The sequence below is a fragment of the Aminobacter sp. DSM 101952 genome (assembly GCF_001424795.1).
Classification (GTDB): Bacteria; Pseudomonadota; Alphaproteobacteria; order Rhizobiales; family Rhizobiaceae; genus Aminobacter; species Aminobacter aganoensis.
Genome location: NZ_LMCL01000008.1, coordinates 54,078 through 110,691, shown reverse-complemented (window position 1 = coordinate 110,691; position 56,614 = coordinate 54,078). Strand labels below are relative to the sequence as shown.

The window sequence follows — 56,614 nt, the reverse complement described above, 5'->3', positions numbered from 1 at the left end:
GGGCGGCTGCGTCGAACAGCCTGCCGGCCTGCCGGAGGATGTCGCGTTCGCCAATGGCGAGCGGCAGGCCGGACAGCAGTGCCAATTCGGGCAGGTTGGGCGTGACCAGCGTGCACAGCGGAAACAGCTTGCGCTTGAGCGATGTCATGGCATTTGCGTCGAGCAATGGGCGTCCTGAGGTCGAGGCCAGAACCGGGTCGAGCACCACGGGGATCGGCAGGCTGCTTGCCAGCACCGAAGAGACCGCCTCTATGGTCGGGGCGCTGCCGAGCATGCCGATCTTGACCGCCTTGACCGGATTGGCGGCCAGGGCCGCGCGCATCTGGGCGGCAACGAGGTCGGGCGGCATCTGCTCGATGCGCGCGACCGCCTGATGCGACTGGACCGTTACCGCCGTGACCGCAACGCAGCTGCGCAGGCCGAAGGCCGACACCGTTTCGACATCGCGGACGATGCCGGCGCCGCCGCTCGAATCCGAGCCGGCGACGATGAGCACATGCGGAGTCATCGCCATCGAGCCGTCGCCGCCAGCCATTGGCGGGTGCGGCCCTCCGGGTCGGTATTCAAGGTGATGTCGGTGACGACGGCAGCGCTGTCAGCGCCTTGTGCGAAGACGCCAGGGATGCGCTCGACGTTGAGCCCGCCGATGGCGACCAGCGGCACCGTGCCGACGCGCTGTTTCCAGGTGGCGATGCGGTCGAGCCCCTGCGGTGTCCATTTCATCGCCTTGAGGATGGTCGGATAGACGGGGCCGAGCGCGACATAGTCTGGTGTTGCTGCAAGCGCCGTGTCGAGTTCGGCATCGTCATGGGTGCTGAGGCCGAGTTTCAGGCCGGCGCGGCGGATGGCACTTACATCGGCTTCGGCGAGATCTTCCTGGCCGAGATGGACGAAGTTGCAGCCCTCGTCGATGGCGAGGCGCCAGTAGTCGTTGACAATGAGCTGGCAGCCATGACCTTCACACACGGCTTTCGCAGCGCGGATTTCGCGGCGCAGGCCGGCCTCGTCCATGTCCTTGATGCGCAACTGCACCAGCTTCACACCCGATGGCACCAGCCGCTCGATCCAGGCCGCGGAATCGATGATCAGATAGAACGGGTCGAGTTTCATGAAAATGCTGCCATGCCGATGACGGGGGTGGAAGGAACAGCCATGTCTCGCGGTTCGAGCGGGCCGGCGAGGAATGCTTGCCGCCCTGAATCAACCGCCTTGCCGAAGGCGGACGCCATGGCAACGGGGTCGCCGGCCTTGGCGACCGCCGTGTTGAGCAGCACGGCGTCGTAGCCGAGTTCCATGACGGTCGCCGCATGCGACGGGCGGCCGATGCCGGCGTCGACGATCAAAGGCACGTTGGGGAAGTGGCCGCGCAGGCTGCGCAGGGCATCAGGGTTTTGCGGACCTCGCGCCGACCCGATCGGCGCGCACCAGGGCATCAGCACCTTGCAGCCGGCATCGACCAGCCGGCCGGCGACAACGAGATCGTCGGTCGTGTAGGGAAAAACCTCGAAGCCTTCTGCGGCGAGGATTTTCGCCGCATCGACCAGCCCGAACACGTCGGGCTGCAGCGTGTCGTGATTGCCGATGACTTCGAGCTTGATCCAGTTGGTGCCGAACACCTCACGCGCCATGCGCGCCGTCGTCACCGCTTCCTTGATCGAATGGCAGCCGGCGGTGTTGGGCAGCACACGCACGCCGAGCGACTGGATCAGCGACCAGAACTGCCCGCCGGTCTTGCCGCCGGATGTTTCGCGGCGCAGCGAGACGGTGACGATGTCGGCGCCAGACGCCTTGATCGCCTCGGCCATGATCGCAGGCGAGGGGTAGAGGGCGGTGCCCAGAAGCAGGCGGGAAGAGACCGGCTGTCCGTAGAGTTCGAGCATGAACTCACCCTCCCTTCATCGGTGCGAGGATTTCGATACGGTCGCCCTCGGCCAGCGCGCAGTCGTCGCGTTCCCTTGCCGGCACAACCTCGCCGTTCAGCGCCGTGGCGAGCCAGCCGCCCTCGTAGTCGAGTTCTGCAAGCAATGCCGCCAGCGTGCCGGCCGCAACCTCGTGGCTTTCGCCGTTAACGGTGAGTTTCATCGGCGAGCTCCTTCTTCGTCTCGTGGCCCAGGATCAGGCCGGCGGCCTGCCGCGCGATGGCGGGTGCGAGCAGGAAGCCGTGGCGATAGAGGCCGTTGATGCGGATGGTGTTCCCGTCGCGCTCGACGCGCGGCAGGTTGTCGGCGAAGGCGGGGCGGACGCCAACACCCGTCTCGACCAGTTCGGCCTCGCCGAAGGCCGGATGCAGCGCGTAGGCGGCGTTGAGCAGTTCCATCACCGAGCGCGTGGTGATCGGCCGGGTAGCGTCATTCTCGATCATCGTCGCGCCGACCATGAACAGGTTGCCCGACCGCGGGATGACATAAACCGGGATGCGCGGATGCAGCAGCCGCACCGGTCGCGCGAGGGAAACCTCCGTAGTGCGCAGGATCAGCATCTCGCCACGCACGCCGCGCAAGCCTGGCCGCGTGTCGGCCATGCCGGTGCAGTCGACCTCGATACCAGGCGACCCAGGCGCCTGCACGGCGCCAAAGCCGAACTCGAAACGCACGCCCATCTGCACGAGCTTTTCCTTTAGCCCTAGCAGCACCTTCCGCGGATCAAGGTGCGCCTCCCGGGCGAAGAACAATGCACGTCCGAAACGTCCTTCGAGGTCTGGCTCGAGTTCAGTGACGGCCTCGGCATCGATCTGCCGAAAAGCCGATGTGCGCCGGCCGAAGCGGTCGAGTTCGGCCGCATCACGCGCCGGTGCCACGACCAGCGTGCCGTTGCGCATGATATGGCCGGGCAAGGCGGCATTCCACCAGTCGGCGGCGTCTCGCCCGAGCGAGAGCACTGCCTCTTCGGCGCTTTCGCGCTCGCACCACGGCGCCAGCATGCCGCCGGCATGCCACGAGGCATTGCCGGCGATCTGCCTGCGCTTCTCGACCACGGTCACCTCGGCGCCGCGTGTCGCCAGCTCATGTGCGAGCGTCAGCCCGGCGACGCCTGCGCCGCGGATCAGCACCTTCATGGCTGGCTCGCTGTCTCCGCCGGCGCGGCGTTGTCGACCGGCATGTAGAGGTCGCCGCCGTCGCGGTACTTTGCCGCCATCGCTGCCAGCCCTTCCTTCTGCGCCTCGGCGCGGATGTCGTGGGAGATCCGCATCGAGCAGAATTTCGGGCCGCACATGGAGCAGAAATGCGCCACCTTGTGCGCCTCCTTGGGCAAGGTCTGGTCGTGGTAGGCGCGCGCCGTTTCGGGGTCGAGCGATAGGTTGAACTGGTCCTCCCAGCGGAACTCGAATCGCGCCCGCGACAGTGCATCGTCCCTGACCTTGGCCGCCGGGTGGCCCTTGGCGAGGTCGGCGGCGTGTGCTGCGATCTTGTAGGTGATGACGCCGACCTTGACGTCGTCGCGGTCGGGCAGGCCGAGATGTTCCTTGGGCGTGACGTAGCAGAGCATAGCCGTGCCGAACCAGCCGATCATCGCCGCGCCGATGCCCGAGGTGATGTGGTCGTAGCCGGGCGCAATGTCGGTGGTGAGCGGCCCGAGCGTGTAGAAAGGCGCTTCGCCGCAGACCTCCAGCTGCTTGTCCATGTTCTCCTTGATCTTGTGCATCGGCACGTGGCCGGGGCCTTCGATCATGACCTGGCAGTCCTTGGCCCAGGCGATCCTGGTCAGCTCTCCCAGCGTCTCCAGTTCGGCGAACTGGGCGGCGTCGTTGGCGTCCGCAATCGAGCCGGGGCGCAGGCCGTCGCCGAGAGAGAACGCGACGTCATAGGTGCGGCAGATGTCGCAGATTTCCTCGAAGTGCTCGTAGAGGAAGCTCTCCTTGTGATGGTGCAGGCACCACTTGGCCATGATCGAGCCGCCGCGCGAGACGATGCCGGTGACGCGGTCGACGGTCAGGTGGATGTAGGCCAGGCGCACGCCGGCATGGATGGTGAAGTAGTCGACGCCCTGTTCGGCCTGCTCGATGAGCGTGTCGCGGAACACCTCCCAGGTCAGGTCCTCGGCGATGCCGCCAACCTTTTCGAGCGCCTGGTAGAGCGGCACCGTGCCGATGGGCACCGGCGAATTGCGGACGATCCAGTCGCGGATGTTGTGGATGTTGCGGCCGGTGGACAGGTCCATCACCGTGTCGGCGCCCCATCGCGTCGCCCACACCATCTTCTCGACCTCCTCGGCCATCGACGAGGTGACGGCGGAATTGCCGATGTTGGCGTTGATCTTGACCAGGAAATTGCGGCCGATGATCATCGGCTCGCTCTCGGGATGGTTGATGTTGGAGGGGATGATGGCGCGGCCGCGCGCCACCTCGTCACGGACGAATTCGGGCGTGACGAAATCGGGAACGGCTGCGCCGAAGCTTTCGCCGTCGCGCTGGAGCTTTGCCTTGAGCTGCTCGCGGCCAAGGTTTTCGCGGATGGCGACAAATTCCATCTCGGGCGTGACGATGCCGGCGCGGGCATAAGCGAGCTGGGTGACGGCGCGACCGCCGGTGGCGCGCAGCGGGGCGTTGCGCACCGGAAACGCCGGCGTCAGCCGTTCGGGCGAGACGAAGCCGTTGTCCGCGTCTTTGATCGCGCGGCCGTCATAGCGCTCGACGTCGCCGCGGGCGACGATCCAGTCCTCACGCAGCCGTGGCAGGCCGCGCTCGATGTCGGTCTGCACCGTCGTGTCGGTATAGGGGCCGGACGAATCGTAGACGGAGACGGGCGGCTCGCCGGATGTCGGGTGAACCGATATTTCGCGCATCGGCACCCGGATTTCGGGATGCAGCTTTCCTGCCTTGTGAACCTTCCTCGAAGCGGGAAGTTCGCCGGTCGTGACTGTCGGGGTGTGGGCATTCATGAGTGAGTCTCCGGTGCTATGGAGACCCAGTTCGTGCGATGAGGAGGAGGTGAGGTTTTGCCCGGGGACCTCGGGCGTGAACCCGATTGCCAAAGCCGGATAGCCGGCCTGCAGCGCCTCGCACCGTCCCTACGCCAGTGTGAACTGGATCAGGTTCAACGGGTCACTGCGCTGCGCGAGCCAGCAGTATCTCAGCCCCTTGTCGGGACCCCCCTGGTGAGGCCGGCAACATGGGCGAGGAATGCCGGTGCTGTCAACGGCCTTTCGTTGAAGCCGAGACAATGCCAAAGTCCCTGATGTCGGGACCCCATTGAAGTTTCGATGACGATCGGATAATAGGTCAGCATCACTGACATAAATTGTCTGGCGCTTGCGGTGTTCCGGGGAAGGACGTTCGGCCCGCAGGCGAGACAGGAGGAGCATCCGTGACGGACAATCCCTCGCCGCTCAAGTTTCACGTGCCCGAGCCCGAAGTGCGACCGGGCGGAACGCCCGACTTCTCCAACGTGCCGATCCCCAAGGCCGGCTCGGTCGACCGGCCGCCGGTCGATGTCGACCCCAGGACGATCCGCGATCTCGCCTATTCGATCATCCGCGTGCTCAACCGCGAGGGCGATGCGGTCGGGCCGTGGGCCGGCACGCTGACCGACGAGGAACAGCTCGAAGGCCTGCGCCACATGATGACGTTGCGCACCTTCGACGCGCGCATGCAGATGGCCCAGCGCCAGGGCAAGACCTCGTTCTACATGCAGCATATGGGCGAGGAGGCGGTGAGCTGCGCATTCCGCAAGGCGCTCAACAAGGGCGACATGAATTTCCCGACCTATCGCCAGGCCGGCCTGCTGATCGCCGGCGGCTATCCGATGGTCGACATGATGAATCAGATCTATTCCAACGAGATGGATCCGCTGAAGGGCCGGCAGCTGCCGATCATGTATTCGGCCAAGGAGCACGGTTTCTTCTCCATCTCCGGCAATCTGACGACGCAGTACATCCAGGCGGTGGGCTGGGCGATGGCGTCTGCCATCAAGGGCGATACCAAGATCGCGGTCGGCTGGGTCGGCGACGGTGCCACCGCCGAGAGCGACTTCCACGCCGCACTGGTCTTCGCCTCGACCTACAGGGCGCCCGTCGTGCTCAACGTCGTCAACAACCAGTGGGCGATCTCGACCTTCCAAGGCATCGCCCGCGGCGGCTCCGGCACCTTTGCGGCGCGCGGCCTCGGCTTCGGCATCCCGGCCCTGCGCGTCGACGGCAACGACTATCTCGCCGTCCACGCGGTGGCGAAATGGGCGGCCGAGCGCGCCCGCAGCAACCTCGGGCCGACACTGGTCGAATACGTCACCTATCGCGTCGGGGCGCACTCGACCTCGGACGATCCCTCTGCCTACCGGCCCAAGACCGAGTCGGACGCCTGGCCGCTCGGGGACCCTGTGATCCGGCTGAAGAACCATCTCATCAGGCGTGGCCTGTGGTCCGACGACCGCCACAAGCAGACCGAGGCCGAGATCCTCGAAACAGTCATCGCAGCGCAGAAGGAAGCCGAGAGCCATGGCACGCTGCATGCCGGCGGCAAGCCGTCAACGCGCGACATGTTCGAGGGTGTCTATGCCGAGATGCCGGCGCATCTCCGTCGCCAGCGCCAGAAGGCGGGAGTGTAGCCCATGCCGCGCATGACAATGATCGAGGCCATCCGCAGCGCCATGGACGTTGCCATGGGCCGCGACGACAACGTCGTCGTGTTCGGCGAGGACGTCGGCTATTTCGGCGGCGTCTTCCGCTGCACGCAAGGGCTTCAACAGAAATACGGCCGGTCGCGCTGTTTCGACGCGCCGATCAGCGAACTGGGCATCGTCGGCGCTGCCGTCGGCATGGCTTCCTATGGCCTCAAGCCCTGCATTGAAATCCAGTTCGCCGACTATGTCTATCCAGCATACGACCAGATCGTTTCGGAAGCGGCACGATTGCGCTACCGCTCCAATGGCGAATTCACCTGCCCGATCGTCATCCGCATGCCGACAGGCGGCGGCATCTTCGGCGGCCAGACCCACAGCCAGAGCCCCGAGGCATTGTTCACCCATGTTTCAGGCCTCAAGGTGGTGGTTCCGTCCAATCCGCTCGACGCCAAGGGACTGCTGATCGCTTCGATCGAGGACCCCGATCCGGTGATCTTTCTGGAGCCGAAACGATTGTACAACGGTCCCTTCGACGGCCATCACGACCGACCCGTCACGGCCTGGTCCAAGCATGATTTGGGCGAGGTGCCGGAAGGCCATTACACGGTGCCGCTCGGCAAGGCCGAGATTCGCCGGCCCGGTTCCGCCGTCACCGTGCTCGCCTATGGCACCATGGTCTATGTCGCCCAGGCGGCAGCCGAGGAGACCGGCATCGACGCCGAGGTGATCGACCTCAGGACGCTGCTGCCGCTCGATCTCGAGACCATCGTCGCCTCGGTCAAGAAGACCCGCCGCTGCGTGGTGGTGCATGAGGCGACGCTGACGTCGGGTTTCGGCGCCGAACTGGTGTCGCTGGTGCAGGAAAACTGCTTCTACCACCTCGAAGCACCCGTCGCCCGCGTCGCCGGCTGGGACACGCCCTATCCGCATGCCCAGGAATGGGACTACTTCCCCGGACCCAAACGGGTCGGCGAAGCTTTGATCGAAACAATGGAGGCCTGAGCATGGGCGAACATGTCATCAAGCTTCCCGACGTCGGTGAGGGCGTGGCCGAGGCCGAACTGGTCGAATGGCACGTCAAGATCGGCGACCTCGTGCGCGAGGACGCCGTACTTGCCGCCGTCATGACCGACAAGGCGACGGTCGAGATCCCGTCGCCCGTCGATGGCGAAATCCTCTGGCTTGGCGCCGAGATCGGCGACACGGTCCCGGTGGGCTCGCCAATCGTCAGGATCAAGGTTGCCGGCGAGGGTGGTGTGGCTGCGACAGAGGCTGAGAAGCCTTCGGGTGTGCAGGGTACCCCTACCCCTGACCCCTCCCCACAAGGGGGAGGGGAACAACCGTCCATTGCCGTCTCGAAATCCGACACTTCGAAGGCCGGCAAAGAAACTGCAAAAGCGCCAACCGGATCCCCCTCCCCCTTGGGGGGAGGGGCTAGGGGTGCCGCCGCGACCATCGGTCTGCCGCGCCCAGAGGGCGAGCGGCCGCTGGCATCGCCCGCGGTCAGGCTGCGGGCCAAGGAAGCTGGCATCGACCTGCGCCAGGTCTCCGGTACCGGTCCGGCCGGCCGCATCACCCATGACGATCTCGACGGCTTTGCGGCGCGGGGTTCGGCGGTTCCCACGGCCGGGCTGCTGGCAAGGACCGAGGTCGAGGAGATCAAGGTCATCGGGCTGCGCCGGCGGATTGCCGAGAAGATGGCGCTGGCCAAGTCACGCATCCCCCACATCACCTATGTCGAGGAGATCGACGTCACTGCGCTGGAGGAACTGCGCGCCAAGCTCAATGCCTCGAAGAAGCCTGACAGGCCGAAGCTGACCTTGCTGCCGTTCCTGATGCGGGCGCTGGTCAAGGCGGTGGCCGAGCAGCCCCAGCTCAACGCGATCTATGACGACGATGCCGGCGTCATCCAGCGCCATGCCGGCGTGCATATCGGCATGGCGGCGCAGACCCCGGGCGGGCTGATGGTGCCTGTCGTCAGGCACGCCGAGGCGCGTGACATCTGGGATTGCGCTGGCGAGGTCAACCGCCTGGCCGAAGCCGCCAAGGCCGGCACCGCGACGCGCGAAGAGCTGACCGGCTCGACCATCACCATCACCTCGCTCGGCGCGATGGGTGGCGTCGCCACGACGCCCGTCATCAACTATCCGGAAGTGGCGATCGTCGGGGTCAACAAGATCATGATCCGGCCGATGTGGGACGGCACCCAGTTCGTGCCGCGCAAGATGATGAACCTGTCGTCCAGCTTCGACCATCGCGTCATCGACGGCTGGGATGCGGCAGTCTTCGTCCAGCGCCTGAAGGCGCTGCTCGAGGCGCCGGCAATGATCTTCGTGGAGGGCTGAGGCTGTGAAGGAAATCTCCTGCAAGCTTCTCGTCATCGGTGCCGGTCCCGGCGGCTATATCTGCGCCATCCGCGCCGGTCAGCTCGGCGTCGACACGGTCATCGTCGAGGCGGTCAAACCTGGCGGTACCTGCCTCAATGTCGGCTGCATCCCGTCCAAGGCGATGATCCACGCGGCCGACGAGTATCTCAAGGTGAGCGAAATGGCCGGGGGCACCAGCCCGCTCGGTATCAGCCTGTCCGCACCTGCGCTCGATCTTGCCAAGACCGTCGCCTGGAAGGACCGCATCGTCGGCCGCCTGACCACCGGCGTCGCAGGCCTGCTCAAGAAGGCCAAGGTCAAGTCGGTGCAGGGCTGGGCGCGTTTCCGCGACGGCAAGACCGTCGAGGTCGAGACCGAAACCGGTCTGCAGGTGATCCGTGCCGAGACCATCGTCATCGCGACGGGATCGGCTCCCGTCGAACTGCCGTTCCTGCCCTTTGGCGGGGCGGTGATTTCTTCGACCGAAGCGCTGGCGCTCAAGCAGGTGCCGCAGGCGCTGGCGGTTGTCGGCGGCGGCTACATCGGGCTCGAGCTCGGAACGGCCTTCGCCAAGCTCGGCGCCAAGGTGACCGTGGTCGAGGCGTTGCCGCGCATCCTGCCGCAATACGATGCGGAGCTTACCCGGCCCGTCGCCAAGCGGCTGGAAGCACTCGGTGTCAAGGTGCTCACGGGCGCCAAGGCCAAGGGCTTGTCCGCCAAGGGCGACGCACTTCTGGTCGAAGCGGCCGACGGCGGCGAGCAGAAGATTGTCGCCGACAAAGTGCTCGTCACCGTCGGCCGCAAGCCGCTGGTCGACGGCTGGGGCCTGGAAGAGATCGACCTCGACCGCGACGGCCGCTTCATCCGCATCGACGAGCAGTGCCGCACCTCGATGCGTGGTATCTATGCCATCGGCGACGTCACCGGCGAGCCGATGCTGGCACACCGCGCGATGGCGCAGGGCGAGATGGTCGCCGAGATCGTCGCCGGCCACAAGCGCAGCTGGGACAAGCGCTCGATCCCCGCCGTCTGCTTCACCGATCCCGAGGTCGTCACTGCGGGTCTGTCGCCAGATGAGGCCAAGGCCCTCGGCATCGAGATCAAGTCGTCGCAGTTCCCGTTCTCGGCCAATGGCCGGGCGATGACCTTGCTCGGGGAGGACGGGTTCGTCCGCATCGTTGCCCGCGCCGACAACCATCTGGTGCTCGGCATCCAGGCGGTGGGCACCGGCGTTTCGGAGCTTTCGGCCGCCTTCGGCCTGGCAATCGAGATGGGCGCACGTCTCGAAGACATAGCCGGTACGATCCACGCCCACCCGACGCAAGGCGAAGCCTTCCTCGAGGCTGCGCTGCGCACGCTCGGCCACGCGCTCCACATCTGACGTGGAGCGCTTTGCGCCGCGTCACCTTGTGTCTTGTCTGCGCTCGCCGGTTAGGCTAACAAGCCCACGCACTGGACGACCAGTGCCTTGCTCATTCGGGGACGGCCCCATCCAAAAGATGGCGCCGATCAATTGTCACCCCGACCGAAATTCATCCTGAAAAATAGCGAAGACGTTGCGGACCGGCGATTGACGGCCCGTGGGCGCACTCGGCCGCCCCGGGCTTCCGGGCCTCGCTCCTTGATGCGCGCTTTTTCATCACCAATCGAACAGACCGGAGAGGCGCTGTGGCGGGACCGATAGAACAGTTTGAAATCAAGCCGATTTTCACCCTCTTCGAGCTTGGGGGCCAGGAAATCGCCTTCACCAATTCGGCTGCCTACATGGTGGGCGTTGCGGTGTTCAGCGGGTTGTTCCTGATGCTTTCCACCAATGCGCGCGCGCTGGTGCCCACCCGCCTGCAGTCGATCACCGAGCTGATCTACGAGTTCGTTTCGAAGACATTGCGCGACAATGCGGGCGAGGGGGGGATGCGCTTCTTCCCGCTGGTGTTCTCGCTGTTCGTCTTCATCCTGATCGCCAACCTGGCCGGCATGTTCCCCTATGCGTTCACGGTCACCAGCCACATCATCGTGACGTTCTCGTTCGCCATGCTGGTGTTCGCGACCGTCACGCTCTACGGCATCTGGAAGAACGGTCTCGGCTTCTTCCGCCTGTTCCTGCCATCCGGCGTGCCACTGGTGCTTTCGCCGATCATCGTGCCGATCGAGATCGTGTCCTACATCTCGCGGCCGATCAGCCATTCGGTGCGACTGTTCGCCGTCATGCTCGCCGGCCACATCACGCTCAAGGTGTTTGCCGGCTTCATCGTCAGCCTCGGCGGCATGGGCACGCTTGGTGTCTTCGCAGCCGTCCTGCCGCTGGCGATGACGGTGGCGCTGACCGCACTGGAACTGCTGATGGCGGTGATCCAGGCCTACATCTTCACCATGCTGACCTGCATGTACCTGAACGACGCCCTGCATCCCGGGCACTGAAGACAGGGCAGCATCCAAACGCGAGGCCCGCCCGTTGCTGCGGGCCTTTTCGTTTCAGGCTCCGGCACAGAAGCGGCAGGCGACCGCCTCAGCTTCAGCCGAATGGAATACGCTGCTTCGTGAAGTCGTCGAGCTTCATGGCCCGCCTAACAAGAGCCCAGGCCTGGCGGAAGGGGCGGACGAATTCATGCCGCAGTTTCCGGATGCTGCGCTTCTGCCTGGGACGCGGCTCCGAAAAGCGGAACAGGTCGATGGTGCTGTGGAATTCGCCGACGGCTTCGGTCTCGACGGTGCTCTTCTGCCTGACTGGCGCAGGGATCATCTGGTAGACGTTCATGTCGTCGATGACGGGTTGCCCGAACACGAACATGTCCAACGGAAGGACAAAGTGCTCGGAGACCTCGATGAGCCTTGCGGCGGCTGCCCGTGAGACGACGTAGCAGGCGCCACCTTCGTGCAGCGAATGCAGCCTGCGGAGCGACCTGGCCGGCCCCAGGAAAATGGGGTCGTTGGCGACCGCCGCCTTGGTTCCCGTCGTTTCGAGCTTGATGATGTCTGCGCCCGCGGGAATCCAGCTTTCAACAGCGAGGAAATGACCTGCAGCGGGAGCCAGCCAGGCGTCATCCTCCACGATCGCCGCGAACGCTTCGCCCGAGTGGAGAAATGCCTGCCAGGCCGACCGATGGCTCAGGAAGCACGCCGTTATGGCCGCTTGCATCTTGTGCACGGTCAAAACATCGTCGCCGAGTATCAGGCCGTCGATCGCCGGGATGCGGATGTAGGACAGGTTCAGGCGCTCGAATTGTTCGGCCATGAACGCCAGCCGGCCGGGCGAGCGGTCAAGATTGATCAGGTAGCACTTCATGGCAGCACGACCTCACGCCAGGCGTGGGGAATTCTAGCAGTTGCCGAGGCAAACGAAATCCCTCGCACATGCAGCAAGGGCTACTGGGCGCGGAAGCGGATTCCGCTCGTTTTCGTTAACCAACGATTAACCAAGCCCTTGCCTGTGGAGCTAATTTAGTGCTCACTAATCTTGCTGAGGGGTCACGTGGTGGCGGGAGAGTAAAATGACGTTCCGCGAGGTTCGGGAGCAGTTGAGAATTGTCGGAATCCTGATGAGCAAGAGGGGCAGCAGCATTCGGGTCAACCATTTCGGTGGCATGCCCGAGACTGCATGTTTCACTTCAAGCTTGGACGAAGCGCTAACGGCCGGCCTATCCATGGCGAGGCCAAAACACCTGCCAAAAAACTGGTGCGCGCATCGTTAACCGTCATGAACGCATGCCCGAAGGAGCCTCGGCGGCCGTGCGGCTGTTGAGAGCGGATGGTCGTGGGTTGGCCAGCCGGGCACGCATTGACGGAAGCATGTTTCGCTGAATTTCCATTGCTGGCCCCGCCGATTCCGGCTGGCGGGGCTGTCTCGTGTCGACTGTACGCATAGGCAGGGTCAGCGGCCCCGCAGCAGTTCGGGCATCCGCACCAGCAGGATTTCCGCGGCGAAGACGGTGACTGCACCCACGACGATCGAATGGGTGAGCATTTCGGCAAGGACCTGCGGCAGGCCTCCCGACAGCGCTCCAGCAAGTGCCGGGATGCCCAGACCCGCCATGAGGCCGAGCGGTGCGACCAGGTTCTTGACCGCCGAGCCGCGATCCTGGCTGGCCATCTGGATGCCGGTCATGACCACAGTCGCTGCTGCCGGCAGGAACAGGCCGCCGACCACGGCGGCCGGCGTCGCGACCAGCACTGCTGCGACCTTGGGCAGGAAGGCCAGCGCGATGAAGATGAAACCGGCGACGCGCACGACATGCCGGCTGGCGACGCCGGTCAGCCGGATCACGCCCAGGTTCTGGGCATAGGCGGTGGTGCCGAAGCCGCCGATGAGTGCCGCAAGCATCGACCCGCCCGCCTCGCCGGCGATACCGGCGTTGACGCGCTTGTCGCTGAGTTCGACGCCGGTCAGCCGGGCGGTGGCCTCATACATGCCCATGGCCTCGACCACCGCCACCACGAAGACGATGCACATGGTGATGGTGATTGCAGGATCGAAGGTGAGGGAGCCATAGGGCAGGAGCCTGGGGAAGGCGACCCAGGGTGCCTGGCCCACGCCCGAGAAGTCGAGTTGGCCCAGGCCGAAGGCCAGGGCGTCGCCGACGACCAGGGCGATCAGGAATCCGAACATGCGAAACGTGCCGCCGAGTGCCGCGCTGATCAGGACGACGGCGGTCGTCACGCAGGCGAGGAAGACGCTTTGGCCGGTGGCAAAATTGGACGTGCCGATGCCGCCAAAGAACTCCATGAATGTGAAGCCGGCAAGGGCTATGCCCACCAAGGTAATGATGGTGCCGGACACTGCCGGAGAAAGCAGCCGCCGCAGCCGGGCGAACTGGCCCAGCACCGACAGGATGAAGACGAACGCCGCCCCGATGATCAGCCCGAGGCTGGCGGCCGAAATGGTGCCGGCCTTGTAGTAGCCGATGGCCAGCGGAGAGAATGCCGAGGACGGGCCCTGCACCACCGGCAAACGCACGAGCTTGGTGCTCTGGATGACCGTGACCACGCCGGCGGCGAGGAATGTAGCCGTCACGAGATTGGTCGCCAGGGCGGCGGAAAAGCCCGCCACCGAGGCTATGAAGATCGGATCGAGCCAGGCATTGGACACAAGCGCCTGCTGCAGCCCCAATGCGATCCGGCGCTGGGCGGGGATGTTCTCCTCCACATCCCCGACCGCGCTTTCGACGACGTCATGCTCGCCCGCATGGGCTTGAACATATTCAGCCATGATACCTCCTCCCAGAAGTATGTGCCGCCTTGGCGGCGTTGAGTGATGCTGTTGGTCAGGCTTCGAGGCACTGCATGCGGCGTGAATGCCGGGCATGCTCGGCAAGCACGTCGCCGAGCCCGGGCATCACCGGGCGACCGTCCTCGACGAGGATCCGGCCGTTGACGACCGTCGTGCCGGCGGTCGCCGGGCCGCAGCGCAGCCAGGCCTCGACCGGGTCGCTGTGGGCGCCGGCGAGGGCCACCTCCGACATGCTCCAGAGGACGAAATCGGCGCAGGCGCCGGGCCTGAGGTGGCCGATCTCGTCTTCCCAGCCAAGGCAGGCCGCGCCGCCGCGGGTCGCGATGTCGAGCGCGTCGCGCGCCGACATCGAGTGCGGCCCGTTGCGGTAGCGTCCAAGCAGCAGCGCGGTGCGCGCCTCCAGCCACATCGAGGCATGGTCGGTGGAGGCCGAGCCGTCGCAGCCGAGCCCGACGCGCATGCCGCGCGCGCGCAGGCCCATGGCGTCGGCCGAGCCGCCGCCGATCAGCATGTTGGAGCACGGACACTGTGTGGCGCAGACGCCGGCATGGGCAAGCCGGCCGATCTCCGCGTCAGTGGGGTAGATGAAATGCGCGACCCAGGAGCGCTTGCTGGCCCAGCCGACGCGCTCGAAATATTCGGTCGGCGTGCAGCCATAGACCTCGGCGCAATACTTGTCCTCCTCGGGGTCCTCGGCGAGGTGGGTGTGCAGCCTGAGGTCGTATTTGTCGGCGAGGCGCGCCGATTCCGACATGATGCGTTCGGTGACGGAAAACAGCGAGCACGGCGCCAGCGCCACGCGCGTCATCGCGCCCGGCCTGGCGTCGTGGTACGCCTCGACCAGACGGATGCTGTCGTCGAGGATGTCGTCCTCGCGCTGGACCACCGAGGCCGGCGGCAGGCCGCCATCCTCGACCGAACGCGTCATAGACCCGCGCGTCGCGTAGAAGCGGAAGCCGATGTCGGTGCTGGCGCGGATCTGGGCGTCGATCAGTTTGGGCTTGGGATGGACATACATGTGGTCCATCGAGGTGGTGCAGCCGCCCATCAGCAGTTCAGTCATCGCGACATAGGTCGAGGCGTAGACGGATTCTTCCGTCAGGCCCGCCCACATCGGGTAGAGCCCGGTCAGCCACTCGAACAATGTGCCGTTGGTCACCGGCGCGTAGGAGCGTGTCAGGTTCTGATACATGTGGTGGTGGGCGTTGATCAGGCCGGGCGTGACCAATCGGCCGCGCGCGGAGATAACCTTCGCAGCGACCGGTTCGTCGCCGGCCTTGCCCACCGAATGGATTCTCTTGTCTTTGACGGCGATCCAGCCGTCGGCGATTTCCCAACCGCGATCGACATACACGTATGCGTCACGGACGAGCAGGTCTACGGACATGCAACTTCTCCAGGTCGGTTCTCATTCACTCCGACGAAGCTGCGTGTCAGCCTCGTCGCGCTATGAGCCCTGTCCCTGGAATTGCGAGTTCCGGATCGTCATCGACTGGTAGGTTGAGCGGGCTTGCTCTGATCATGCTGTCCAGACACCGACTGACGCTGCAGTCGCCATCCTCGCCTGAGCGAAAGCTCGCGCGTTCGCATCATCAGGCAACGGCGATGCAATCGCAGATTTGCCCTTGTGTCAATTTATTTTCATTTGAGGGATTGCGGTGCCACGCAACGCTGCAACGGGGTCAGGCCGCAGCGGGGCCTCCGCCTGTTGCTTCTTGCGTTCGAAAATCAAACGAACGGCCCGCCTGGATGCTCGATCCAAGCGGGCCATTGGCATTGCGTAGGTGGCGGGGGCGGGTGGCCGACGCAACGCTTGAACGATACATTTAAGGCGTCACGTCGGCGTTACCCCACCTGCCCATGATACATCTTACTCCGCCACGGCTGGCAGGCAATTAGCTCAATGGATGGATGTCGGCAGAGGCCATTTACGACCTCAAAAGTATACGATATTGTCAATACATTGTGCATAATGTGACTTGAATTCACCTCTCTGAGGTGATTGCGGGCCGCATGGTGCCGCCGTCAATCTAACATGCCATGGGAGGCTGAAAGGCCCGAGAAGGCAGCCTAAGCAGGCTTCTGCCGGCTGCTGAACACCCCAGGCGCCGTACATCTTATTCTTCGTGAGTACGATGTTGACAATAAATTGTATACATGAAACGAATTGGTGATCGCGCTTTCCAACTCGATCTCGGGAGGAAACTGAGTGCTGCAGGACGCCGATGTCGTTCTTTCGGTCCGTAATCTGAGGACCGCTTTTGTCACCCCTGCCGGCGTCGCCCGGGCGGTTGACGATGTAAGCTTCTCGCTCAGCCAGAATGAAATTCTGGCCATCATCGGCGAGTCCGGCTCCGGCAAGACAGTGACCGCGCTGTCGCTGATGAAACTGGTGCCGACGCCGCCGGGCAAATATCTTGGCGGCGAGATCGAGATCGACGGCAAGAACATCCTCGCCCTCAGCGAGCGCGAACTCGAAGACGTGCGCGGCAAGACCATCGGCATGATCTTCCAGAACCCGCGCGCCTCGCTCGATCCTTCGTTCACCGCCGAGTTCCAACTCGTCGAGACCCTGCTGCGGCACAATCCGCAGCTCGACCGCACCGCCGCCCAGGCCGCCGCCCGTGAGGCCCTGATCGAGGTTGGCTTCGCTGACCCGGACAGGGTACTCGCAAGCTACCCGCACCAGCTCAGCGGCGGCATGTGTCAGCGCGTCGGGCTGGCGATGGCGCTCGCCTGCCAACCCAAATTGCTGATCGCCGACGAGCCGACGACCGCGCTCGACGTCGGGGTGCAGGCGAAGATCCTGCTGCTGCTCAAGAACCGCAGCCGCGACACCGGGCTGCCGATCGTCTTCATTACCCACGACATCGGCGTGGTACGCGCCATCGCGACGCGTGTGCTGGTGATGTATGGCGGGCACGTGCAGGAGGAAGGCGCGGTCGAAGACCTGCTTGCCACGCCGCACCATCCCTACACCCAGGCGCTGATCCGCTCGATTCCCGACCCGGACGAGGATCACGGCAGCATGACCTACATTCGCGGCGAGCCGCCAAATCTGCTGGCGCCGCCGAAGGGCTGCCGCTTCGCTCCGCGCTGCGAACATGCCACCGGCCGCTGCCGCGACGAGGTTCCGGCGTGGCACAATCCCGAGCCGGGACGCTACGTCCGCTGCCACCTGTTCGACCTGGAGGCACGCCAGTGAGCGCCCAGAACCTGATCGAAGTCCGCAACCTCAACAAGGCCTTCACGGTCAGGCGCGGCGCCTTGTTCAGCCGCACGACGGCAAGTACCAAGGCCGTCAACAACGTCAGCCTGGATATCAGGAAGGGCGAGATTCTCGGCTGCGTAGGCGGATCCGGTTCGGGAAAATCGACGCTTGGCCGGATGATCCTGCGGCTGATCGAGCCCGACAGCGGCGAGGTCCGCTACGACGGGCAGAACCTCGGTGCGCTTTCCCAGGAAGAGATGCGGGGCTTCCGCCGACGCATGCAGATCGTCTTCCAGGACCCGCTGCAATCGCTCAATCCACGCCGGACCGTGGCCGAGAATGTCGAGCGGCCGCTGCTCAATTTCGGCACTCCTAAGGCGGTCGCCCGCCGGCGCGTCGAGGACTTGCTGGAGCTTGTCGGCCTCGATCCGACACAGTCCTATCGCTATCCGCACGAGTACAGCGGGGGCCAATGCCAGCGCATCGCCATCGCCCGCGCCCTGGCCCTGGAGCCGGAGTTCCTGTTCCTCGACGAGCCCGTCTCGGCGCTCGACGTCTCGATCCAGGCGCAGATCCTCAACCTGCTCGGAGACCTTCAGAAAAAGCTCAATCTCACTTTCCTGTTCGTCTCGCACGATTTGAAGATCGTCAAGCAGTTCTGCGACCGCACGATCGTCATGTACCGCGGCAATATCCTCGAGACGGGATCGAGCGAAGCCGTCTACCGCGAGCCGAAACATCCGTTCACCCGCGATTTCCTGGGAACCGTCCTGCACGTGCGCGGCGACATGCGCTGGGAGCAGGCGGCCGAACGCGCCGAAGACCTCGAGGGAACGGCCAAGCTCGGGGGTTCGTGCTGCCCCTATGTCGGCAATTGCGCGGACTGCTTCGAGGCATGCCGTCGATCCGCACCGCCGCTGATCGAAATAGAAAACCAGCGCAACGTCGCCTGCTTTCTCTACGACCACCGCTGAGGGGCGGTGGCGCGGAGGAAGAAACATCTGTCCAACTGGGAGGAAAAGCATGATGTTTCGGAAGTCCAACGCCCCAAGACGAATAATGCGCCGAATGCGCAACCACCTCGCTGGTAGCGCGCTTGTGCTGCTGGCCGCGAGCTTCGGCAGCACTGCGGTCGTCGACCTGGCGCACGCCGAGGGCAATACCATCGTGTTCGCCGTCGAGTCCGATTTCAGTCGCCTCGACCCACACGCCTCGCGGACATGGAACACCTTCAAGGTGGTCCGCCATATCTTCGAAACCTTCGTCGAGGAGGACCTCACCAAGGGCGGCTCCGAGACGCCGGCGATCGTGCCTGCGCTCGCCGAAAGCTGGGATGTGTCGGAGGACGGCAAGTCCTACACGTTCCACCTCCGCAAGGGCGTGCAGTTCCATGACGGCACGCCATGGAACGCGGAAGCTGCGAAATTCAACATGGACCGGATGACGGACAAGAATTTCGAGTTCCATCAGCCGGTGTCGCCCGGCCTGATGGGCTGGATGTGGCAGGACCTGGCCGGCTACGAGGTGGTCGACGAAAACACCTTCAAGATCAACCTCAAGCAGCCCAATGCCGAGTTCCTGCGCCGCATGGCGGCCGGCGGCTCCGGCGCGCCGCGGATGATCAGCCCGACCGCGGTCAAGACCTTTGGCAACGACAATGTCGAGCAACATCCCGTCGGGACCGGGCCGTTCAAGTTCGTCGAACGGGTCGTCGGCGAGAAGCTGGTCATCGCCCGCAACGAGGCCTACTGGAACGAGGCGCGCAACCCGAAAGCGGACCAGATCGTGCTGCGCGGCATTCCTGAGGTTGCCACCCGCGAACTCGCGCTGGTCGGCGGCGAGGTCGACGTGATCGGCACGCCGTCGCCAGATTCGCTCGAGTTCCTCAAGCAGCAGGGCATGCAGATCATCTCTGGCGACAGCCCGATGCTGTATGTCATGTGGATCAATACCAAGGATCCGCATTTCAAGGATCCGAAGGTGCGCAAGGCCATGTGCATGGCCATCAACCGCGAGGACATGGCCAAGTATCAGCGCAAGGGCCTGGCGCGGCCGTCCTACGGCGTCCTCAATTTCGGCGGCCCCGGCTACGACCCGGGCTACAAGGATTGCGAATACGATCCCGAGGGCGCCAAGAAGCTGCTTGCCGAAGCCGGTTATCCCGATGGCTTCACCACCCGCATGGACTGGACCTTCGGGGCCGGCGCCGACGTCAACACCAAGGGCGATGCGGAGTGGCTTCAGCGCGACTTCGAGAAGGTCGGCATCAAGGCGTCGATCGAGATGTTCGACAACAACACCTTCTGGGAAATGATGTCGAAGGGCATGCGCGATGGCACCGGGCTGACCTCGGCGTCGTGGGGCGAGAGCACGTTTGCCTGGCTCGACCAGGTCGTTGCCACCGGTGCGCTGCCGCCGAACTGCTGCAACTCGGGCTACTACAGCAACCCCAAGATCGACGAGTTGCTGTCTGCTGCCCGCGGTGCGGCGTCGAGCGAGGAGATGGACAAGAAGCTGCATGAGGTTCGCGACATCATCGCCGGCGACATGGCCTTCACCTCTTACTACACCGCCATGTCGACGTATGCCGCGCGGCCCGAAGTCAAAGGCTTCGTGCTGGCGCCGCAGCACTGGTTCGACCTGACCGGCATCACCAAGCAGTAGACGTCACACGTCCGACCGGCCCGTAGCGCGGGCCGGTCGGCGATGCAGTTGGGAGGCTGTCCGTGTCGATCATCGCTTTCATCGGAACCAGGATGCTCTATGCCGTGCCAGTGCTGCTCGGCGTGACCGTCATCGTATTCCTGTCGTTGCAGCTCATTCCCGGAGACATCGCGCTCACCTTGCTCGGCCGCATGGCCACCCAGGCACAGCTCGAAGCCCTGCGCCTCGACCTCGGGCTCGACCGGCCGCTGCTCGTCCAGTACGCCGGCTGGCTGCTCGACCTGTTCAGGGGAGACATCGGCAACTCGATCTCGCAACAATTGCCGGTCACCCAGATCCTCGGTCCCAAGATCGTCAATTCGCTGATCCTGATGGCGGGCAGCCTGACGCTCGTGCTGGCCGCCGGCTTCGTGCTCAGCGTGGCGTCGGCACCGCGGTTCCGCACCTTTGCCGATCGCGCGGTCGTCGCGCTCACCCTCGTGCTGGCAAGCCTGCCGGTGTTCTGGCTGGGCATCGTCCTGCTCTATTTCTTCGGCTTCAAATGGAAGCTGTTCCCGATATCGGGCATGTACAACATGGTCGACCCGGGAGGCCTCGGCCAATTGCTGCATCACATGGTGCTGCCGGCCATCACCACCGCGGCCTCGTCCATCGCGGTCGTCACCCGGGTCACCCGCTCGCGCATGATCGACGTGCTGGGCCAGCCCTATGTCCTTGCGGCGCGGGCGAGGGGGCTGAGCCGCAGGCAGATCGTGCTGCGCCACGCGGTGCGCAACACCTTGCCGACCTTCGCCAATATCGGCGGCCTGCAGATCGGCTATCTCTTCGGCAGCGTCATCTTCACCGAGATCATCTTCAACTGGCCGGGGGTCGGGCTGCTGCTGTTCGATGCCATCATGCAGCGCGATGTGCCGGTCATCCAGGGTTGCGTGCTTGTCGTGGCGATCGTCTTCGTGCTCGGCAACATGGTCTCGGACGTCATCGTCCATGCCCTCGATCCCAGAAAGCGGTGAGACAACCATGAGCGTGACCTCCATGGCAACGACCAGTCCTGCTTCCAGCCAGCGCTTCAGCCCGGCGCGTCGCTCCAACCTCTATTTCGTCTGGCGCGGCGTCCTCGGCGATCCGGTGGCCCGCATTGCGGCGGTCATCATCTTCTTGCTGGTGCTCTGCGCGATCTTCGCTCCCTATCTGGCGCCGTTCCCGCCCAATGAGGCCGATCCCGCCCTGCGCCTGCAACCGCCGGGCACGCCGGGTCATCTTCTCGGGCTCGACCACCAGGGCAGGGACATCCTCTCGCGCCTGATCTATGGCGCGCGCCTGACCCTGCTTTCGGGCGTCGTTCCGGTCATCCTGGGCGCGGCCATCTCGATCCCGCTCGGGCTGATCGGCGCTTGGTACCCGCGCCTCGGCGAGGTGGTGATGCGGGTGATGGACGTCTTTTTCGCCTTCCCCATGGCGCTGCTGGCGATCATGCTCGCGGCACTGATGGGGCCGGGCCTCGGCAACATGATGATCGCGCTGGTGGTCACCCTGATCCCCTACAACACGCGCGTGGTCTATGCCGCCGCGAGCCAGGAGCGCGAGCTCGCCTATATCGAGGCGGCCAAGGCGATGGCGACGTCGGATCTCAAGATCCTGTTCGTCGAGATGCTGCCCAACGTGGTGGCCGCTTCAGTGGTCTACAGCTGCACCATCGTCGGTGCCGTCGTCATCACCGCAGCCGGTTTGAGCTTCCTGGGTCTCGGGGTCCAGCCGCCGATCGCGGAATGGGGCATCATGACCAGCGAGGGCAGGAGCTATGTCTTCGTCGCGCCGCATATCGCAGCGCTGCCCGGCCTTGCGATCACCGTGCTGGTGATGGCTTTCAACCTGCTCGGCGACTCGCTGCGGGATTCGCTCGATCCCAAGACCAGGCTGCAACTCGTCAAGCATCGCGCCGCGCCTTCGGATAGCGATGAAGGCAAGGCGTGATGGCGATGCAGACGGTCATTCGAAACGCGCGCATCCTGACGCTCGACGAGCGGGACACCGAATATGCCGAAGCCGACATCGTCATCTCGGGCGGCAAGATAGAAGCCCTGGGGCCGGGTGCCGCGAAGGAAGCGCGTGAAGGCGCCCATGTCATCGACGGCAAGGGGCTTCTGGCGATGCCCGGTCTCGTCAACGGGCACTTTCATTCGCCCGGCAATTTCATGAAGGGTGCGCTCGGCAACTCGCCGCTCGAGCTGTTCATGCTCTACGAGGTGCCGCCGCTGATGGATCAGGTGGCCTCGCCGCGCTTCGCCTATGTGCGGACGATGCTCGGCTGCATCGAAATGCTGAAGCAGGGCGTCACCTCCGTCCACGACGATTGCTTCTTCGTGCCGGTGGTCACCGACGACGAGGTCGATGCCGTCATGCGTGCCTATGCCGATGCCGGCATTCGCGCCACCGTCACGCTCGACCAGCCCAATGTTCCCGAGCACCAGAAATATCCTTTCCTGAAGGACCTTCTTCCCCCGCAGCTGCTCAAGCGCATGAGCGAGGTGCGCCTGATGACGGATGCCGAACTGCTGGGCTGCTACGACCGGTTCATGGCGAACTGGCATGGCGCGGCATCCGGCCGGCTGCGCTGCGCGGTGTCATGCTCGGCGCCGCAGCGCGTGACGCCGGCCTATCTGCAGGCGCTTGGCCGGATCGCCCGCGAACGCGACATTCCCTACAACATGCACATTCTGGAAACCCGCCTGCAGCGGGTGCTTGGCCAGGAGAATTTCGGCAAGTCGCTGATCCGTTATGTCCACGACCTGGGCGTGCTCAACGAACAGGCGATGGTCATCCACTCGATCTGGGTCGATGAGAACGACATCGCGCTGCTTGCCGGCTCGGGGTGCTCGGTTGCGCACAATCCTGTGTCGAACCTCAAGATCGGCAGCGGCGTCATGCCGTTCCGGCGGTTGCAGAAGGCCGGGATCAATGTCTGCATCGGCAATGATGAGGCTTCCACCGACGACGGCATCAATCTCTGGACCGTGGCCAAGGTTGCCGGCCTGGTGCACAATATCGGCGACCCCCAGTATGACGACTGGCCCCGGCCGGTCGAGATACTGACCGCGCTGACGTCGGGTGGCGCACAGGCAATGCGGCTGCCGCAACCGTCTGGGCGTCTCGCGCCCGGTTTCCAGGCCGACATCATCCTGCTCGACCTCAATTCTCTGGCGTTCACGCCGCTGAACGACCTGAGGCGGCAACTCGTCTATTGCGAGAACGGCTCCTCGGTCGTCACCACCATGGTTGGCGGCGAGATCGTCATGGACAACCGCAAGCTCCTGACGGTCGACGAGGAAGCTATCAAGGCCGAGGCACGGTCGCTTGCCGGCGAGTTCTCCGACTACATGGTGCGCTGCAAGTCGGCCGCCGATGAACTCGAGCCGTATTATCGGCAGATGTATCTCAAGGCGCTCGATACGCCGGTCGGCCTGGACAGGTGGGCCGGCCCGATGGTTCCGTAGCCAGCGCGCCGTTCACCACGACAACTTTCAATCATCACAACCGGATAGCTTCCAGCATGACCACGACACGAGTGAAAGCGCGCTACGTCATCGGTTTTGACGGTCAAGGCCACCGGACGATGAAGGACGCGGAGGTCGTCTATCGCGGCGACACCATCGTCTTCGTCGGGCGGGGCTATGAAGGACCGGTCGACCGCGAGATCGACGGCGGCAATGCCATCCTCGGGCCTGGCTTCATCGACCTCAACGCATTGGCCGATCTCGACACCACCGTGCTTGCGTTCGACAACCAGCCCGACTGGGCCAAGGGCAGGGTCTGGCCGGAGGACTATATTTCCTCGGGTCCGGTCGAAATGTATTCGGCCGAAGAGCAGACCTTCAAGATGAAGTACGCCTTCGTTCAACTGATCCGCAATGGCATAACCACCGCGCTGCCGATCACCTCGATGTTCTATCGCGAATGGGCCGAGACCTACGACGAGTTCGCCCGCTCAGCCGACAGCGCCGCCGAAGTCGGCATCAGGGCCTATCTGGGACCTTGCTACATGACCGGGGTCTCGCTGATCCGCGAGGATGGCAGCTTCGGCGTTCATTGGGACGAGGAGCGCGGGCTCAAGGGACTGGAGACTGCGCGCGACTATGTTCGCAAGTTCGATGGCGGCCATGACGGCCTGGTCCGCGGCATGCTGGCGCCCGACCGGATCGAAAACTGCACGCCCGAACTCATTCGGCGCTCGGCCGCGGTGGCCGAGGAACTCGACTGCCCCATCCGACTGCATTGCTGCCAGGGGCTCGACGAATTCGACAGCATAGTCGCACGCTACGACAAGACCCCGGTCGAATGGCTGTCGTCGATGGGTTTCCTGTCGAAGCGCTCCCTGCTGCCGCATGGGGTCTACGTCACCGGCCACAGCGCCATCGAGCGCAAGGGCAACGATGTCGACATTCTTGCCGCCTCCGGTGCCGCGTTGATCCACTGTCCGCTGGTGCTGTCGCGGTATGGCGGGATGATGGAATCGTTTGCCCGGCTCAGGAAGGCGGGCATCCCGATCGGCCTTGGCACCGACACCTTCCCACCCGACATGGTCGAAAACATGCGGCTCGGCATCAGCCTGTGCCGTGTCGCCGAGGGCGATGTGACGGCGTGCAGTTCGGCCGATTTCTACAATGCCGCCACGATCGTCGCCGCCGATGCGCTCGGCCGTCCGGATCTTGGGCGGCTCGCCGTGGGCGCCAAGGCCGACATGACACTGTTCGATCTCTCGGCCTTCGAACTGGGTCAGGTCATCGACCCGATCCAGACGATGATGCTGAGCGGTACCGGACGCGATTTCAAGATGTCGATCGTCAACGGCCGGGTGGTCATGAAAGATCGCCAACTGCCAGGCATCGATCTCGAAGCCTATCGTCATCGAGCCCAGGCTCAGTTCGAGGGACTGATCGCCAAGTATCCGGCCCGTACCTGGCGCCATCCTCCCGTCGAGGAGATCTTCTCGCCATCGTTTCCGTCGGCGTAGCTGGCGCATGGCACGCCGGCCAGTCTGACGGCTATCGATTTCCGGACAGGGCTGACGAAAAGGCGGTCGATAGGGGCCGATTGCGGCGGCGACTTACGCCCCGCATCCTGCGCCCGCTCGCGCCCGGCCGGCGTCAGGAGATAGCGGCCGGCGTTCAGCGGCACTGTCTGCGCGGACCGCCATCGTAAGGCTGGTAGGTGTTGTCTTCGGGTCGATAGGATCGATACCTGCTGAAACAGTAGTCCACATGATCCGCGCCGACATAGGCAGCGTCCTCGCTTGCGTAGGCCAGTTCGGGCTGGGCTTGCGATGGCCGGTATGTGGTTTCCTCGTAGGTGTACTCGTCCGCAGATCCGTCGCCCGCGCCGAGATATGGCGAAAGGCATTCGCGCCGCTCGCCACTGTAGCTGGTGTAGCTATTGTCGTCGGGTCGATAAGAACGATACCGATCCGAGCACCATTGCAAATGCGCTGTAGTCGTCTCGGCCTGTAGGCCTTGCTGGGGCTGGGTGCTGACGTCGGGTGAGGGGGGCTCGGTCTTGGCGGTATCGGCAACGACGCTTGTCAGTGTGCGTTGGGTTGGGGGCCTGGCGGGCACTTGCTGCGGAACAGGCCTGGCCGCCAGACGGTCGAATTCCTGGGTTGCCGGGTTCACCTTCAGCGGTCGGTCGGTCCAGACGTCGTCTGTGCTCAAGGCAAGCTGCCGTTCCGGCTCGGCCGTGAAGAACGCGGTGGCAGCAATCAACCCGCTCACGAACATGACCAACGCCAAACCAAGGCCGCTCACGGCTATCAGCAAGGGTCTCATACCGCGCTCCTGTCGCTGTCCTCCTGGCACAAATGCGCGACGTCCCTGGTGGTTCCGCCAAAGGTAGGCTCTCGAAACGATGGGGGCGGCCTGAAATGGATGCGGATGGAAGGGCGCGACCAAGAATTTCCCAGATGGGCCGGCGGCGGAGGTGGATCTTTCCGCATCTGGTGTTAAGGCCGCTTAGCGCAACGATGCGCTAGACGAAATGACCGGTCGTTCTGCTCAGCTTGATGATCTCGGGACCTTCGGGAGTGCTGGCATGCTTCTCGAACAACAGCGGCTCTCCGGTGCACTTCGCGACATCCAGGACACAGCTCAAGATGTCTTCGAAGGCCACGTTTTCATGCCGGTTCCGGTTCTGGATCTCCTCGGCGATCTCAACGACATTGATGGGGCTGGTCAACCGTGCGGCGGCGACGGCCGCCGATATCTTGTTCCACAGCTCCTGCGACAGCGTGCGCATAAGACATCTCCTCATTGCGCGATCATCCTCCCTTGTCTGCGACATGGCAAGTGATTTTTTAAATTTAATTAATAAAATCATGTAGTTAGTCTAATTACAGAAGTGTGTGAAAAGGCCGGAATGGGGCTTGTCCGCCGAATGAAACTGCTGTGCCTGTGATGCTCTTGACTAAATTGCAGCAAAGTACCAAGTCTTAGTCACTTACTCATTCAGCAGTTCATGCCAACGGTGGTGGTATCGATGCCTGAGCTCGAGCGAGGCGAACGCCTCCAGATAATGCTCAATGCGGATGAATTGGCGGCTGTCGAGGACTTCCGCTTCCAACGGAGAATGCCGAGCCGGGCTTCCGCCGTTCGCGAGTTGTTGCGTCGAGGATTGGCCGCAGAGGGCTTTCTGGAAGCGACTGTCGGGACGAAGTCACAGGATTATGGCGTTCTCGATCCCGAGGGACGTGGCGATCCAGAGTCCGCCTGAAAGCGCCCAGTCTTAGCGAACGGGCAGCGTTAGCCGGAACGCGCAGGTCCGACGGGCGCCGCAGACGTCGTTCGCGATCTGAGCCATAACTGCCCTGCGTCGTCCCGCAGGGCATCAGCGTGCTGCGACGCATCGGTTCCATCCGCTTGTCAAACGTCGCGCCGCCAGATTGGCGTCGGCGTGCATTCTGCGGAGGAGGCCGCTTGCGTTGCGGCGCCGCTTGAGCCAAGATCAGGATGAGGATCGCGTCCTCACAATCGAGCAAAGGCGCTCTGCTGCGGTTTCTTCGCAGGGGGCGCTTTTTTTGTTTCGAGGTTCAGGGCGCGCCAGACCGGACAGCTCCCTGACATGCCTGAGGGAGTTGGGATTTTGACGGCACATCTGTCCAAAGAACCGATCCGGGTCGGTGTCCTGTTTTCCCAAACCGGCGTAACCGCGGTCATGGAGCGTAGCATGCTGAATGCCACGCTGTTTTCGATCGACGAAGTGAACAAGGCCGGCGGAATAAACGGACGCGAACTCGTCGCGGTCCATTTCGACCCCGGCGGCGATCCGTTTCTCTACAACAGGCTGGCCAACCGGCTGCTGATCGAGAGCGGGGTCAGGGTCATCTTCGGCTGCTACATGTCGAGTTCACGCAAGGCGGTGCTGCGAGCCGTCGAACGGCGCAACGGATTGCTGTGCTACCCCGCTCAATATGAGGGGTTCGAATACTCCCGCAACGCCATCTACTGCGGTGCTGCACCCAACCAGAACAGCACGCAGCTGGCGGAGTATTTGCTGACCAATGTCGGCCAGCGCTTCCACATGGTCGGTTCCGACTACATCTGGCCGCGCGAGTCGGACCGCATCATGACGGAGATGGTCGTGACGCATGGTGGCGAAGTTGCTGGTCGCGGCTACCTCAAGCTGGATGCGCCGCGCTCCGCCTACAAGAAGCTGGTTGCCGACATCAAGCGCAGCCGGCCCGACGTGATCTTCTGCAACTTCGTCGGCGAAGGCATCGTCCATTTCTACCAGGAGTTCGCCGAGGCGGGGCTCGACCCCAAGATCATGCCCATCGCAAGCCTGACCACGAGCGAATCCGACATTCAGGCCATGGGCAACGACGCTGGGGCAGGGCACATTACTTCGGCGACCTATTTCCAGGCCCAGCCCGGCCTGCAAAACGAGGCCTGCATGAAACGTTACGCCGCAAGGTTCGGCGACGACGTGGTGACGAACATGTGCTGGGAGGCGGCTTACTTCCAGGTGAAGATCGTGGCCGAGGCGATGCGCAAGACCAACACCGACGAGATCGATATCCTGCGGCCGGCGGTTCTGGGCATCGAGTTCGACGCGCCGCAGGGGCGGGTGCGGATAGATCCGGACAACGCCCATACCCATGTGTGGCCCAAGATCGGCCGCGCGCGGACAGACGGCCAGTTCGAAATCCTGTCGGCATCGGAGTCCGCCATACGGCCGGACCCCTATCTTGCCAATTATGATCCGAACGAATGGGGAGGAGCGACCGACAATACGTTCGAACTAGCCCGGTAGCCAAAGAAACGGGTCCCGCAAACTGCTTGTCGATGTGACGAGCCTGCCGGCGCGGAAAGCCCGACGTTGCCACCAAGAGGAACGATGGTATCACGTAGCCCACATTCGCCGAACGAACGATCGGCTCCCATCCTGATCAAGGATCTCAGGCACCTTCGGGTCCTCCTGCTGCAGCCTAAGAGCAGCGAAGGCGAGGAGTTGTGGCAGCACCTGAACAGAATTGGCTGCCAAGTTCAGACCAACTGGCCGCCCCCGGCCGAAATTCCGGCGAACACCGACGTGGTCTTCGTCTTCGTTCGCCCGATCGTCGAGGGCGATATCGTGCTGAACTGGAATGCCGACGATCCGCCCGCCGTCCTGATCGCCATCGTCGACTACGAGAACCCGATCATCGTTGAGAAGGTGCTGCGCCTGCGTGCCCAGGCGGTCATCGGCCTGCCGCTGCGCACTTTCGGCATATTGGCGAATTTGCTGCTCAGCGTGAACAACCACAGGCGCGAACAACGATTGCGGCTGCGCGTCGAGCGCATGGATGCAAAGCTGAAGGCGCATCGTGACATCGACAAGGCAAAAGCCATCCTTATGGCCGCCAACAACGTGTCGGAACAGGTTGCCTACGAAACCCTGCGCGAGCAGGCCATGAACAAGCGCACGACCATCGAGGCGATCGCCATGGCGGTGATCACCGCCCGGGACCTGCTGTAGGTGTTGCCGACGGAGTAAATTTAGTTTCTCCTGAATCAATCTATTGACAGTGCCGATATGTCGCAGTACCAATAGATCGTCGCAACGTTGCGAAAGAAATTGAGCAAAGAAGCTCTCGTGGGAAACATGCCTGCGAGAGCTTTTTTGTTTTTCTGTTATAAATGGCATCCGATTTCATCGGTTGCTTGAGCGTGAAGTAATAAACGCTAGCAACGAAGCTATCACAAAATCAAACGTCAGGACGATGCAGTACAAAACTGTATTTCGTTGATGTTTCCCAAAAATCAAAAGCCCGTCTCTCGGAACTAAAACTCCGTGCCTGAAAAGGTGCGAAGCCTGCCCGATCGTAACTTTATCGTCTGTCGAATGGAGGAAGAGTCTATGACTGCAGAACTAACCGATAGGTCAATGGTACGTGTTGCCTGCGACGTTGGCGGAACGTTTACGGACGTGTGCGTCCTGAACGAGGCTTCCGGAAAGATACACGTAGCCAAGACGCCGACGACGCCGGACCCCATCGACGGCGTGCTCAGGGGGATCGAAGCAGGCGGCGTCGCGCTGCGCGACATCATCTTGTTCTCGCACGGCACGACGCTGGCGACCAACGCCCTGATCACCCGTCGCTTCCCGCCCGCCATCATGGTGACGACCAAGGGCTTTCGCGACGTCATCGAGATTCGGCGCGGCACCCGCGACGACCTTTGGGACACCTACAAGGAGATGGCTCCTCCCTATCTGCCCCGCCGCGACCGCCTGGTGGTCACGGAGCGCGTCGACTACTCCGGCAAGATCATTGCGGAGGTCGATGAGGCCGAGGCGCGCGAACTTGCCCGCGTGATCAGGAAGCGCAAGGTCAACAACGTTGCCATCTGCTTCGTGAATTCCTTCGTCAATCCCGAGAACGAACAGCGGATGCGCGACATCCTGCTGGAGGAGCTGCCGGGGGTTTCGATTTCGCTGTCGAGCGACATCATGCCGGAAATCTTCGAGCACGAGCGCTTCAACACGACCGTCGCAAACACCGTGCTTGGCCCGGTCGCGGGACAATACGGCGCCGAGCTCGAGAGCCGCATGCAGGACGGCGGCTATAGCGGCGAGGTGCTGCTCCTCCACTCCGGTGGCGGCGTGATGACCGCCAAGGGCGCTACCAAGTTTGCCGCGCGTCTCGCAGCGTCCGGCATTGCCGCCGGTGCGATCGCAAGCCGCTTCATCTCGGAACTGGCTGGCTACAAGAACTCCATCAGCCTCGACATGGGCGGCACGAGCACCGACATCAGCCTGTGCTCCGATGGCCACCTCCACGTCACCAACGACTGGCACGTGGAATATGGCTATCCGATCCGCTTCCCGAGCATCGAAGTTCTGACCATCGGTGCCGGCGGCGGGTCACTGGCCTGGCGCGACGCGGCCGGCGCCCTGCGCAACGGTCCGCAGTCCGCGGGCTCGACGCCTGGGCCCGTCTGCTACAACCAGGGTGGAACGGAGCCGACCAACTGCGACGCCAACGTGTTCCTCGGGCGCCTCGGCACCAAGCTTGCCGGGGGTAAGGTCGAGCTCGACGTCAAGCTTGCCGAAGGTGCCATCAACCGGGTCATTGCCGAGCCTTTCGGGATGGATTCCGAGCAGGCGGCGCTTTCCATCCTGAAGGTTGCGAACGCCAACATGGCGGACGCCGTGCGCCTCGTCTCGCTGAGGAAGGGTTACGATCCGCGCGATTTCGCACTGGTCGCATTCGGAGGTGCGGGCGCGCTGCATGGCGTGGCACTCGCCAGGGACCTGTACATCCCGATCGTGCTCATCCCGCCGAACCCTGGCGTCACGTCCGCGCTGGGCTGCCTGCTCGTCGACATCACCCACGACATCACGCAGATGTACACCGACACGGTCAGCGAAATCGACATGACCGACCTCAACAACGCGTTCCGCGTCCTGGAGGAAGATGGTCGCGACCGGCTGTTGAGCGAAGACATCTCGCCCGACCGGATGCTGTTCCAGCGCTACATCGACATGCGCTACCTCGGCCAGTGGCGGTCGATGTCCATTCCGGTGAATGCCGACATCACGAACCTAGATGAGGCGGTCAAGCAGTTCCATGAAGAGCATGGCCGCGAGCACAACTACTCCCGGCCGGACGCCCCGGTCGAGGTGTGCCGGATCCAGGTGAAGGCCACGGGCCTGAACCGCAAGGCGGAACTGGCGAAACACGAGCTGCGCAAGGCCCCGCTGCCGGCACCGATCGGCGAACGGATGGTGCGGTTCGACGAGGCGCCCCAGCGTATCAAGACGCCGGTCTACGACCGCTCGACCCTGCATGCCGGCGCGGTGGTGGAAGGACCTGCCATCATCGACCAGCTCGACTCGACCATTGTCGTCCCGCCCGGGATCAAGGCGGAGGTGGATGAGTATCTGATCATCAAGATGCACGTTCCCCAGCTTTCCTGAACCGCGCCCATCGTTACGCACAATTGTATTGGAGAACAGAAATGGCACTGAAAAAAGATCGCCGTACGCTCGATCCGGTCACGTTCGAAGTTCTGAAGAACGCCTATGTCAACATCGTCGACCAGATGGCCGAGCAAATCCTGCGGACATGCTACTCGTTCGTCATCTACTCCCGGGACTTTTCCTCCGCCCTTTGCGACCCCAAGGGTGACACCATCATGCAGGGCAGCGGCGACATCGCCGCTCACGTCGGCACGCTTCACCTGACCGCCAAGGCGGTGATCAAGAAGTTCGGGAACGACGTCCATCCCGGCGACGTCTTCGTCATCAACGATGTCTACCAGGGTGGCACTCACTTCAACGACACCCGCCTGTTTGCGCCGATGTTCTACAAGGGCGAGCTGCTCGGCTTTGCCCAGGCCAACGGCCACTGGGCGGATGTCGGCGGCGCCGTTCCGGGCTCGTTCAACGTCAATGCCCTGGATCACATGGCCGAAGGCCTGCGCATCACGCCGGTGCGCGTCTACAGCAAGGGCGTCTATCTCTCGGATGTCGCCGAGCTGATCGCCCACAACACGCGTGCGCCGAACGACATCATCGGCGATCTTCAGGCCCAGTCGGAAGCTTGCCGGCTTGCAGAGCGCGAAGTCCAGCGCCTGTGCGACAAGTATGGCGTCGAAACGATCAAGAAGTCGTTCAACGAGGTCCAGGACTACGTCGAGGACATGACGCGTCAGCGTATCTCGGAGCTTCCGGACGGCACCTGGGAAACCATCGACTACATCGACGTGGACCCGGACGAGGGCGAAGGGCTCGTCCCGATCAAGGTCAAGATGACGATCGACGGCGACCGCGTCCACTACGACCTGACCGGGTCGCATCCCAAGTCCGTCGGTTCGTTCCTCAACTGCTGCTACGGCGGCGCATTCGCTGCCGTGGTCGCCGGAACCAAGATGCAGTCGCCCGACATTCCGATGAACTCCGGCTTCTACCGCGTGGTGACGGTCGATGCCGGTCCCTTGGGGTCGGTCGTCAACGCCGAATGGCCGACGCCGGTTGCCGGCTTCGCCTCGGGTCCGTTCGAGAAGATCATGAATGCGGTCTTCGAGCTGTGGGCAGAAGTCCTGCCCGAGCGTGCCATGGCCTGCACCTTCAATCTCGACTACCTGCTGATCGGTGGCCGCGACACCCGCCACGAAGGCAAGCCCTACTTCATGTGGTACGACTGGATGGTCGGCGGCTGGGGCGCGCGCAACGGCCGTGACGGCTGGGCTGCAACAGGTCCGGTGTTCGGCGTCCAGCTCGGCACGCAGCCGTTCGAAGGGCAGGAGCGCCTTTCACCCGTCTTGACCACCTGCCACGAACTGATGGTCGATTCAGGCGGTCCAGGCGAGTTCCGCGGCGGCCTCGGCGTCCAGAAAGGCGGCACGCTCTACGCCTGCGAACGCACCGTGGTATCGTATTGCTGCGACCGCGAGCGTTCGATCACCTGGGGCCTGTGGGGCGGCTTGCCGTCCATTCCTCACGGCGTGTGGATCAACCAGGGCCAGGAAGGCGAGCGTTATCTCGGCTCGCTCTTCTCAGGCGTGCCGCTGCAGCAGGGCGACACCGTCCAACGCCCGTCGGCAGGCGGCGGTGGCCTTGGCGATCCTCTCAAGCGCGATATCGAAAGCGTGCTGAACGATGTGATCGAAGGCTACGTCTCCATCGGGCGCGCCAAGAAGGACTACGGCGTCGTCGTCCACGAGGTCGATGCCGATCTCAACGAGTACAAGCTGGACGAACAGGCAACGCTTGCCGAACGCGCCAGGATCGCATCGCACCGCAGGGACTGGCTGAACGAGGACGCAGAGAAGATCGCGGCACGCTATCGGGCAAGTGAACTCGATATGTTCGATCTGATCCGGCAATACGGGGTCATCGTCGACTGGGGCTCGGGTGAGCTTCTTCCCGAGACGACTGCCGAGTTCCGCAACATGCTGAAGCGCCGGACGGTACCTTACTGGAGCGCCGGACAGACCACCAAGGCGACACTCAAGGTCGCATGACTGCAGAAGGCAGCAAGCTCGGTCCCGAGCTTGCTGCCTTCTTAGCTAATGGAGTGCAATCAAAAGATAATCTGGAGGAGGAACCATGTCTGGAAGTCTCGACGTCGCCGGCGAATTGGACTATTCGCAAAGGCCTGTTCCGCCAAGTGGCCGTATGCCGAAGCTCAATCTTACGATGGCTTTTTGGGCGATCTGCAGCGCAATGTTCTTTCTGATCATCTCGGCAACACTTGCCGAGATATATGGTACGGCCAATACGATCATTGGCCTTGTGCTGACGGTTATCTCGTATTCGGCGATCAATGCCGTGATAACCCGCTACGCGATCCGCTCGGGATTGTCGGTCTCGCTGTTCTCCAGGTTGCTGTTTGGGCGCTACGGATCCGCGATCGCCACGTTCATCTACGCCGTCAGCAGTATCTACTACGCCGTGTTCGAAGGCTCGGTGATCGCCACTGCGGCGACCTATTATTTTGAAGGCCTGACCTTCGCGGTCGCGGCGCTGATCGTCTGCATATACAGCGTGCCGCTGATCCTCGGAAGCGTCCAGCACTGGCTCGACAAATTCAACGGCTACCTTCTGCCGCTGTATCTGCTCGGCCTGATGGGTACGGTGATCTACGCCGTCTCGCATTATGGCTACAGCAATGCCTGGCTCACCATGACGCCGGAAGGCGGCGCCCCGCCCTATGGCTGGATCAACGTCTTCGTCGCCTTCATGGGGGTCTGGTGGATGATGATGTGTACCTTCGACTTTGCCCGCTTCGGCAAGAAGGAGGACGAAAACTACCACGCCATCTTCAATTTCGGGTTGCCGTTCTACACCCTTACCTATTTCGTCAACGGTCTCGTCGGCATCTTCCTCGTGCAGACGATCCCGCTCGAGGGTGCGACGACGGAAGTCTCGGTCGTCAAGGCTCTCATCGTGATGATGGGCGCGCTCGGGCTGCTGTTCGTGTGGATCAGCCAGACCCGGATCAACACGACAAATTTCTATCTGTCGACGGTCAACATGCAGGCCTTTTTCCGGTTGGTATTCAAGCTGGAAATGCCGAAATACGTCTGGGCGGTCATCGTCGGCGTCATCGTCTACTTCGTGATGCTCGCGAACATCTTCCAGTACCTGCTCGTCGCGCTCGCCTATCAGGGGATATTCGTGGTCGCATGGGTCGGCGTCGCGCTTGCCTACATCCTGTGCGGGCATCATGACGGCACGGGCGAAGAGGCCGCGCGGCCGGACGACGATTTCCCCGCCTACTATGCTCCGGGGATGGTCGCCTGGTTCGGGGCGGTTGGCATCGGCATCGTGCTGCTTGCCATTCCGCACATGGAACTGCTCTCGGCGCCTGCGACCGTCACCAGCAGCTTCCTGCTGTTCTGGGCCCTGTCGACGCGAACGATGGTCGCCAAGGCCGCTTATCAGCGCTGACGATCCTTGCCCTCGGATGCCGGGTCTTGCCGGCATCCGAGGCAATTGCCGGTGCCGACAGACACGTCATCTGCCTGCAGCACCGCCCCACCCCGACCTGACTGCCCATGATCCGGAGATGCGCGATGAACCTGCACGCCAAGCTCCGCGCCCTCGAAACGCAAGGGCGCAGCATTCGCATCGGCCTGGTCGGCGCCGGCAAGTTCGGTTCGATGTTCGTCTCGCAATGCCTGCGCACCCCCGGTCTTCAACTCGTCGCGATTGCCGACATCTCGCTGGCGAATGCCGAGGCTGCGATCACCGTCACCGGCCATCCCAAGGAGATGATCTGCCGGCGCGGGATCGAGGACGCCGTTCGCGAAGAACGCGTTGGGGTGACCGAAGATCCCCTTGACCTGATCAGCAGCCCCTTCGTGGACATCGTCGTCGAAGCAACAGGCGACCCGGTCGCCGGCGCGATGCACGCGCTGGAGTGCTTTCGGTTCCGGAAACATGTCCTGATGGTCAATGTAGAGGCCGACGCCCTGGTGGGGCCCGCCTTGGCCAGGGAGGCCGAACGGGCGGGCGTCATCTATTCGCTGGCCTATGGCGATCAGCCCGCCCTGATCTGCGAGATGGTCGACTGGGCGCGCACTGCCGGGCTCAATGTGGTCGCTGCAGGCAAGGGCACCAAGCATCGGCTGCACTATCATGCCTCGACGCCGGAGACGGTTTGGGACCACTACAATCTGACGCCGGAACAAGCCCGGCTCGGCCGCCTCAATCCGAAGATGTTCAACTCGTTCCTGGATGGGACGAAGTCGGCTTTGGAAATGGCGGCCGTGGCGAATGCGACCGGACTGGATGCTCCGGTCGACGGGCTGCGGTTTCCCGCCTGTGGAGTCGAAGATCTGGCGGAACTGCTCAAGCCGATCGCTGGCGAGGGTGGCGGAGCAGGGCGTGTGGAGGTGGTCTCCTCGATGTTTGACGACGGAAGCGAGGTGCCGCGCCATCTGAGATGGGGCGTGTTCACCGTGTTCGAAGCGCCGTCTGCCTATGTCGCGCGCTGCTTCAGCGAGTACGGGCTCACCACCGATGCCAGCGGGCGCTTTGCCTGCATGTACAAGCCCTTCCACCTCATTGGCCTTGAACTCGGCATATCGGTTGCAAGCATGGCGATCCGCCATGAACCCACGGGTGCACCGACCAGGTTCCGCGCGGACGTTGTCGCCGTCGCAAAACGCGACCTGGCCGTTGGCGAAGTCCTCGATGGGGAAGGCGGTTTCTGTGTCTGGGGCAAGCTGACGACGTCCGCCCGCAGCATCGAAATGGGATATCTGCCCGTCGCCCTGGCCAGCAACGTACGCCTCAAGTCGCCTGTGGCGCAGGGAAGCAAGCTGCGTTGGTCGGATATCGAGGTTCCGATGCGTTCGCCGGTGATCGAGCTCCGCCAAAAGATGGAGCGCGCAAGCCGCGCAAACGAAGCGTGCGGCGAACTTCCCGGTGCCGACGTCAAAGCTGTGTCGATTGGAGGTATCAGGTGAAAGGGACAGCCTCCGACCTGTGCGTTCACCTGAGGGAGCGCCGCCGTGTGCCGCCGGCCTTGTGGAGCGACGTGCAAGCCAGGCAATACTCGGCGGGAAATTATCTCGAGGCGTCGATCGGACGAGAGGTCAGGGCCTGCCGCACGAAACTCGGCATGACGCTGGTGGAACTCGCGCGCGCCGCGGGACTGTCGCTCGGCATGATGTCCAAGATCGAGAACGGGATCATATCCGCGTCGCTGTCGACGTTGCAGGCGCTGTCTCAAGCGCTGGGCATTCCACTCACCTCATTGTTGAGGCCCTTCGAGGACCTTCAGCAGAAAGCGCTGTTCGTAAGATCGGGAATGGGTGTGCACATGGAGCATGGCGATATCCGTGTCGGGCATCATCACGACCTGCTCGGCTACATCGAAGACGGTTCCAACGACGTCGTCATGGAGCCTTACCTCGTCACCCTGGCCAGGGCCACTGACAAGGTTCCCCTTTTGCGCCATGCAGGGATGGAATTTCTCTATCTTCTGGACGGAGAAATGACCTTTCGGCACGGCTCGGACCTCTACCACCTGGTTCCGGGGGACAGCCTGTCTTTCGATGCCGAGAATGTTCATGGACCTGATCGCCTGACCAAGCTGCCGATCCGCTTTCTGTCCATCGTCTCCTGCCGGCGAAACGGTCGGTAGGCATTGATGCCGGAGCTGGCAGACGCCTGGCGGGATTCTGGCCTTTGCCGAGATCTCTCTGATCGCTGCTGCCGATGCTCGGCTTCAAGCGCAGTTTGACCAGCCATTTCAATGGATTGAGTGGTGATCCCGACAGGAATCGAACCTGTGACCTACAGATTAGGAATCTGCCGCTCTATCCTACTGAGCTACGGGACCACTCGGCTGCACACATAGCGGCTTCCGGCGGATTCGCCAACGGTTTTTGCCGAACATCGGCGCCAGCAGCAAAATGGCCAATGCGCTTGCCGCTGGCTGGTGACTTTCCTTAGGCGGCGAGCGCCGTTTCGGCCAGCCGCACCCAGTAGCTGACGCCGTGCGGGATGACCTCGTCGTTGAAGTCGTAGGCGGGGTGATGCAGGTTGGCGCTGTCGCCGTTGCCGATGAAGATGAAGGCGCCGGGGCGGGCTTCGAGCATGTAGGAAAAGTCCTCGCCGCCCATCAGCGGCTGGATCGCCCGATGCACCTGCGGCTCGCCGGCGACCTTTGCGGCGACGTCGCCGGCAAACACCGTCTCCTCGGGATGGTTGACGGTGACGGGGTAGTTGGCGTCGTAGTCGAGCTTGATCTCGGTGCCCGTCGCTTCCGCCACGCCGCGGCAGATCGCGTTCATGCGCTCCTCGGCGAGCTTGGCCACTTCCTTCTTCAGCGTGCGCACGGTACCGGCGAGCGTGGCGTGCTCGGGAATGACGTTGTAGGCCGAGCCGGCGATGAACTTGGTCACCGAAACGACGATCGCCTCGGCCGGGTCGGTCGCGCGCGAGGCGATGGTCTGCAGTGCTGCGACCAGCTGGCTGCCGGCGACGATGGGGTCGATGGCGCGGTGCGGGATGGCGGCATGGCCGCCCTTGCCGGTGACGGTGATGGTGAATTCGGCGGTGGCCGCCATGATCGCGCCCGGTCGGATGGCGAACTGGCCGACCGGCAGGCTCGGCATGTTGTGCATGCCGAACACCTTCTCGATCGCGAAGCGCTCCATCATGCCGTCCTTGACCATCTCGTTGCCGCCGCCGCCGCCCTCTTCGGCGGGCTGGAAGATGACGGCGACCGAGCCGGCGAAATTGCGCGTCTCGGCGAGGTATTTGGCGGCGCCCAAAAGCATGGCAGTGTGGCCGTCATGGCCGCAGGCATGCATCTTGCCGGGCACGGTCGACGCATAGGGCTTGCCGGTGATCTCTTCGATCGGCAGCGCGTCCATGTCGGCGCGCAGGCCGATCGTGGTGCCATTGCCGAGGCCGCCCTTGATGATGCCGACGACGCCGGTCTTGCCGAGCCCGGTGACGATGTCGTCGCAGCCGAACTCCCTGAGCTTGCCGACGACGAAGTCGGCGGTCTCGAAGACGTCGAAATTCAGCTCCGGCTTCTGGTGCAGGTGGCGGCGCCAGCCGGCGATCTCTTCCTGCATTTCGGCGGCTCGTTTCAGGATCGGCATGTTGGTCTCGACTTCCTGTTTGTCTGTTTGTTGGACCAGAAGTCCGGATTCGCAATTGTGATCGCGCAAGCTCTGCCATCTTGGCGTCACATACGTTATTTAGCAGCTGCGGCGACGCCGTGGCCATGGTCTTTGGTACCGGCCAGCGCGTTGTCATCCCGGTTTACGGAAATCTTATGGACGGCCGGCTATGGTCGGCAAGAGGCGATTTCGGATTTGATGATGAAGATGCAGTTCGTCAAAAGCATGCTCCTCGGTCTTGCGGCCGCAACCGCGCTCGGCGCAGCCCCGGCCGCTGCCAATCCAGCGATGCTCTTCGACGTTAATTCGGGCGCCGTGATCGAGCACCAGGATGCGTTCCTGCGCTGGCATCCGGCGTCGCTGACCAAGCTGATGACCGCCTACACGACGTTCCGTGCCGTGCAGGCGGGCGAGCTGGCGCTTAATTCGCCGATCCGGATCAGCAAGAAGGCGGCGGCCTTCCCGCCGGCCAAGATGGGATACAAGCCCGGCTCGGTGCTGACCCTCGACAACGCGCTGAAGATCATCATGGTCAAGTCGGCCAATGACGTCGCCGCCGCCATCGGCGAGAATGTCGGCGGCACGACCGAGGCCTTTGCCGCGCGCATGAACGCCGAGGCGCAGCGCCTGGGCATGTCGGGCAGCCACTGGGTCAATGCCAACGGCCTGCACGACCCTGACCAGTACACGACGGCGCGCGACCTCGCGATCCTGGTCAGGGCGATCCGCCTCGAATATCCGCAATACGCCTCCTATTTCGACATCGAAGGCATCGTCGCCGGCAAGGCGAAACTCAAGAATTTCAATCCGCTGGTCGGGCGCTTTCCCGGCACTGACGGCATGAAGACCGGCTTCGTCTGCGAATCCGGGTTCAACCTGATCGCCTCGGCCAACCGCGACGGCAGGACGCTCGCCGCGATCGTCCTGGGCGCGACGTCGCCCGACGACCGCGCCGAGGAAGCCGCCAAGATGCTGCAGGGCGGTTTTGGCCGCACCGGCGTCAGCTCGGTGACAGTCGGCACGCTGGCGCCTTATGGCGACAACCGCGACCTTGCGACCAACATGCGCGAAGAGGTCTGCTCCAAGAAGTCCAAGCACGTCGCTTCCGACGGCCCGGTGCCGACCGAAGCGGGTGCTGCGCCCGAAAAAGTCTCGATCATCCCGGAAATGACGCGCCAGCGGAACTGGGTGACCGTCAGCCTGGGCGGCGCCACCGGGCCGAAGCCCAAGGCGCTCGGTGATCGTGACCTTGTCGACTATGCCGACGTGCCGCTGCCGACATGGCGCCCCGACCTGCCTGCGCCGGTGGGTGCCGCACCGCTCGTCTCTGGCGCCGCCCAGGTCCGCTCGTGAACCCGCAGGCCGCGTTTCCGATCCCCGTATCGGTGCTGACCGGCTTTCTCGGCGCTGGCAAGACGACGCTGCTCAACCGGCTGCTGAAGGATCCCGAACTTACCGACACCGCCGTCATCATCAATGAGTTCGGCGATGTCGCGATCGATCATCTGCTGGTCGAAAAGGCTTCGGACGGCGTCATCGATTTGTCCGACGGGTGCCTGTGCTGTACCGTGCGCGGCGAACTGGTCGACACGCTTGCCGATCTGGTCGACCGCCTGCAGACCGGACGCATCCAGCGCCTGGCGCGGGTGGTGATCGAGACCACCGGTCTTGCCGATCCGGTGCCGGTGCTGCAGTCGATCATGGGTCATCCGGCGCTGATCCATGCCTTCCGGCTCGACGGCGTCATTTCGGTCGTCGACGCTGTCAACGGCTCGGCGAGCCTCGACGCCCATGTCGAGGCGGTCAAGCAGGTGGCGGTCGCCGACCGCATCGTGCTCACCAAGTCCGACCTCGTCGACGACGCCGACTGGCTCGAAAGCCTCAAGGCCAGGCTCACCCGACTCAATCCGGGGGCTGAATTGCGCGAAGTGGAAGGGGCCGCGGTTGCCCGGCTGCTGCAATGCGGCCTCTACGATCCCGCGGCCAAGACCGCCGACGTACGCCGCTGGCTGGGCGAGGCGGCAGCGCACGACCACCACCATCACCACGGTCCCGGCGACCATCACGGCCACGACCATGCCGCGCATCATCATGATGCCCGCGTCGGTTCGCTGTCGCTGGTCTATGCCGGCGCCTTGCCGTTCGCGACCGTCGAGATGTTCCTCGATCTGCTGCTCTCGACCCAGGGCGACAAGCTGCTGCGCATCAAGGGCATCGTCGAGCTTGCCGAAGATCCGTCGCGGCCGCTGGTCATCCATGGTGTGCAGAAGATGCTGCATCCGCCGGCTCGCCTGCCGGCATGGCCCGACGCGGTTCGAGGTACCCGCCTGGTGCTGATCGGCATCGACCTGCCGCAGGACTACGTCCAGCGGCTGTTCGCCGCCTTCGTCAACAAGCCGACGATCGACACGCCCGATCGCGAGGCGATGGAGAACAACCCATTGGCCATCGCCGGGCGGTAGCTGCGCCCTGTCGGAGCCTCGAAGGACGCGTAGAATCCAGGCTTCAGCCGGCCCGTTCGATCAGGAAGCGGTGGCCGCCTTCGACGGCTTTGGTCTCGACCAGCCGGTGGCCGGCGTCCTGGCAGAAGGCGGGAATGTCGATGACGGCGAGCGGGTCGGTGGTTTCGACCCACAGTCGGCCGCCGGTCGGCATGTCGGCGAGGCGGCGCTTGGCCTTCAGCACGGGCAGGGGGCAATTCAACCCCCTGAGATCGTAGATATCGGCTGTTTCGCTCACGCCCGCTCAGCTGCCGAACATGCCGAGCAGCCGCTTCTTGAGCTTGGCAGCGCCGCCCTCTTCTGCGGGCGCTGCCTGGGCTGCCTGCGCTGGGGCTTCGGCCACAGGGGCAGGTGCCGGAGCGGCCGCCGCTGCAATGGCCTGCTGCTGCGCGGCAGCCTTGGCGGCCTTTGCGGCAGCAGCGGCGGCAGCCTTTTCCTCGGCGGCCTTCTGTTTGGCAGCCCGCTCGGCGTCGAGCGCCGCCATCCGGCGTCCTTCGGCCGAATCGATGCGGCCCATGCGCGAGGTCGTCTGCACGACGGTGCCGTCCTGCGCCATGGCCGGCGGTTCCATGGTCACGCGCTCGCCGCGGGCGCGGCGCTTGGTCCAATCGGAAACCAGATTGGCTTCCTTGATGCCGGCGATGGTCGGCTTGGGGGCCTCGCCACCGGCAGCGCCGGCAAAGGCGCTGTCGTATTTGGTCTTGTAGGACTGGTAGGCCGTCTGCAGCGCCTGCGGCTGGGTATAGGCAGGGCAGGCTCCCGTCGGATTGAAGGTGGCGGCACCTTCGGGAATGCGGTTGAAGACGTAGCGCTTTTCGCAGACGTCGACCTTCGGCGGCACCTTGGTGATCTCGAAGTGGTCGTAGCCTTCCTTGAGCATCGCCCAGAACTGGTAGTTCGGATCGTTGCGGTATCGCGCCATGTTGGCTGCGGTCATCCGGAACGGGAAGGACTGGACCTGGAACTCGGTCTGGCCGCCCTTGAACGCGTCGCGTGCGAAGGCGTAGATCTCCTCGATCTGAGCATCGGTCATCGAGAAGCAGCCTGACGACGAACAGGCGCCGTGAACCATCAGGTTTGAGCCGGTGCGCCCGTTGGCGCGGTCATAGCTGTTGGGATAGCCGATGTTGAACGCCAGATGGTAGCTGGAGTTCGGGTTCATCTGGCCCGGGCGCACGGTGTAGAAGCCCTCCGGCGACTGGCGATCGCCCTCGGTGAATTTCGGGCCGAGCTTGCCGGACATCTTGCAGATGTCGTAGCTGGCAATCAGGTCGTAGCGGCCGCTGGTCTTCTGCTTCCAGACTTCGAGCTTGCCCTCTTCCTTGAATACGCGCGCCAGCACAGGCGAACTGCGGCTCATGCCCTTGGCCTTCATCTCGGCAAGGATCTTGGGCGACAGCTGGCGGTTGGCGTGCTGGGGAACGAAGTCGGTCACGGAGGATTCCGAACAGCCGGCCACTGCGAGAGCGGCGACAAGCAATCCGGCACGTGCGATATTGGCGATCATCGTTGCTAATGTCGTCTCATTTGCGGCCACGGCGCATTCACGCCTCCGGCCGGCCCGTCCTGATACTGCTTCGACCTTAGGGTCGTTAACCTTGAAAATTCCTTACCGCAAGTTCCTGGCCCGTCCCACGCGCGCAAAATCACGGCAAGTTCATTGAACTCGGCGAGGCGGCAATTTTGTGGCGAAACGGAGATGTGGCCCGCTCCGGGCCACATTGTGCGCAATCAGAGGCTGCGGCCGATGGCCAGGTATTTCTCGCGGCGGTGTTCGCGGAAATCGATGTTCGAGCCGGCAAATTCGCTGAGCGTCTTGGCGATCAGGTCGCCGGTGGCCGCAATCACCGCCTCGGCATTGCGGTGTGCGCCGCCGAGCGGTTCGTCGACGATCTGGTCGATGATCTTGAGGCCGAGCAGGTCCTGAGCCGTGATCTTCATGTTGGTGGCCGCGTCCTTGGAACGCGTCGTGTCGCGCCACAGGATGGAGGCAGCGCCTTCCGGCGAGATCACCGAATAGATCGCGTGTTCGAGCATGAAGACGCGGTTGGCGGTGGCGATGGCAATCGCCCCGCCCGAGCCGCCTTCACCGATGACGACCGCGATCGACGGGACCTTGAGGCCGAGGCAGGCGGAGGTAGAGCGTGCGATGGCTTCGGCCTGGCCGCGCTCTTCGGCGCCGACGCCGGGATAGGCACCCGCGGTGTCGACAAGCATGACGACCGGAATCTTGAAGCGGTCGGCCATTTCCATCAGGCGCACGGCCTTGCGGTAACCCTCGGGGCGGACCGAGCCGAAATTATGCTTGAGGCGGCTCTTGGTGTCGGAACCCTTCTCCTGGCCCAGAACCAGCACCGGTTCGCCGCGGAAGCGGGCGAAGCCGCCGACCATGGCGGCATCCTCGCCGAAATTGCGGTCGCCGGCCAGCGTGGTGAAGTCGGTGAACAGTGCCCTGACGTAGTCGAGGCAATGCGGGCGGTCGGGATGGCGTGCGACCTGGACCTTCTGCCACGGGGTCAGCGCCTTGTAGGCGTCGCGCAGCGCGTCGCGCGAACGCTTCTCCAGCCGCTTGATCTCGTCGCCGACATCGACGGCCTCTCCATTCTCGGCGAGCTTCTTGAGCTCGAGAATCTTGCCTTCGAGATCCTGGACCGGTTTTTCGAAATCGAGGTAATTGTACATTGGCGAGCGGACTACCACGCTGAAAAAAATAGGCACCGGGGCACGAAAACTGCGGCGCCGCGCCAGTGGAACGTGGCACTCACATAGCGATATGGACCTTAATCGGCAAGCGGGTGATGTTCGTTGACCAGTTTCAACAGCCTTTCCTCGAGCACATGCGTGTAGATTTGCGTGGTCGAAATGTCGGAATGGCCGAGCAATTGCTGCACGGCGCGCAGGTCGGCGCCGTTCTGCAGCAGGTGGCTGGCGAAGGCGTGGCGCAGCACATGCGGCGATATTTTTGCCGAGGCGATGCCGGCGCGTGCGGCCAGTCCCTTGAGATCGCGAGCAAAAACCTGGCGGGGGAGGTGGCCGCTGTCGGACGCAGCAGGGAACAGGAACAGGCTTTCGGCCAGTTTGGGATCGCTGTTGCGCTTCACCAGCCAGCGCCGCATCGCCTCGCGTGCCTTGGGCGATAGCGGCACCATGCGGTCCTTGTCGCCCTTGCCGCGGACGACAAAGAAACGTTCGTCGCGCAGCGCCACGGTCAGCGGAAGGCTGACGAGCTCGGACACACGCAGGCCGGTGGCATAGAGCACTTCGACCAGCGCATGCATCCGCGTCGCGCCTGGTATCTCATCGCCGGAGGGAGCTTGCGCTTCTGCTGCCGCGCGGTCGAGCAATCGTCCGGTTTCGCCCTCGCTCATCGTCTTGGGCAGCGGCCGTTCCTTCTTCGGGCTGTCGAGGATGCCGGTGGGGTCGTCGCTGCGCAGCCCCTCGGCATAGAGGAAGCGGAAGAATTGCCTGAGTGCCGACAGCTTGCGTGCCTGCGAGGTGGTGGCGAAGCCGCGGCTGGCGATGTCGTCGAGATAGCCGCGAATGCCGGCGGCATCCGCATCGGCGAGGCGGCCGCCGAGATGTTCGGAGGCGTCTTCGAGGTCGCGGCGATAGCTGGCCAGCGTGTTGTCGGCGGCACCGCGCTCGGCGCTCATCATTTCGAGGAAGGCCTCGATGCGCGCGCCGCTTTTCATTGCTTCGGCGCGAGCTTTTCCGGCGGGATGCGGATGGTGATCTCGGCCTTCTTGGGCTCGACGAACATCACCAGCGCGAACATCGCGCCGTAGCCGATGCCCGCCAGAACGGCGAGCGTGACAAGGAACCGGAAAAGTGTCGGCATCGATGTGTTTGCCCGTCTGTCCTATCCTGTGCCCTTATGGGACGCCGTTCCTTGCAATTCAAGGGTGCGTTTGGTGCCCTGCGCTTGACGCAACGGGGCTTTTCATGTCGATACGCCGGCGAAAGGGACGCCATGACACCCGACGTGCAGACTCCATTTCCCGACGCTTCGACAGCGGCCCTGCTTGAACGGCTCGGCGCGCGCTCGATCGTCTTTGTCGGCCTGATGGGTGCGGGCAAGACCGCCATCGGCCGCAAGGTCTCCCAGGTGCTCGGCCTCCGCTTCATCGACAGCGACCACGAGATCGAAAGCGTGTCGCGGATGACCATCCCCGAGCTGTTCGAACGCTATGGCGAGGCCGAGTTTCGCGCGCTCGAACAGCGCGTCATCGGCCGGGTCCTGGAAAGCGGCCCGCAGGTGCTGTCGACTGGCGGCGGCGCCTTCATGAATGCGCAGACGCGGTCGGCCATTGCGGCGCAGGGCGTCTCGGTCTGGCTCAGGGCCGATCTCGACCTGCTGATGGAGCGCGTCTCCAAGAAGCAGAACCGGCCGCTGCTGCAGAATGCCGATCCGCGCGCCGTGCTCGCCAAGCTGATGGACGAGCGCTACCCCGTCTATGGGCTTGCCGACCTGACGGTTGCGACGCGCGACGACCGCAAGGAAGCGATCGCCAGCGAGGTGATCGAGGCGCTGTGCAGCCATCTCGGCGTGCCCGGCCGCATACACGTATCGGAAGGTTCGGAGGATCACGAATGACAGGCATCGTCACAGTCGAAGTCGGGCTTGGCGACCGCGCCTATGACATCCTGATCGGCCCGGGCCTGATCGCGCGCGGGGCGGAGCTGATCCAGAAACGCCTGCCCAAGGCGCGCGCGGCCATCGTCACCGACGAGAACGTCGCCGCCGCCCATCTCGAAGCGCTGGTCGAAAGCCTTGCCGGTGCTGGCAATCCGCCTGCCGTGATCAAGCTGCCCGCGGGCGAAAAGACCAAAAGCTTCGATTCGCTGGAAACCGTTGTCGATCAAATCATCGCCGCCCGTCTCGAACGCGGCGATGCCGTGATTGCGCTCGGCGGCGGCGTCATCGGCGACCTCACCGGCTTCGCTGCGGGCATCGTCCGCCGTGGCATGAATTTCGTGCAAGTGCCGACTTCGCTGCTGGCACAGGTCGATTCGTCGGTCGGCGGCAAGACCGGCATCAACAGCCCGCGCGGCAAAAACCTGATCGGCGTCTTCCACCAACCGAAGCTGGTGCTGGCAGACACCGCGGCTCTCGACACGCTGCCGCTGCGCGAATTTCGCGCCGGTTATGCCGAAGTTGCCAAGTATGGCCTCATCGACCGGCCGGACTTCTTCGCCTGGCTGGAAAATAATTGGCAGGAGGTCTTTTCCGGCGGTCCGGCTCGCATCGAGGCGATCGCCCAGTCCTGCCGGGCCAAGGCCGATGTCGTCGCCCGCGACGAGTTCGAGACCGGCGACCGGGCGCTGCTCAATCTGGGCCACACCTTCGGTCACGCGCTCGAAGCCGCTACCGCCTATGACGGTGCGCGGCTGGTGCATGGCGAGGGCGTTGCCATCGGCATGGCGCTGGCGCATCGCTTCTCGGCTCGCCTCAACCTGGCAAGCCCCGACGATGCGGCACGTGTCGAGGCGCATTTGCGCGACGTGGGCCTGCCGTGGCGCATGGCCGACATTCCGGGCAGCCTGCCGGATGCGGACGCGCTATTCAACTACATCACCCAGGACAAGAAGGTGTCGCGCGGCGCTCTGACCTTCATCCTGACCCGCGGCATCGGCCAGTCCTTCATTGCCAAGGACGTGCCGGCATCCGAGGTCGTGTCCTTTCTCAAGGAGAATCACCCGGGATGAGCGCTGGCTGGATCGTCGCGGCAATTCTCGGGGGGCTGATGCTTGCCGTCCTGGCATTCCGCGATCGCCTGCTCGCTTCCCTGGGTTATGAGTTGATTGCACTGTCGCCGCAGCGTTCCGCCCATGACGAACTGCGCGGCGCCGTCGATGAATTCCACCGTGAAGGCCATGTGGTGAAGCAGGACCGCGACCAGGTCGGTGGCCTGCTCGACCTGCACGAACTCGAAGTCTCCGACGTCATGGTCCACCGCACGGCCATGCGCTCGGTCAATGCCGACATCGCGTCCGAGGCGCTGGTGCGCGAGATATTGCAGAGCCCGTATACGCGCATGCCGCTGTGGCGCGGGTCGCTCGACAACATCGTCGGTGTCGTCCACGCCAAGGACCTGCTGCGGGCGCTCAACGACGTCGAGGGCGACTACTCCAGGGTCGACGTCCCGAAGGTCGCCTCGAAGCCGTGGTTCGTGCCCGACACGACGACGCTTCAGGAACAGCTCAACGCCTTCCTGCGCCGCAAGGCGCATTTCGCCATCGTCGTCGATGAATACGGCGAGGTCGAAGGGCTTGTGACGCTCGAAGACATCATCGAGGAGATCGTCGGCGAGATCGCCGACGAGCACGACATCGACGTCCAGGGCGTCAAGCAGGAGGCCGACGGTTCGGTGGTGGTCGACGGCACCGTACCGATTCGCGACCTCAACCGTGCGCTTGACTGGCATCTTCCCGACGACGAAGCGACGACGATCGCCGGGCTCGTCATTCACGAGACCCAGTCGATTCCCGAGGAGAAGCAGGCGTTCACCTTCCACGGCAAGCGCTTCATCGTCATGAAGCGCGACAAGAACCGGCTGGCGCGGATCCGGATCAGGCCGGCGGTGGTGGAGCCGCAGACGGCTGCAGCGCGTCCGTCGAAATAGCGCCCGGCCACAAAATCCTTCCTGCGATCAGACCGAGCATGGCCCCTGCCATTTGGGCCGCGATGAAGGCGGAGGTATCGGCGGGCGCGATGCCGGCGAAAGTGTTGGTCAGTGCTCGCGCGACCGTTACGACAGGATTGGCGAAGGACGTCGACGAGGTGAACCAGTAGGCGGCGAAGATGTAGAGGCCGACGGCGGCGGGCGTCGTCTTAGGCGCCTGGGCAGCGCAGGCGAGAATGACCAGCACCAGGCCGAATGTCGCTACGGCTTCGCCGAGCCATTGGCCCGGGCCTGTGCGGATGGTGGTCGAAACCTGCAGCAGCGGCAGGTCGAACATCGCGTGTGCCAGCCAAATACCAAGGATGGCGCCGCCCATTTGCGCAGCGAGGTAGGGCAGGAGCAGCGACCACGCCAGCCGTCGGTCAAGCGCCATCACGAAACTGACCGCCGGGTTGAAATGCGCACCGGAAACTGCGCCAAACATGGTGATCAGCACAACCAGCATCGCACCGGTCGGCAAGGCGTTGCAGAGCAGGGCGAGCGCGATATTTCCTTGCGCAAGCTGTGCCGCCATGATGCCCGAGCCGACGACAGTTGCCAGCAGCAATGCCGTACCCAATGCTTCGGCGAGGAGTCGGCCCGGGAGCGAAGTGCTCATTCGCCCGAATCGCCAGCCTTTGTGCTCGCGCCTTCCATCTTGCCGATGTCATGGAGATGCGCGGTCAGCGCCATGCGGTCGAGGCTGGCGATGGGCAGGGCGATGAACGCCCTGATGCGGTTGCGCATGTATTTGAAGGCGGTGACGAAGGCCGCTTCCTTGTCGAGGTCGGTGCCTTCGACATGGCTCGGATCCTCGATGCCCCAATGCGCATTGGCGGGATGGCCGAGCCAGACCGGGCAGGCTTCGCCCGCAGCGTCGTCGCAGACGGTGAAGATGAAATCCATCTCCGGTGCATCCACAACCGCGAATTCGTCCCAGGTTTTCGAGCGGAAGCCGTCGGTCGGATAACCGTAGCTTTCGAGCACTTTCAGGGCGAAGGGATTGACGCTGCCCTTGGGCTGGCTGCCGGCGGAGAAGGCGTTGAAATGAGGTGCCCCATCCTTGCGCAGGATACCCTCAGCGAGGATCGAGCGGGCGCTATTGCCGGTGCAGAGGAAAAGCACGTTGAAGGGCCGGTGGGTCATGGCATCACTCCGATGGTGCGCAGCAGGGGGACAATTCGGCAATCAATGGCGCGCAGATCTCCGGCCTGCCGTCACAGCAGTCCTGGAGGAGGAACAGCAGCACCTGGCGCAGGGCAGGGAGGTCGGCGCGGTAGATGATCGAGCGGCCTCGACGGTCACTTGTGGCGAGGCCGGCGCGGGCCAGGATGGCGAGGTGCGCCGACATGGTGTTCTGGGGAACCTCGAGCCGGCGCGCGAGGTCGCCGGCGGCGATGCCGTCGGGTTCTGCGGCGGCAAGCTGGCGGAAGGCTTCCAGCCTTGTCGGTTGGGCCAGCGCGGCCAGCGCGTCTATCGTGTCGCTTGCATCCATATATCCAGACTAGTGGATATATGTGACGGCCGGATGACATGGCGTGGGCCGTGCTTCACCCGAGGGGCAGTTTCTACCAGCGCGTCGCTTCGCCAGGTGCCGCCGGCTCGATCGCCAGCGCGTGCAGGCCGGCCTTGAGTTCGGCGGAGAGGGCGTCGTTGACTGCGCGGTGGCGGTCGATGCGGCTCATGCCGGCGAAGCCGGGAGCGACGATGCGGATGCGGAAATGCGTCTCGCCGGAGCCGTCGAACACCGCTTCGTGCCCGCCGTCGACATGGTGGTGGCCGGCGTGCAGGTGGCTTTCATTGAGGACGACGAGCCGTTCAGGAGAAAATGCCTTGTTCAGCTTGTCTTCGATCATCGCCTGTATGGACATCGGTTTCGCCTTTCACCACATGTGTCGCTGCGGCCATCCGCGCCATCGGGCGTAATTGGGCCGCAAATCAGGCGTTAGGGCCAACATCCTCGAAATGTCAATTCTTGTTTCGCCGCGCCAAGAGGCGGTAAATACGATCAGATGAAGCCGTACCCAAAATATTTCGACAAGATCCGCGTCCGGCCCGATCCGGAAGCGGAGGTGAAGTCGCGCGCGCCTGCCTGCCAGTGGGACGGCTGCAAGCAGCCCGGCACGCACAAGGCGCCGGTCGGCCGCATGCGCGAAGGCGAGTATTTCCAGTTCTGCTTCGACCACGTGCGCGAGTACAACAAGGGCTTCAATTATTTCTCCGGCCTTGCCGATGGCGAGATCGCGCGCTTCCAGAAGGAGGCGATGACGGGCCACCGGCCGACCTGGACCATGGGTTCCAACGGGTCGGCGCGTTCGGCGCCCGATTTCGCCCAGCAGCGCTCGGGCCGAGCCGGCTACTACAACCGCATGCGCGATCCGCACAACATGTTCGGCGGTACCGGCGCGCCGCGGCAGCGCAAGGCCAAGCCCCTCGAGGCCAAGGCGCTGGAGACGCTCGGGCTGGATTCGAAGGCCACTGGCGCCGACATCAAGGCGCGCTACAAGGAACTGGTCAAACGCCACCATCCCGACGCCAATGGCGGCGATCGCGGTTCGGAGGACCGCTTCAGGGATGTGCTCCAGGCATATCGCGTGCTCAAGCAAGCGGGATTGTGTTGAGCCAGCCGCGGCCGCGGCCTTTTTCCAACTTTCATCTGGTCGGAAAAGGCTTTAAGACCGCCCCCGAAGAAAATTTCGATTGCCGGCGTAGCTGAGGCTTCGCGCGTGGAGACGCTATGAACAAGGTCGATCGCGACATCACCAACCTGCCGGACACGACAGTGTCGGTGAAAGACACCTTCGGCTTCGATTCTAAGATGGTCGTGCCGGCCTATTCGGCCTCGTCGGAGCATGTCCCCGACATCGATCCGGACTATCTGTTCGACAAGGCCACGACGATGGCGATCCTGGCCGGCTTCGCCTACAACCGCCGCGTCATGGTGTCGGGCTATCACGGCACCGGCAAGTCGACCCACATCGAGCAGGTCGCAGCCCGCCTCAACTGGCCGATGGTCCGTGTCAACCTGGACAGCCACGTCAGCCGTATCGACCTCGTCGGCAAGGACGCGATCGTGGTCAAGGAAGGCATGCAGGTCACCGAATTCAAGGACGGCATCCTGCCCTGGGCCTACCAGCACAATGTCGCGCTGTGCTTCGACGAATACGATGCCGGCCGCCCGGACGTGATGTTCGTCATCCAGCGCGTGCTCGAATCGTCGGGCCGCCTGACCCTGCTCGACCAGAGCCGCGTCATCCGCCCGCACCCGGCCTTCCGCCTGTTCGCCACCGCCAACACGGTCGGCCTCGGCGATACCACCGGCCTCTATCACGGCACCCAGCAGATCAACCAGGCGCAGATGGACCGCTGGTCGATCGTGACCACGCTGAACTACCTGCCGCACGACAACGAAGTGAACATCGTCATTGCCAAGGCCAAGCACTATCGCGACGCCAAGGGCAAGGAGATCGTCAACAAGATGGTCCGCGTCGCCGATATGACGCGTTCGGCCTTCGTCAATGGCGACCTGTCGACGGTGATGAGCCCGCGTACCGTCATCACCTGGGCCGAGAACGCCGAGATTTTCGGTGATGTCGGCATGGCGTTCCGGCTGACCTTCCTCAACAAGTGCGACGAGCTTGAGCGCTCCGTCGTGGCCGAGTTCTACCAGCGCGCCTTTGGCGAGGACCTTCCCGAATCAGCCGCCAACGTCGTGCTGGGATAAGAACAGGCTCAGATGGCGGGGCCGGGCGACAACACGCGCAACAAATCGAAGGCGGGCTCGGAAGTCGACAGCTTCAAGCGCGCCGTGACCGTTTCCATGCGCGCTATTTCGGGCGACAACGAGCTCGAAGTGGCCTTTGCCAAGGAGCGGCCAGCGCTTGCCGGCAATCGCGCACGCCTGCCTGAGCTGCCCAAGAAGGCGTCGGCCAACGACATTGCCGTCACCCGCGGTCTTGGCGATTCCATGGCGCTCAAGCGCGCCTGCCACGACACCCGCATCCACGCCCGCCTTGCGCCTGAGGGCAAGCAGGCTCGTGCCGTCTTCGACGCCGTCGAGCAGGCCCGCGTCGAGGCGATCGGCAGCCGCGCCATGGCCGGCGTCGCCCAGAACATTTCCTCGATGCTCGAGGACAAATACGCCAAGGCCAATCTCGCCGACGTCACCGAACAGTCGGAAGCGCCGCTCGAAGAAGCCCTGGCGCTGATGGTGCGCGAAAAGCTGACCGGCCAACCCGTTCCGAGGAGCGGCGAGCGCATGGTCGAGCTCTGGCGCAACTGGGTCGAGGACAAGGCCGGCGGCGATTTCGAAGGGCTGCTCGGCAGCCTGGAAGACCAGCAGGCCTTCGCCCGCATGGTTCGCCACATGCTCGCTTCGCTGGAGATGGCCGAGGAATACGGCGACGACCAGGAAACAGAGGACAACGAGGACCAAGACGACGAGCAGCCGCAAGGCGAGGAGCAGAGCGAGGAAGGCGGCGAGGACGATTCGGGCGCCGACCAGTCGCAGTCCGACGAAGCCGAATCCTCGGCCGACGAGGAGCCGTCGGGCGAGATGGAAGCATCCGACTCCACGTCCGACGACATGTCCGACGACGACGACACGGATTCGGAGACGCCGGGAGAGGCACGCCGCCAGGACAATCCCTTCGCCAACCTGCCGAGGGAGATCGACTACAAGGTCTTCACCAACAGTTTCGACGAGACGGTGGGCGCCGAAGAGCTGTGCGACGAGGACGAACTCGATCGCCTGCGTGCCTTCCTCGACAAGCAGCTCGCCAATCTGTCGGGTGTCGTCGGCCGACTGGCCAACCGCTTGCAGCGCCGCCTGATGGCGCAGCAGAACCGCTCTTGGGACTTCGACCTCGAAGAGGGCTATCTCGATCCGGCCCGCCTCGTGCGCGTCGTCATCGACCCGATGCAGCCGCTGTCGTTCAAGCAGGAGCGCGACACCAAGTTCCGCGACACGGTAGTGACGCTGGTGCTCGACAATTCCGGCTCGATGCGCGGCCGTCCGATCACCGTTGCCGCCACCTGCGCCGACATCCTGGCGCGCACGCTGGAGCGTTGCGGGGTCTCGGTCGAAATCCTCGGCTTCACCACGCGTGCGTGGAAGGGCGGGCAGGCGCGCGAGAAGTGGCTGAAGGACGGCAAGCCGCCGAATCCCGGCCGCCTCAACGACCTCAGGCACATCATCTACAAGAGCGCTGATGCGCCATGGCGGCGTTCGCGCCGCAACCTCGGCCTGATGATGCGCGAGGGCCTGCTCAAGGAAAACATCGACGGCGAGGCGCTGCTGTGGGCGCACCAGCGCCTGATCGCGCGCCCTGAGCAGCGCAAGATTTTGATGATGATCTCGGATGGTGCGCCGGTCGACGATTCGACGCTGTCGGTGAACCCCGGCAACTATCTCGAGCGCCACCTGCGCGCCGTCATCGACCTGATCGAGACGCGCTCGCCGGTCGAGTTGCTGGCCATCGGCATCGGCCACGACGTGACGCGCTACTATCGCCGCGCCGTCACCATCGTCGACGCCGAAGAACTGGCCGGCGCCATGACCGAGCAGCTGGCCTCGCTGTTCGGCGAGGAGAGCGCCCGCGAGAACCGCCGCGGCGGCTTCAGGCGCGCCGGATGATCCTGTCGGTGGCCCGTTTGCGGCACATTGCTCGCGCGGCCTTGGCCGCGCTTGCGCTGTCGACGACGCTCGCCGCCTCGTCGCGGGCCGAGCAGCCGGCCATAGAACGCATCGAGATTTCCGCGCGCCCGATCGCGCGGTTCCAGATCGGCCTGGACGAGAAGATGTTCGGCCCGCTGGAATTCGTCGGCGGGCTGGAACTGACGTCGTCGTCGCGCAATCTCGGCGCGCTGTCGGCGTTTCGCTTCCTCAAGCCGGGGAGCGATTTCATCGGCGTCGCCGACACCGGTTTCTGGTTCTTCGGCCGGATAACCCGCGATGGCGCTTCGCGGCCGGCGGGTGTCGAGAATTTCAGCATGGTCCAGATGGTCGACGCCTCGGGCAGTGCCATCGAGAAGAAGTGGATGGCTGACGCCGAAGGGCTCGCTGTCCGGGATGGCATTGCCACTGTCGGCTTCGAGCGCACGCACCGCGTCGCCCAGTTCCGCATCGATCCCGCCAATATGGGGCCGTCGCTTGGCGAACTCGACTTCCTGGTGCCGCGCAACGAGTTGCGTCAGAACAGGGGGTTCGAGACCATCGCCTATTCCGCCGAGAAGGGCGGGCTGGTGGTGGTGTCGGAAAAGAGCCTCGATCCGACCGGCAACATCTTTGCCGCCATCATCGAAGGGCCGCAGAAGGGTGTCTTCACCGTCAAGCGCGACGGCGAGTTCGACATCACCGACGGCGCTTTCCTGCCCGGCGGGGACCTGTTGCTGCTGGAGCGCAGCTTCTCGATGGCCTCGGGGGTCAAGATGCGGCTCAGGCGCATCGCCTCGGACAGCATCGCCAGGGGCAAGGTCGCCGATGGCCAGGTGCTGCTGGAAGCCAACATGGGCTACCAGATCGACAACATGGAAGGGCTGGATGTCTGGCAGCGTGGCGATGGCGCGCTGATGGTGTCGCTGATCTCCGACGACAACCACTCGATCCTGCAGCGCAATCTCTACCTGGAATTCATTCTGCACGGCGATTGACCGGCGGTTTTCCGCTATGGTCGACACCTGCGATGCGGGAGCCGGCCATGTCGTCCGATGTCACCAGCCTCATCGAGCGCTGTTGCGCGGTCTGGAACGAGCCCGAGCCGGGACGGCGCAAGGCCCTGCTGAAATCCGTCTGGGCTGACAAGGCAACCTACACCGACCCGCGTGCCAACACCAACGGCGTCGATGAATTGCTGGCCCACATTGCGACCGTTCGAACCGGCCGTCCCGGCGCGACGATCGTTCGCACCAGTGCCGTGGACATCCACCATGGCATTGCCCGTTTCGGCTGGCGCGTCGTCGAGGCCGATGGCACGCCGCTGCCCGATGGGGTCGACATCGCCTTCCTGACGCCCGACGGTATGCGCATCGAGCGCATCATCGGTTTCTTCGGGCCGATGGCTCCGATCTGACAGGCAGGCATGCGCAAAGGCAAAAAAAAGCGAGGGGTCCCCCAACCCCTCGCTGCCCATAATTGGTGGCCTCAGGGGTATGCTCCCCGTGAGGCGCCTGGCGTTCAGGCCGCCAGGTGCGCGGTGCCGGCTTGGGCGTAGTTGTGGCCGAAGCGGTTGGCGAGGAAGGCGTCGAGCGCGATGTCTTCCTGGCGGATGAAGCCCTGCTGCGGCAACGCGCCGGATGCCAGCATGTCGAGCACCGAGCAGATGCCTGACGCCGTGGTGATCTGGATGGCGCTGCGCACCATCTTGCCCATCTGGCGGCTGTAGATCTTGTTGGCATAGCTCTCCTGCAGCAGGCGCCCGCCCTTGCGGCCGCTGACTGTGACGAAGATCACCACCACGTCCTGCATGGTCGCCGGAAGCGAGTTCTCCAGTATGTCCTTCAGCACCTCGCGGCGGTGGCGCAGGCCGAGGTCGTTGAGCAGCGCCTTCATGATCGCGGCATGGCCAGGATAGCGGATGGTGCGGTAGTTGAGCGTGCGCACCTTGCCCTTGTAGGTCTCGCACAGCGTGCCGAGGCCGCCCGAGGTGTTGAACGCCTCGTAGGTGATGCCGTCGAGCGAGAACTCCTCGCGCTCTTCGAGCGGCGGCACCTCGACGAGCGAGCCTTCGACGATCGCCTCGCAAGGCTCGCAATACTCGTTGATGACGCCGTCGGTGCTCCAGGTGAGGTTGTAGTTGAGGGCGTTGGACGGATACTGCGGCAGGGCGCCGACGCGCATGCGAACGCTTTCCAGCGTGTCGAAGCGCTTGGCGAGGTCGTTGGCGACAATCGAGATGAAGCCGGGTGCCAGGCCGCACTGCGGGATGAACGCGCTCTTGGCAGTGGCGGCCAGGTCCTTGACGATGCGGGTCGAGGCAACGTCCTCGGTCAGGTCGAGATAATGCACGCCGGCCTTGGCGGCCGCTTCGGCGATGCGCGTGGTGAGGTGGAAGGGGGCCGCGGAAAGCACGGCGAACTTGCCGGCGAGCACGGCGTCGAGCGCGCCGGCCTCCGAGATCTCGACCTTCAGCGTTTCGACGGCGTTGCCGGTTTCGAGCGCGTCGAGCTGGGCTTGCGAGCGGTCGACCACGGTCACCTTGTAGTCGCCGGTTTCGGCCAGCATGTCGGCGATGGTCGAGCCGATCTTGCCTGCGCCTACGACAACGATCTGTTTCATGGTCTTGTCCCCTTCGAATGGATTTCGCGCGGATTCTATGCCTGCGCGCTGTCGAAAGGCAGTATCGATATTGCCGAAAAGCCGATATGATTTAGGCAATTCGCCGAAGAGATTTGCTGAAATGACGAACGACGCCGACCGTGCTTTGCTTGCCTTGCTGCGCGAGAATGCACGCGCTTCGACCGCCGAGCTGGCCCGCAAGCTCGGCATGTCGCGGACGACGGTGCAAAGCCGCATCGAGCGGCTGGAGCAGCGCGGGGTGATTGCGGGCTACAGCGTCAAGCTGTCGCCGGACTACGAGAAAAATCTCGTGCGGGCCCACATATTGGTGACTGCGCTGCCCAAGGTGTCCGCTGCGGTCGAGGCCGTGCTGCGGCGCATCCCCGAGGTGCGCACGCTGCATTCGGTCAGTGGCAATTTCGACATGATCGTGGTGGTGGAGGCCCCGTCGGTGCAGGACCTCGATATGCTGATCGACCGCATCGGTGCGCTCGAAGGCGTCGAGCGCACGCTGTCGTCGATCATCCTGTCGACGCGAAT

53 protein-coding genes, 1 tRNA gene and 1 riboswitch (2 of these 55 only partly in view) are annotated in these 56,614 nt (G+C 63.8%); of the genes, 31 read left to right on the top strand and 23 right to left on the bottom strand.

Annotation, left to right across the window (positions count from 1 at the left end):
* The 6 genes in view from ASC75_RS09045 to thiC are tightly spaced (at most 4 nt apart) and all read right to left on the bottom strand, a layout consistent with a single transcriptional unit that may run on beyond the window.
* Window positions 1-514: the 5' portion of a hydroxymethylpyrimidine/phosphomethylpyrimidine kinase gene (locus ASC75_RS09045; protein ID WP_055973435.1), read on the bottom strand. The gene continues 239 nt to the left of window position 1, outside the view; only the first 514 of its 753 coding nucleotides appear in the window; the start codon lies at window positions 512-514; its stop codon lies beyond the left edge, outside the window.
* A complete protein-coding gene (locus ASC75_RS09040; RefSeq protein WP_055973384.1) occupies window positions 505-1,110 on the bottom strand; it encodes a thiamine phosphate synthase in 606 nt (201 codons plus the stop codon). The genes ASC75_RS09045 and ASC75_RS09040 overlap by 10 nt, the downstream gene beginning before the upstream one ends.
* Window positions 1,107-1,880 (bottom strand): thiazole synthase, encoded by a 774-nt coding sequence (locus ASC75_RS09035; RefSeq protein WP_055973381.1) that lies wholly within the window; start codon window positions 1,878-1,880, stop codon window positions 1,107-1,109. The genes ASC75_RS09040 and ASC75_RS09035 overlap by 4 nt, the downstream gene beginning before the upstream one ends.
* Window positions 1,881-1,884: 4 nt before the next feature.
* Window positions 1,885-2,082, bottom strand: coding sequence for a sulfur carrier protein ThiS (thiS, locus tag ASC75_RS09030; protein ID WP_055973378.1), 198 nt, complete (start codon window positions 2,080-2,082; stop codon window positions 1,885-1,887).
* Window positions 2,066-3,055 carry a glycine oxidase ThiO gene (thiO, locus tag ASC75_RS09025; protein ID WP_055973375.1) on the bottom strand — a complete coding sequence of 330 codons (990 nt, stop codon included), beginning with the start codon at window positions 3,053-3,055 and terminating at the stop codon, window positions 2,066-2,068. Before thiO ends, thiS begins: the two co-directional genes overlap by 17 nt.
* A complete protein-coding gene (gene thiC / locus ASC75_RS09020; RefSeq protein WP_055973372.1) occupies window positions 3,052-4,878 on the bottom strand; it encodes a phosphomethylpyrimidine synthase ThiC in 1,827 nt (608 codons plus the stop codon). Before thiC ends, thiO begins: the two co-directional genes overlap by 4 nt.
* Before the next feature lie 108 nt (window positions 4,879-4,986).
* Window positions 4,987-5,103: riboswitch (TPP riboswitch) on the bottom strand.
* 200 nt (window positions 5,104-5,303) lie between these two features.
* Here thiC and ASC75_RS09015 point away from each other — a divergent pair.
* From ASC75_RS09015 to ASC75_RS08995, 5 genes are all read left to right on the top strand, one after another.
* Window positions 5,304-6,539 (top strand): 3-methyl-2-oxobutanoate dehydrogenase (2-methylpropanoyl-transferring) subunit alpha, encoded by a 1,236-nt coding sequence (locus ASC75_RS09015; RefSeq protein WP_055973369.1) that lies wholly within the window; start codon window positions 5,304-5,306, stop codon window positions 6,537-6,539.
* A 3-nt stretch (window positions 6,540-6,542) separates the two neighbouring features.
* The gene (locus ASC75_RS09010; protein ID WP_055973366.1) at window positions 6,543-7,556 is read left to right on the top strand and encodes an alpha-ketoacid dehydrogenase subunit beta; all 1,014 of its coding nucleotides are present in this window, start codon (window positions 6,543-6,545) and stop codon (window positions 7,554-7,556) included.
* 2 nt (window positions 7,557-7,558) lie between these two features.
* On the top strand, window positions 7,559-8,899 hold the full coding sequence (locus ASC75_RS09005) for a dihydrolipoamide acetyltransferase family protein (RefSeq protein WP_055973363.1): 1,341 nt from the start codon (window positions 7,559-7,561) through the stop codon (window positions 8,897-8,899).
* Window positions 8,900-8,903: 4 nt separating this feature from the next.
* Window positions 8,904-10,301, top strand: a complete 1,398-nt coding sequence (gene lpdA, locus ASC75_RS09000; RefSeq protein WP_055973360.1) for a dihydrolipoyl dehydrogenase — start codon at window positions 8,904-8,906, stop codon at window positions 10,299-10,301.
* Window positions 10,302-10,588: 287 nt separating this feature from the next.
* Window positions 10,589-11,338 carry a F0F1 ATP synthase subunit A gene (locus ASC75_RS08995; protein WP_055973357.1) on the top strand — a complete coding sequence of 250 codons (750 nt, stop codon included), beginning with the start codon at window positions 10,589-10,591 and terminating at the stop codon, window positions 11,336-11,338.
* Between the two features lie 94 nt (window positions 11,339-11,432).
* On the opposite strand, the gene ASC75_RS08990 is transcribed toward ASC75_RS08995, so the two are convergent.
* The 3 genes from ASC75_RS08990 to ASC75_RS08980 all read right to left on the bottom strand — a co-directional run bounded on the left by ASC75_RS08990 (window position 11,433) and on the right by ASC75_RS08980 (window position 15,531).
* Window positions 11,433-12,203 (bottom strand): glycosyltransferase family 25 protein, encoded by a 771-nt coding sequence (locus tag ASC75_RS08990; RefSeq protein WP_055973355.1) that lies wholly within the window; start codon window positions 12,201-12,203, stop codon window positions 11,433-11,435.
* Between the two features lie 585 nt (window positions 12,204-12,788).
* On the bottom strand, window positions 12,789-14,123 hold the full coding sequence (locus ASC75_RS08985; protein WP_055973352.1) for a solute carrier family 23 protein: 1,335 nt from the start codon (window positions 14,121-14,123) through the stop codon (window positions 12,789-12,791).
* Between the two features lie 55 nt (window positions 14,124-14,178).
* On the bottom strand, window positions 14,179-15,531 hold the full coding sequence (locus tag ASC75_RS08980) for an 8-oxoguanine deaminase (RefSeq protein ID WP_055973349.1): 1,353 nt from the start codon (window positions 15,529-15,531) through the stop codon (window positions 14,179-14,181).
* 822 nt (window positions 15,532-16,353) lie between these two features.
* Between ASC75_RS08980 and ASC75_RS08975 the strand changes: the two genes are divergently transcribed.
* The 7 genes from ASC75_RS08975 to ASC75_RS08945 all read left to right on the top strand — a co-directional run bounded on the left by ASC75_RS08975 (window position 16,354) and on the right by ASC75_RS08945 (window position 25,030).
* A complete protein-coding gene (locus ASC75_RS08975; protein ID WP_200943447.1) occupies window positions 16,354-17,349 on the top strand; it encodes an ABC transporter ATP-binding protein in 996 nt (331 codons plus the stop codon).
* Window positions 17,346-18,329: an ATP-binding cassette domain-containing protein gene (locus tag ASC75_RS08970; protein WP_055973346.1), complete on the top strand. Its 984-nt coding sequence runs from the start codon at window positions 17,346-17,348 to the stop codon at window positions 18,327-18,329. Before ASC75_RS08975 ends, ASC75_RS08970 begins: the two co-directional genes overlap by 4 nt.
* Window positions 18,330-18,423: 94 nt before the next feature.
* A complete protein-coding gene (locus ASC75_RS08965; RefSeq protein WP_200943446.1) occupies window positions 18,424-20,019 on the top strand; it encodes an ABC transporter substrate-binding protein in 1,596 nt (531 codons plus the stop codon).
* Window positions 20,020-20,081: 62 nt separating this feature from the next.
* On the top strand, window positions 20,082-21,032 hold the full coding sequence (locus ASC75_RS08960) for an ABC transporter permease (RefSeq protein ID WP_244487796.1): 951 nt from the start codon (window positions 20,082-20,084) through the stop codon (window positions 21,030-21,032).
* A gap of 7 nt (window positions 21,033-21,039) precedes the next feature.
* Window positions 21,040-21,993, top strand: coding sequence for an ABC transporter permease (locus tag ASC75_RS08955; RefSeq protein ID WP_244487795.1), 954 nt, complete (start codon window positions 21,040-21,042; stop codon window positions 21,991-21,993).
* A complete protein-coding gene (locus ASC75_RS08950; protein ID WP_244487794.1) occupies window positions 21,993-23,513 on the top strand; it encodes an amidohydrolase family protein in 1,521 nt (506 codons plus the stop codon). Before ASC75_RS08955 ends, ASC75_RS08950 begins: the two co-directional genes overlap by 1 nt.
* Window positions 23,514-23,569: 56 nt before the next feature.
* Window positions 23,570-25,030, top strand: coding sequence for an amidohydrolase family protein (locus ASC75_RS08945; protein ID WP_055973343.1), 1,461 nt, complete (start codon window positions 23,570-23,572; stop codon window positions 25,028-25,030).
* A gap of 154 nt (window positions 25,031-25,184) precedes the next feature.
* Here ASC75_RS08945 and ASC75_RS08940 read toward each other — a convergent pair whose 3' ends face one another.
* Together ASC75_RS08940 and ASC75_RS08935 are read right to left on the bottom strand one after the other, a co-directional pair.
* Window positions 25,185-25,838, bottom strand: a complete 654-nt coding sequence (locus ASC75_RS08940) for a BA14K family protein (RefSeq protein ID WP_055973340.1) — start codon at window positions 25,836-25,838, stop codon at window positions 25,185-25,187.
* Between the two features lie 199 nt (window positions 25,839-26,037).
* On the bottom strand, window positions 26,038-26,304 hold the full coding sequence (locus ASC75_RS08935; protein ID WP_055973337.1) for a hypothetical protein: 267 nt from the start codon (window positions 26,302-26,304) through the stop codon (window positions 26,038-26,040).
* 240 nt (window positions 26,305-26,544) lie between these two features.
* Here ASC75_RS08935 and ASC75_RS26710 point away from each other — a divergent pair, with 240 nt between their 5' ends.
* The 8 genes from ASC75_RS26710 (at window position 26,545) to ASC75_RS08900 (ending at window position 37,144) form a co-directional block, all read left to right on the top strand.
* Complete coding sequence (locus ASC75_RS26710) at window positions 26,545-26,778, top strand: hypothetical protein (RefSeq protein WP_082496481.1); 234 nt, start codon at window positions 26,545-26,547, stop codon at window positions 26,776-26,778.
* Window positions 26,779-27,126: 348 nt separating this feature from the next.
* On the top strand, window positions 27,127-28,317 hold the full coding sequence (locus ASC75_RS08930) for a transporter substrate-binding domain-containing protein (protein ID WP_055973334.1): 1,191 nt from the start codon (window positions 27,127-27,129) through the stop codon (window positions 28,315-28,317).
* 84 nt (window positions 28,318-28,401) lie between these two features.
* Complete coding sequence (locus ASC75_RS08925; RefSeq protein ID WP_055973332.1) at window positions 28,402-29,022, top strand: ANTAR domain-containing protein; 621 nt, start codon at window positions 28,402-28,404, stop codon at window positions 29,020-29,022.
* Window positions 29,023-29,388: 366 nt separating this feature from the next.
* Entirely contained in the window at window positions 29,389-31,464 is a 2,076-nt protein-coding gene (locus ASC75_RS08920) for a hydantoinase/oxoprolinase family protein (protein ID WP_348271284.1), read from the top strand.
* A gap of 41 nt (window positions 31,465-31,505) precedes the next feature.
* Window positions 31,506-33,512 carry a hydantoinase B/oxoprolinase family protein gene (locus ASC75_RS08915; protein WP_055973326.1) on the top strand — a complete coding sequence of 669 codons (2,007 nt, stop codon included), beginning with the start codon at window positions 31,506-31,508 and terminating at the stop codon, window positions 33,510-33,512.
* Between the two features lie 202 nt (window positions 33,513-33,714).
* Window positions 33,715-34,941, top strand: a complete 1,227-nt coding sequence (locus tag ASC75_RS08910; protein ID WP_244487791.1) for an allantoin permease — start codon at window positions 33,715-33,717, stop codon at window positions 34,939-34,941.
* A 125-nt stretch (window positions 34,942-35,066) separates the two neighbouring features.
* The gene (locus ASC75_RS08905) at window positions 35,067-36,464 is read left to right on the top strand and encodes a Gfo/Idh/MocA family oxidoreductase (RefSeq protein ID WP_055973320.1); all 1,398 of its coding nucleotides are present in this window, start codon (window positions 35,067-35,069) and stop codon (window positions 36,462-36,464) included.
* A 47-nt stretch (window positions 36,465-36,511) separates the two neighbouring features.
* The gene (locus tag ASC75_RS08900; protein ID WP_244487790.1) at window positions 36,512-37,144 is read left to right on the top strand and encodes an XRE family transcriptional regulator; all 633 of its coding nucleotides are present in this window, start codon (window positions 36,512-36,514) and stop codon (window positions 37,142-37,144) included.
* Between the two features lie 121 nt (window positions 37,145-37,265).
* Here the strand turns inward: ASC75_RS08900 and ASC75_RS08895 are convergent.
* Window positions 37,266-37,342, bottom strand: a tRNA-Arg gene (locus ASC75_RS08895).
* A 109-nt stretch (window positions 37,343-37,451) separates the two neighbouring features.
* On the bottom strand, window positions 37,452-38,615 hold the full coding sequence (locus tag ASC75_RS08890; RefSeq protein WP_055973415.1) for a M20 aminoacylase family protein: 1,164 nt from the start codon (window positions 38,613-38,615) through the stop codon (window positions 37,452-37,454).
* A gap of 219 nt (window positions 38,616-38,834) precedes the next feature.
* Here ASC75_RS08890 and ASC75_RS08885 point away from each other — a divergent pair, with 219 nt between their 5' ends.
* On the top strand, window positions 38,835-39,989 hold the full coding sequence (locus tag ASC75_RS08885) for a D-alanyl-D-alanine carboxypeptidase family protein (protein ID WP_156381167.1): 1,155 nt from the start codon (window positions 38,835-38,837) through the stop codon (window positions 39,987-39,989).
* A complete protein-coding gene (locus ASC75_RS08880) occupies window positions 39,986-41,098 on the top strand; it encodes a GTP-binding protein (RefSeq protein WP_055973316.1) in 1,113 nt (370 codons plus the stop codon). The genes ASC75_RS08885 and ASC75_RS08880 overlap by 4 nt, the downstream gene beginning before the upstream one ends.
* Window positions 41,099-41,141: 43 nt before the next feature.
* Here the strand turns inward: ASC75_RS08880 and ASC75_RS08875 are convergent, their stop codons facing one another.
* From ASC75_RS08875 to ASC75_RS08855, 5 genes are all read right to left on the bottom strand, one after another.
* Entirely contained in the window at window positions 41,142-41,375 is a 234-nt protein-coding gene (locus ASC75_RS08875) for a sulfurtransferase TusA family protein (RefSeq protein ID WP_055973312.1), read from the bottom strand.
* A gap of 6 nt (window positions 41,376-41,381) precedes the next feature.
* Window positions 41,382-42,644, bottom strand: coding sequence for a murein L,D-transpeptidase family protein (locus ASC75_RS08870; protein WP_055973310.1), 1,263 nt, complete (start codon window positions 42,642-42,644; stop codon window positions 41,382-41,384).
* A 224-nt stretch (window positions 42,645-42,868) separates the two neighbouring features.
* A complete protein-coding gene (locus ASC75_RS08865; RefSeq protein ID WP_055973307.1) occupies window positions 42,869-43,819 on the bottom strand; it encodes an acetyl-CoA carboxylase carboxyltransferase subunit alpha in 951 nt (316 codons plus the stop codon).
* Between the two features lie 98 nt (window positions 43,820-43,917).
* Window positions 43,918-44,829, bottom strand: coding sequence for a site-specific tyrosine recombinase XerD (locus ASC75_RS08860; RefSeq protein WP_055973304.1), 912 nt, complete (start codon window positions 44,827-44,829; stop codon window positions 43,918-43,920).
* Window positions 44,826-44,975 (bottom strand): hypothetical protein, encoded by a 150-nt coding sequence (locus ASC75_RS08855; RefSeq protein WP_055973301.1) that lies wholly within the window; start codon window positions 44,973-44,975, stop codon window positions 44,826-44,828. Before ASC75_RS08855 ends, ASC75_RS08860 begins: the two co-directional genes overlap by 4 nt.
* 132 nt (window positions 44,976-45,107) lie before the next feature.
* Between ASC75_RS08855 and ASC75_RS08850 the strand changes: the two genes are divergently transcribed.
* Genes ASC75_RS08850 through ASC75_RS08840 form a run of 3 tightly spaced genes read left to right on the top strand, consistent with a single transcriptional unit; the run spans window position 45,108 to window position 47,760 of the window.
* The gene (locus ASC75_RS08850) at window positions 45,108-45,731 is read left to right on the top strand and encodes a shikimate kinase (RefSeq protein ID WP_055973293.1); all 624 of its coding nucleotides are present in this window, start codon (window positions 45,108-45,110) and stop codon (window positions 45,729-45,731) included.
* Window positions 45,728-46,843, top strand: a complete 1,116-nt coding sequence (aroB, locus tag ASC75_RS08845; RefSeq protein ID WP_055973288.1) for a 3-dehydroquinate synthase — start codon at window positions 45,728-45,730, stop codon at window positions 46,841-46,843. The genes ASC75_RS08850 and aroB overlap by 4 nt, the downstream gene beginning before the upstream one ends.
* A complete protein-coding gene (locus tag ASC75_RS08840) occupies window positions 46,840-47,760 on the top strand; it encodes a transporter associated domain-containing protein (RefSeq protein WP_055973285.1) in 921 nt (306 codons plus the stop codon). Before aroB ends, ASC75_RS08840 begins: the two co-directional genes overlap by 4 nt.
* Here ASC75_RS08840 and ASC75_RS08835 read toward each other — a convergent pair.
* From ASC75_RS08835 to ASC75_RS08820, 4 genes are all read right to left on the bottom strand, one after another.
* Window positions 47,708-48,418 (bottom strand): MIP/aquaporin family protein, encoded by a 711-nt coding sequence (locus tag ASC75_RS08835; RefSeq protein ID WP_055973282.1) that lies wholly within the window; start codon window positions 48,416-48,418, stop codon window positions 47,708-47,710. The genes ASC75_RS08840 and ASC75_RS08835 overlap by 53 nt on opposite strands.
* Window positions 48,415-48,945 (bottom strand): arsenate reductase ArsC, encoded by a 531-nt coding sequence (locus ASC75_RS08830; RefSeq protein ID WP_055973280.1) that lies wholly within the window; start codon window positions 48,943-48,945, stop codon window positions 48,415-48,417. Before ASC75_RS08830 ends, ASC75_RS08835 begins: the two co-directional genes overlap by 4 nt.
* A gap of 4 nt (window positions 48,946-48,949) precedes the next feature.
* A complete protein-coding gene (locus tag ASC75_RS08825; protein ID WP_055973277.1) occupies window positions 48,950-49,294 on the bottom strand; it encodes a metalloregulator ArsR/SmtB family transcription factor in 345 nt (114 codons plus the stop codon).
* 73 nt (window positions 49,295-49,367) lie between these two features.
* Window positions 49,368-49,670: a BolA family transcriptional regulator gene (locus ASC75_RS08820; RefSeq protein WP_055973274.1), complete on the bottom strand. Its 303-nt coding sequence runs from the start codon at window positions 49,668-49,670 to the stop codon at window positions 49,368-49,370.
* Window positions 49,671-49,811: 141 nt separating this feature from the next.
* Between ASC75_RS08820 and ASC75_RS08815 the strand changes: the two genes are divergently transcribed.
* The 5 genes from ASC75_RS08815 (at window position 49,812) to ASC75_RS08795 (ending at window position 54,869) form a co-directional block, all read left to right on the top strand.
* Window positions 49,812-50,420: a J domain-containing protein gene (locus tag ASC75_RS08815; RefSeq protein WP_055973271.1), complete on the top strand. Its 609-nt coding sequence runs from the start codon at window positions 49,812-49,814 to the stop codon at window positions 50,418-50,420.
* A 116-nt stretch (window positions 50,421-50,536) separates the two neighbouring features.
* A complete protein-coding gene (cobS, locus tag ASC75_RS08810; protein WP_055973268.1) occupies window positions 50,537-51,523 on the top strand; it encodes a cobaltochelatase subunit CobS in 987 nt (328 codons plus the stop codon).
* A 12-nt stretch (window positions 51,524-51,535) separates the two neighbouring features.
* Window positions 51,536-53,434: a cobaltochelatase subunit CobT gene (gene cobT / locus ASC75_RS08805; RefSeq protein WP_055973263.1), complete on the top strand. Its 1,899-nt coding sequence runs from the start codon at window positions 51,536-51,538 to the stop codon at window positions 53,432-53,434.
* Window positions 53,431-54,450, top strand: coding sequence for an esterase-like activity of phytase family protein (locus ASC75_RS08800; protein WP_055973259.1), 1,020 nt, complete (start codon window positions 53,431-53,433; stop codon window positions 54,448-54,450). The genes cobT and ASC75_RS08800 overlap by 4 nt, the downstream gene beginning before the upstream one ends.
* Before the next feature lie 47 nt (window positions 54,451-54,497).
* Entirely contained in the window at window positions 54,498-54,869 is a 372-nt protein-coding gene (locus tag ASC75_RS08795; RefSeq protein WP_156381166.1) for a nuclear transport factor 2 family protein, read from the top strand.
* Between the two features lie 104 nt (window positions 54,870-54,973).
* Here ASC75_RS08795 and ASC75_RS08790 read toward each other — a convergent pair whose 3' ends face one another.
* Complete coding sequence (locus ASC75_RS08790; RefSeq protein ID WP_280137938.1) at window positions 54,974-56,284, bottom strand: saccharopine dehydrogenase family protein; 1,311 nt, start codon at window positions 56,282-56,284, stop codon at window positions 54,974-54,976.
* Between ASC75_RS08790 and ASC75_RS08785 the strand changes: the two genes are divergently transcribed.
* Window positions 56,196-56,614 carry the 5' portion of an Lrp/AsnC family transcriptional regulator gene (locus ASC75_RS08785; protein ID WP_055973251.1) on the top strand. The gene runs 10 nt beyond the window's last position, so the window shows 419 of its 429 coding nt (coding positions 1-419); the start codon lies at window positions 56,196-56,198; its stop codon lies off the right edge, out of view. The genes ASC75_RS08790 and ASC75_RS08785 overlap by 89 nt on opposite strands.

What these genes read in the sequence shown, in the direction of transcription:
- ASC75_RS09040 (WP_055973384.1), bottom strand. Translation starts at nt 1,110, where the DNA reads ATGAAACTCGACCCGTTCTATCTGATCATCGATTCCGCGGCCTGGATC.
- ASC75_RS09035 (WP_055973381.1), bottom strand. Translation starts at nt 1,880, where the DNA reads ATGCTCGAACTCTACGGACAGCCGGTCTCTTCCCGCCTGCTTCTGGGC.
- thiS (WP_055973378.1), bottom strand. Translation starts at nt 2,082, where the DNA reads ATGAAACTCACCGTTAACGGCGAAAGCCACGAGGTTGCGGCCGGCACG.
- thiO (WP_055973375.1), bottom strand. Translation starts at nt 3,055, where the DNA reads ATGAAGGTGCTGATCCGCGGCGCAGGCGTCGCCGGGCTGACGCTCGCA.
- thiC (WP_055973372.1), bottom strand. Translation starts at nt 4,878, where the DNA reads ATGAATGCCCACACCCCGACAGTCACGACCGGCGAACTTCCCGCTTCG.
- ASC75_RS09010 (WP_055973366.1), top strand. Translation starts at nt 6,543, where the DNA reads ATGCCGCGCATGACAATGATCGAGGCCATCCGCAGCGCCATGGACGTT.
- ASC75_RS09005 (WP_055973363.1), top strand. Translation starts at nt 7,559, where the DNA reads ATGGGCGAACATGTCATCAAGCTTCCCGACGTCGGTGAGGGCGTGGCC.
- ASC75_RS08990 (WP_055973355.1), bottom strand. Translation starts at nt 12,203, where the DNA reads ATGAAGTGCTACCTGATCAATCTTGACCGCTCGCCCGGCCGGCTGGCG.
- ASC75_RS08985 (WP_055973352.1), bottom strand. Translation starts at nt 14,123, where the DNA reads ATGGCTGAATATGTTCAAGCCCATGCGGGCGAGCATGACGTCGTCGAA.
- ASC75_RS08980 (WP_055973349.1), bottom strand. Translation starts at nt 15,531, where the DNA reads ATGTCCGTAGACCTGCTCGTCCGTGACGCATACGTGTATGTCGATCGC.
- ASC75_RS08965 (WP_200943446.1), top strand. Translation starts at nt 18,424, where the DNA reads ATGCGCAACCACCTCGCTGGTAGCGCGCTTGTGCTGCTGGCCGCGAGC.
- ASC75_RS08955 (WP_244487795.1), top strand. Translation starts at nt 21,040, where the DNA reads ATGAGCGTGACCTCCATGGCAACGACCAGTCCTGCTTCCAGCCAGCGC.
- ASC75_RS08950 (WP_244487794.1), top strand. Translation starts at nt 21,993, where the DNA reads ATGGCGATGCAGACGGTCATTCGAAACGCGCGCATCCTGACGCTCGAC.
- ASC75_RS08945 (WP_055973343.1), top strand. Translation starts at nt 23,570, where the DNA reads ATGACCACGACACGAGTGAAAGCGCGCTACGTCATCGGTTTTGACGGT.
- ASC75_RS08940 (WP_055973340.1), bottom strand. Translation starts at nt 25,838, where the DNA reads ATGAGACCCTTGCTGATAGCCGTGAGCGGCCTTGGTTTGGCGTTGGTC.
- ASC75_RS08935 (WP_055973337.1), bottom strand. Translation starts at nt 26,304, where the DNA reads ATGCGCACGCTGTCGCAGGAGCTGTGGAACAAGATATCGGCGGCCGTC.
- ASC75_RS26710 (WP_082496481.1), top strand. Translation starts at nt 26,545, where the DNA reads ATGCCTGAGCTCGAGCGAGGCGAACGCCTCCAGATAATGCTCAATGCG.
- ASC75_RS08930 (WP_055973334.1), top strand. Translation starts at nt 27,127, where the DNA reads ATGCCTGAGGGAGTTGGGATTTTGACGGCACATCTGTCCAAAGAACCG.
- ASC75_RS08925 (WP_055973332.1), top strand. Translation starts at nt 28,402, where the DNA reads ATGGTATCACGTAGCCCACATTCGCCGAACGAACGATCGGCTCCCATC.
- ASC75_RS08920 (WP_348271284.1), top strand. Translation starts at nt 29,389, where the DNA reads ATGGAGGAAGAGTCTATGACTGCAGAACTAACCGATAGGTCAATGGTA.
- ASC75_RS08915 (WP_055973326.1), top strand. Translation starts at nt 31,506, where the DNA reads ATGGCACTGAAAAAAGATCGCCGTACGCTCGATCCGGTCACGTTCGAA.
- ASC75_RS08910 (WP_244487791.1), top strand. Translation starts at nt 33,715, where the DNA reads ATGTTCTTTCTGATCATCTCGGCAACACTTGCCGAGATATATGGTACG.
- ASC75_RS08905 (WP_055973320.1), top strand. Translation starts at nt 35,067, where the DNA reads ATGAACCTGCACGCCAAGCTCCGCGCCCTCGAAACGCAAGGGCGCAGC.
- ASC75_RS08890 (WP_055973415.1), bottom strand. Translation starts at nt 38,615, where the DNA reads ATGCCGATCCTGAAACGAGCCGCCGAAATGCAGGAAGAGATCGCCGGC.
- ASC75_RS08885 (WP_156381167.1), top strand. Translation starts at nt 38,835, where the DNA reads ATGATGAAGATGCAGTTCGTCAAAAGCATGCTCCTCGGTCTTGCGGCC.
- ASC75_RS08870 (WP_055973310.1), bottom strand. Translation starts at nt 42,644, where the DNA reads ATGATCGCCAATATCGCACGTGCCGGATTGCTTGTCGCCGCTCTCGCA.
- ASC75_RS08865 (WP_055973307.1), bottom strand. Translation starts at nt 43,819, where the DNA reads ATGTACAATTACCTCGATTTCGAAAAACCGGTCCAGGATCTCGAAGGC.
- ASC75_RS08860 (WP_055973304.1), bottom strand. Translation starts at nt 44,829, where the DNA reads ATGAAAAGCGGCGCGCGCATCGAGGCCTTCCTCGAAATGATGAGCGCC.
- ASC75_RS08855 (WP_055973301.1), bottom strand. Translation starts at nt 44,975, where the DNA reads ATGCCGACACTTTTCCGGTTCCTTGTCACGCTCGCCGTTCTGGCGGGC.
- ASC75_RS08850 (WP_055973293.1), top strand. Translation starts at nt 45,108, where the DNA reads ATGACACCCGACGTGCAGACTCCATTTCCCGACGCTTCGACAGCGGCC.
- aroB (WP_055973288.1), top strand. Translation starts at nt 45,728, where the DNA reads ATGACAGGCATCGTCACAGTCGAAGTCGGGCTTGGCGACCGCGCCTAT.
- ASC75_RS08840 (WP_055973285.1), top strand. Translation starts at nt 46,840, where the DNA reads ATGAGCGCTGGCTGGATCGTCGCGGCAATTCTCGGGGGGCTGATGCTT.
- ASC75_RS08835 (WP_055973282.1), bottom strand. Translation starts at nt 48,418, where the DNA reads ATGAGCACTTCGCTCCCGGGCCGACTCCTCGCCGAAGCATTGGGTACG.
- ASC75_RS08830 (WP_055973280.1), bottom strand. Translation starts at nt 48,945, where the DNA reads ATGACCCACCGGCCCTTCAACGTGCTTTTCCTCTGCACCGGCAATAGC.
- ASC75_RS08825 (WP_055973277.1), bottom strand. Translation starts at nt 49,294, where the DNA reads ATGGATGCAAGCGACACGATAGACGCGCTGGCCGCGCTGGCCCAACCG.
- ASC75_RS08820 (WP_055973274.1), bottom strand. Translation starts at nt 49,670, where the DNA reads ATGTCCATACAGGCGATGATCGAAGACAAGCTGAACAAGGCATTTTCT.
- ASC75_RS08815 (WP_055973271.1), top strand. Translation starts at nt 49,812, where the DNA reads ATGAAGCCGTACCCAAAATATTTCGACAAGATCCGCGTCCGGCCCGAT.
- cobS (WP_055973268.1), top strand. Translation starts at nt 50,537, where the DNA reads ATGAACAAGGTCGATCGCGACATCACCAACCTGCCGGACACGACAGTG.
- cobT (WP_055973263.1), top strand. Translation starts at nt 51,536, where the DNA reads ATGGCGGGGCCGGGCGACAACACGCGCAACAAATCGAAGGCGGGCTCG.
- ASC75_RS08800 (WP_055973259.1), top strand. Translation starts at nt 53,431, where the DNA reads ATGATCCTGTCGGTGGCCCGTTTGCGGCACATTGCTCGCGCGGCCTTG.
- ASC75_RS08795 (WP_156381166.1), top strand. Translation starts at nt 54,498, where the DNA reads ATGTCGTCCGATGTCACCAGCCTCATCGAGCGCTGTTGCGCGGTCTGG.
- ASC75_RS08790 (WP_280137938.1), bottom strand. Translation starts at nt 56,284, where the DNA reads ATGCCGAGCTTGCGGGCCAGCTCGGCGGTCGAAGCGCGTGCATTCTCG.